The sequence below is a fragment of the Streptomyces sp. NPDC059524 genome, from assembly GCF_042749255.1.
In the GTDB taxonomy this organism is placed as follows: domain Bacteria; phylum Actinomycetota; class Actinomycetes; order Streptomycetales; family Streptomycetaceae; genus Streptomyces; species Streptomyces xanthii.
This window is the reverse complement of record NZ_JBHYTK010000008.1, coordinates 13,701-59,016: the sequence shown is the minus strand read 5'-3', so window position 1 is coordinate 59,016 and position 45,316 is coordinate 13,701. Positions and strand designations below refer to the sequence as shown.

Sequence of the window (45,316 nt, the reverse complement as noted above, 5' to 3'; positions counted from 1 at the left end):
GGGGGGGGGGTCCCCCCCCCGCGCGGGGGCGGGGGGGGGGCCCTGCTGCCCCCCTTGGGCGGGGGTGGGGGGGCCCCCCCCCCCGGCGAGCTGGACTTCGAGCGCGGCGCCGACCACCTCATGTTCGAGAACCTGAAGCGGAAGCCGAAGGAGGGCGACAAGGTGGCCGTGGAGCTGCACTTCGCCGAGTCCGGCACCGTCAAGGTCGACTTCCCGGTGAAGGCCGCCACCTACAACCCGACGTCGCACGCGTCTCATTGAGGGGCTGACCGCACGTGAAGACCATCGCTCCCCGTTTCCGGCACCTGGTGCTGCTGTTCCTCGCCGTCACCGGCGCGCTCCTGGCCGGTGCCGCTCCCGTGTCCGCGCACGCCGCGCTGACCGGCAGCGATCCCCAGCAGGGAGCGGTGGTCGAGACGGCGCCGAAGCGGGTGACGCTCACCTTCTCCGAGACCGTCGCCCTGTCGGACGACTCGCTGCGCGTACTCGACCCCGCGGGCAAGCGCGTCGACGACGGCAAGGCCCGCGGCGCCGGCGGCACCAAGTACGCCGTGGGGCTGCACTCCGGCCTGCCGGACGGCACGTTCACCGTCGCCTACCAGGTCGTGTCGGCCGACAGCCATCCCGTCTCGGGCGCCTTCACGTTCTCGATCGGCGCCCCCTCCAAGACCTCCGCGGTGCTGACCGACCAGAACGCGGGCGGCGGCGTCGTGGGCGCCCTCTACGGCGTCACGCGCTACCTCTCCTACGCGGGCTACGTGCTCCTCGTGGGCGGCGCCGTGTTCGTGCTGGCCTGCTGGCCGCGCGGCGCCGGGATCAAGCCGGTGCAGCGCGTCGTCGTGGCGGGCTGGACCGCGCTGACCGCCTCCACCATCGCCATGCTGCTGATGCGCGGCGCCTACACCGGCTCCGGGAAGCTCGGCGACGTCTTCGACATGACGCTGCTCGGACAGGTCCTCCAGACGAAGACCGGCGCGGCGCTCACCTCCCGGCTGCTGCTGCTCGCCGCGGCCGCGCTCTTCATCGCCGTGCTCTTCGGCGCCTATGTGAAGCGCGCCGAGGACGGCGACAAGAAGGAGCTCAAGGACCTCACCTTCGGGCTCGCGGTCGGCGGCGCGGTCGTCGCCGCCGGACTCGGCGCCACCTGGGCCATGGCCGAGCACGCCTCCACCGGCATCCAGACCGGCATCGCGATGCCCGTCGACGTGCTGCACCTGCTGGCCGTCGCCACCTGGTTCGGCGGGCTGAGCGCGCTGCTCGTCGCGCTGTACCGGGCACCCTCGATCGAGGCCTCGGCGGTGCGCCGCTTCTCCCGGGTCGCGTTCGGCAGCGTCGTCGTGCTCGCGGCGACCGGGATCTACCAGTCGTGGCGGCAGGTCGGCTCCTGGTCGGCGCTGACCGGCACCCGCTACGGTCAGCTGCTCCTGATCAAGATCGGGCTCGTGGCGCTGCTCGTCGGCATCGCCTGGATCTCCCGCCGCTGGACCGGCCGGATCACCGAGGAAGCGGTCACGGCGAGCGTGGTCGAGCAGCGGACGGCCGGGAAGAAGGAACCGGTCGAGGTCGGGGGCGGCGCCAAGGGCACGGCGGGCACCGGTTCCGGCAAGGGCGGCGGCCGGGACGGCGAGAGCCCCGAGCGGGCCGCGCAGCTCGCCCGGCAGCGCGCCGCGATGGCCAGTGCCCGCGAGAAGCGGGTGCGCGACGCCGACCCGCAGCGCTTCGGGCTGCGCCGCTCGGTGCTCGCCGAGGCCGGTGTCGCCGTGGTCCTGCTCGTCGTCACCACGATCCTGACCAGCACCGAGCCGGGCCGTACGGAGGAGGAGGCCAAGGCCGCGGGCGCCGCCGCGCAGACGCAGGCGGGGCCGGTCTCCCTGAAGATGCCGTTCGACACGGGCGCCGCGGACGGCAAGGGCTCGGTCCTGCTCGACGTGGACCCGGGCCGCACCGGCGACAACGACATGCACGTCTACGTGCTGCGCCCCAACGGGAAGGCCTTCGACGTCCCCGAGGTGAAGGTGTCCTTCACCCAGGAGGCGAAGAAGATCGGCCCGCTGTCCGTCGTGCCCGACCGCATCGCCACGGGACACTGGACGGCGAGCGGCGTGCAGATCCCCGTGGCCGGCGACTGGAAGATCGCGGTCACCGTGCGCACCTCCGACATCGACCAAGTGACCGTCACCAAGAACGCGAAGATCGGCTGAACCACCATGGCTGACACCCAGAGCCGTACGGCCGCGGACACCTCCGGGCCCGGCGCCCCCGGCATCTCCCGCCGCCGTCTGATCGGCACGGCCGGGGCGACCGGCGTCGCCCTGGGCGCCGTCGGGGCGGGCGCCGGATACGCCGTGGCCTCGGCGACCGCGCCGGAGCAGCAGACGGCACTGACCACGCTCGGCGCGGACCGCGTGATGTTTCACGGGAAACATCAGCCGGGGATCACCACGCCGATGCAGGCCCGCGGCCATGTCGTGGCGTTCGACCTCGCGCCGGGCGCGGGGCGCAAGGAGGCGGCCGCGCTGCTGCGCCGCTGGTCGGCGACGGCCGAGCGGCTGATGGCGGGGGAGCCCGCCGGAGCGGACGACACGGACGTCGCGCGGGACGCGGGTCCGTCCTCGCTGACGGTCACCTTCGGTTTCGGGCACAGCTTCTTCGCCCGTACCGGTCTGGAGAAGCAGCGGCCGGGCGCGCTCGACCCGCTGCCGGACTTCTTCTCCGACCACCTCGACAAGGCGCGCAGCAACGGCGACCTGTGGGTGCAGATCGGTGCCAACGACTCGCTCGTCGCCTTCCACGCCCTGCGCGCGATCCAGAAGGACGCGGGCGGGGCGGCGAAGGTGCGCTGGCAGATGAACGGCTTCAACCGTTCGCCGGGCGCCACCGCGCACCCGATGACGGCCCGGAACCTGATGGGCCAGGTCGACGGCACGAACAACCCGAAGCCGTCCGACGCCGACTTCGACAAGCGGATCTTCGTGCCCGCCTCGGGCTCCCCCGACTGGATGGCGAACGGCTCGTACGCGGTCGTGCGCCGCATCCGGATGCTGCTCGACGACTGGGAGCAGCTCGGCGCGAAGGCGCAGGAGGCGGTCATCGGGCGCCGGAAGTCGACGGGGGCGCCGCTCAGCGGCGGCTCCGAGACGACCGAGCCGGACCTGGAGAGGACCGGCCCCGGCGGCGATCTCGTCGTGCCGATCAACGCGCACGCGCGCATCAGCCGGCCGGACCAGAACGGCGGGGCCGCGATGCTGCGCCGCCCGTTCTCCTTCCACGACGGCATCGCGGCGGACGGCACTGTGGACGCGGGTCTGCTGTTCATCTGCTGGCAGGCGGATCCGCTGCGCGGCTTCGTGCCGGTGCAGCGCAAGCTCGACCGGGGCGACGCCCTGTCGGAGTTCATCCGGCACGAGTCGAGCGGCCTGTTCGCGGTGCCGGGCGGCGCTCAGAAGGGCGGATACGTGGGGCAGGAGCTGCTGGAGGGCTGAGCTCCGGCCCGCCCCGGGGCCGGGCCGCATTAGGGTGACTGCATGCCAGCCAGCTACGCGTATCTCGGCCCCGAGGGCACCTTCACCGAAGTCGCCCTGCGCACGCTCCCGGAGACGGCCACCCGGGAGCTGGTCCCCATGGTCTCGGTGCCGGCGGCGCTCGACGCCGTCCGGTCCGGTGAGGCCGAGGCCGCGTTCGTGCCGATCGAGAACTCGGTCGAGGGCGGCATCACGACGACGCTCGACGAGCTGGTCGCGGGCGAGCCGCTGATGATCTACCGCGAGGTGCTGCTCGACATCACCTTCGCGCTGCTCGTGCGGCCCGGCACGCAGCTGTCGGACATCAAGACGGTGACGGCGCACCCGGCGGCCCAGCCCCAGGTGCGCAACTGGATGAAGACCCATCTGGCGGGCGACGTGACCTGGGAGTCCGCCGCGTCGAACGCGGACGGGGCCCGGCTCGTGCAGGAGGGCCGCTTCGACGCCGCGTTCGCCGGTGTCTTCGCGGCCGAGCGCTACGGGCTGACCCCGCTGGTCACCGACATCCACGACGCGGAGAACGCGCAGACCCGGTTCGTGCTGGTGGGCAAGCCGGCCCGGCCCGCGGCGCCGACCGGGGCCGACAAGACGTCCGTGGTCATCTGGCAGAGCGACGACCACCCCGGCGGGCTGATGGAGCTGCTGCAGGAGTTCGCGATCCGCGGGGTCAACCTGGTGCTGCTGCAGTCCCGGCCGACCGGCACGGGGATCGGTGACTACTGCTTCGCGATCGACGCCGAGGGACACATCTCGGACCGCCGGGTGGCGGAGGCGCTGATGGGGCTGAAGCGGAGGTGCCCGCAGGTGCGCTACCTCGGCTCCTATCCGCGGGCGGGTGTCGCCGTCGCGGACGTGCGGACGCCGCGGGCCGGGACCTCGGACGGGGAGTTCATGGCGGCGTCGGACTGGCTGGCGCGCTGCCAGGACGGCCGCTTCTAGCTCCGTTTCCCACAGCCGGGCCCGGTTTTCCACCGTCGGGCCCGGCTCTTCGCGGTCTGGACCACCGGTCCTACCAGCGGATTTTCTTCATCCACAGGAGTTATCCACAGGTGCCCTTCTCGACCTGGGGACAAGTCGACAGGAAGGGTCGATTCCGTCGACAAATCGCCCTACCGACCCCAACTCCCTCCACAGGCCCGCACCTCACCCCTCGTCCACCCATTTCCGTCGATCAACTCTTCAGAGTGAAGCATTTCCACCCGAAAGTGAGTCCGAAGCGGGTTTGGATCGAGAATGCTTCGCTCCACATGCGGCTTTCGGAACGATCTCTTCCGCAGTCCACAGATCTCTCACACAGCCTGTGGATAACTTTTCGGAACGGTGAATCCCTGTGGACAGCGGGCGCCAAATTCCGCACCCCGCAAGGGAGTCGGGTCAAGGCCCCGCCCGCCACCTGCCCCCATTCAGGGACCGGCCCGCTTTTCCTTGACGGAGTTCCCGATCTTGCATTCCAGGCTAAATGCACATTCCGGCAAATGGGACATAAACCGCCGTGTCGCCGGGCGCCGGATATCCGGGCGTGAGCCGCGAGCACGCGACGGTAGCCTTGAGGGGTGATTGACCTTCGCCTGCTCCGTGAGGACCCCGACCGTGTTCGCGCCTCCCAGCGCGCCCGTGGAGAGGACGTCGCCCTCGTCGACTCCGTCCTGTCCGCCGACGAGCGGCGCAGGTCGTCCGGGCTCCGCTTCGACGAACTGCGCTCCGAGCAGAAGGCGCTCGGCAAGCTCATGGGCAAGGCCACGCCCGAGGAGCGTGCGGAGCTGCTGAAGAAGGGCGAGTCCCTCAAGGCGGACGTGAAGGCCGCCGAGGCCGAGCAGCGCGAGGCCGAGGAGGAGACCAAGACCCTCGCCCTCCAGCTGGGCAACATCGTGCACCCCGACGTCCCGCGCGGCGGCGAGGAGGACTTCGTCGTCCTCGAGACGCACGGCACGATCCGCGACTTCGGCGCCGAGGGCTTCGAGCCCAAGGACCACCTGGAGCTCGGCGAGGCGCTCGGCGCCATCGACGTCGAGCGCGGCGCGAAGGTCTCCGGCTCGCGCTTCTACTACCTGACGGGCGTCGGCGCGCTCCTGGAGCTCGCGCTGGTCAACGCGGCGATCGCCCAGGCCACCGAGGCCGGCTTCACGCCGATGCTGACCCCCGCCCTGGTGCGCCCGCGCGCCATGGAGGGCACCGGCTTCCTCGGCCAGGCCGCGGAGAACGTGTACCACCTGGAGAAGGACGACTACTACCTGGTCGGCACCTCCGAGGTCCCGCTCGCCGCGTACCACATGGACGAGATCGTCGACGCGAACCAGCTGCCGCTGCGCTACGCGGGCTTCTCCCCGTGCTTCCGCCGCGAGGCCGGCACGTACGGCAAGGACACCCGCGGCATCTTCCGCGTGCACCAGTTCGACAAGGTCGAGATGTTCTCGTACGTCGACCCGGCCGACGCGGAGAACGAGCACAAGCGTCTCCTGGAGTGGGAGAAGCAGTGGCTGACCGGCCTCGAGGTGCCCTTCCAGGTGATCGACGTCGCCACCGGTGACCTCGGCGCCTCGGCCTCGCGCAAGTTCGACTGCGAGGCGTGGATCCCCACCCAGGGCAAGTACCGCGAGCTGACCTCGGCGTCGAACTGCGACGGGTTCCAGGCCCGCCGTCTGTCGATCCGGATGCGCGACGGCAAGAAGGTCCAGCCGCTCGCCACGCTGAACGGCACGCTGTGCGCCGTTCCGCGCACGATCGTCGCGATCCTGGAGAATCACCAGCAGGCCGACGGCTCCGTACGGGTGCCCGAGGTCCTGCGCCCGTACCTGGGGGGACGAACGGTTCTCGAACCCAAGTGAGGCGTTCGTGAACCCGCGTCAGAACCGTCTGGAGCCGATCACCAAGTGAGCCAGCCCGCTCCGATTGCACCCGCCGCCTTTCCGTACCGGCTCGTCGCGACCGACCTCGACGGGACGCTGCTGCGTCCCGACGACACGGTCTCGGAGCGCACGCGCGAGGCGCTCGCCGCGGCCACCGCGGCGGGCGCGGCCCACATCGTCGTCACCGGCCGGGCCGTGCCCTGGACCCGCCACATCCTCGACGACCTCGGTTACGAGGGACTCGCGGTGTGCGGCCAGGGCGCGCAGGTCTACCACGCGGGGGAGCACCGTCTCCTGACGTCCGTGACGCTCGACCGGCAGCTGGCGGGGCTCGCCCTGTCGAAGATCGAGGCCGAGACCGGCCCGCTGGCGATCGCCGCGAGCCGCGACGGCCTCGCGGGCGAGGTGATCGTCGGCCCCGGCTACCAGGTGCAGGAGGGGCCGCTCCCGGTCATCCCGTTCACCGAGGTCGCCGACCTGTGGGCGGCGCCGCTCAACAAGGTCTACATCCAGCACCCGAAGCTGTCGGACGACGAGCTGGCCTCGGTCGCGCGCGCCGTGGCGGGCGATCTCGTGGGCATCGTGATGGCCGGCCCGGGCGTCGTGGAGCTGCTGCCGCTGGGGCTGTCGAAGGCCACGGGGCTGTCGCTCGCGGCGCGCCGGCTGGGCGCGAAGGCGGCGACCACCATCGCGTTCGGCGACATGCCCAACGACATCCCGATGTTCGGCTGGGCCGCGCACGGTGTGGCGATGGCCAACGCGCACGACGAGCTGAAGGCCGTCGCCGACGAGGTGACGACGTCGAACGCGGACGACGGCATCGCGGTGGTCCTGGAGCGTCTGCTCGGCTGAGTGCCGGTCGCTCGAACCGGTCTCGGTTGCTTGCGGTTGCGCTTGCGGAGGATGCGCGGATCGAACGCGCGCGGGGTTCAACCCCGACCACGACTCGCTCTGAATGAGCACAGTGCAAGCCGGTGCCTTACCACTCGGCCAATCCTCCGGGTGGGCGGCCCACGCGCCTCAGAGGGCACGTGCTCGAAGCGGCCGCCCCGGGCAGCACCCCTGGGGCGGGGCTCGACGGAGTGCAGTGACTACTCCGGAGCCTGCCTCGGGCTGCCCTGCCGGGAGCTCGACGGACTACTGAACTTCATCGTCGCGCTCCTCTCCCGGTAGACGGCCCGCCGGAGCCTTACGCCCCGGCGCGGTGACACAACTACTGTGCCGTGCCCGGCCGTTGACCGCCACCGATTAAAAGCCCGGAGGCCCGGAGGCCCGGAGTCAGCGGCGCCGCCGTCTGCGGCGCCTGGCCTTGCTGAAGAACCATCCCGCGGGCGGCTCGTCGGAGCGCCACGGCTGCGGGTCGGGGCCGCCGTCGCGCCAGCGGGCCGCGAGCATGCGGGCCCGCGCGGACGGCTCCGCCGTCTCCGCGCCGCGGATGAAGTCGGCGTCCAGCACCACGTCGTCCCAGGCGTCGGCGTCGTCCATCGCAGCTCCTCCTCGGGCGGCGTACGGACCGCTCACCCTCCCCCAGTGTCCGGAGAGGAGGGTGAAATCGGCGTCAAGATCCGCACAGCGGGCGAAACGGTCCTACTCCTCGCCGGCCAGCGTCAGGGCGCGGAGCTTCTGGCCCGCGTACCAGGTGGCCAGGACCGTGACCGCCACCAGGAGGACCGTCGCGAGGGGAAGACCGACGTCCGAGGTGACGAGGTCGCCGCCCGCCACCTTGTGGGCGACCGCGAGGGACCACTGCTGCACGCTGAGGGTGCGGGCCCCCGCGACCAGGGAGCCGAAGAGGGCCTCCCACACCAGGGCGTAGACGAGGCCGAAGACGACCGCGTGCCGGGTCACCGTGCCGAGCAGCAGGAAGATCGCGGCGTACGCGATGGAGGCGACCAGGGCCGCGACCGTGTAGGCGACGGCGATCTGCTGCCCGTTCCCGTTCAGGATCAGGCCCGCGATCAGGGTCGGGACGGCGGAGAAGACCATGGTGACGGCGACCGCCACGATGAGCTTGGTGAAGATGATCGTGGGCCGCTTCACGGGCTTCGACAGGAGATAGACCACGGAGCCGTCGTCGATCTCGGGGCCGATGGCGCCCGTGCCCGCGATGACGCCGATGAGCGGCACCATCGTGGCGAGCGCGAAGCCGCCGAGGACGTCGGTCGCGGTCTGGTCGTCGGCGCCGGTGAGGCCGCGGACCAGTGCCGAGATGCCGATGAGCAGCACGGGCAGGGCGAACAGGATGAGGGCCCGGCGGCGGCCGAGCAGGGCCCGGTAGGTGAGCCGGGCGACAGTGGGGTCGTACATCAGGGCCTCCTACGCCGCGACCAGGTACGAGAAGACGGACTCGAGGGACTCGTCGGACGGCGAGACCGTGAGCAGGCGGATGCCGTGCTCGCGCGCCACCTTGGGGAGCAGCGTCGTGAAGCGGCCGAAGTCGACGGCCTGGATGCGCAGCGCGCCCTCCTTGAGGTCGACCTCGATGCCGGCGGTGGACGGGTCCGCGATCAGTGCGGCGGCCAGGGCGCGGTCGTCGCTGGAGCGGACCAGATAGCGGTGCGGGCGGTCCGTCATCAGGCGGCGGATCTTGCGGAAGTCGCCGCTCGCCGCGTGCCGTCCGGCGACGATCACCTCGATGTGGGAGGCGAGTTGCTCGACCTCCTCGAGGATGTGCGAGGAGAAAAGCACCGTGCGGCCCTCGTCGCCCATGCGCCGCAGCAGGTCCATCAGCTGCATGCGCTGGCGCGGGTCCATGCCGTTGAACGGCTCGTCCAAGAGGAGCACGGACGGTTCGTGGACGAGCGCGGAGGCCATCTTCACGCGCTGGCGCATGCCCTTGGAGTACGTCGAGATCTTGCGGTCCTGCGCGTACTCCATCTCGACGGTGGCGAGGGCCCGCCCCGCCTCCTTCTTGCCGAGACCGTGCAACTCCGCGTTGGCGACGACGAATTCGCGGCCCGTGAGGAAGTCGTACATGGCCTCGCGCTCGGGGACGATCCCGATGTGGCGGTAGATCTGTTCGTTGCGCCAGATCGGCTGCCCGTCCAGGGTGACCGTGCCGTTGGAGGGGGCGAGGAAGCCGCCCATCATGTTGATGAGCGTGGACTTGCCCGCTCCGTTGGGGCCGAGCAGGCCCGTGACGCCGGGGCCGACCGTCATGGTGATGTCGTTGACGGCGACCACGTTGCCGAACCAGCGCGAGACGTGGTCGATGTTGATGGAGGTCACAGCCCGACCTTCCGGTAGCGGCGCATCAGCAGCCCGTAGGAGCCGGCGATGAGGCCGAGGACGACGAGGAGGTAGATCACGCCCTGGCCGGACGAGGGGCCGTGCGCGCCGGGGAAGGCGGACGTGGCGCCCAGGAAGGCGGTCTGCACTCCGTCGATGAGCGTGATCGGCGAGAACAGGCCGAGCCAGGAGACCGCGCCGCCGTTGTCCTGCGCGTCGGCGATCGCCTGGACGGTGGAGACGGCGCCGAAGGAGATCGTCAGGACGGCGATCACGGCGGCGATGCCGAAGCCGCGGCGCGGGGTGACGGCGGAGATGACGAGCCCGATGCCGGCGAGGAGCAGTGACAGCAGTGCCACGGAGACCAGTCCCTGGGCGAATCCCTTGGTCTGCTCGGCGAAGTCGAGCTTGGCGAGCAGTGCGCCTACGTAGAGGACGATCAGCGGCGCGGCGGTGAGGATGAACAGGGCGGAGGTCATGGCGGCGAACTTCGCCGCCACGTAGTCGCCGCGTTCGATGGGGCGCGAGAAGTAGAGCGGTACGGACTTGAAGCGCAGGTCGCGCGAGACGGCCTGGGGCGCCTGCGAGGCCACGTAGAGGGCGATCACCGCCTGGAGGACGATCGCGTAGCGCGTGTAGTCGAGCGGCAGGTCCTTCGCCTTGGTGGCGACGGCGACCGCGACCATGATCAGCGCGGGCACGCACATCACCACGAAGAGCAGCATGGGCAGCACCTTCGACTTGGCCGAGCGGCCCAGTCCGTACGCGCCGCGCAGGCTCTGCGAGAAGAGCGAGCGGCGGGCGTAGGCGCGGCCGAGGCGCGGGCCGTCGTAGTGGCGGTAGCCGATGTTGTGGATCTGGGTGGACGCGCGGTCCGTGGGCATGGGCTCAGTGGTCATCGTGGCCGCCTCCCGTCTGCTGTGCCGCCACGGAGGCGAGGGGTTCCTGCTGTTCGTCGGCCGGGCGGAAGACCTCCGCGATGTGGTGCCGGCGCTGTTCCATGCGCACCAGGCCCAGGCCGAGGTCGGCCACGACGTCGCGCACGAGGTCGTAGGTCTGCTCGCCCTGGGCGGTGAGCAGGACGATGTGTCCGGCGCCGGGCAGTTCGCCGCCGGTGTGGGTCTCGATGCCGCGCCCGGCGAGCGCCTCGCGCAACGCGCGCGTGCCGTCGGGGTGCGCGTCGCTGTCGGTGACCTCGACGGCGAGTGTCGCGGTGCTCTGCGTGAAGTCCTTGGTGGAGCTGGAGCGCAGCAGCTTGCCGCCGTCGATCACGACGACGTGGTCGCAGGTGCGCTCCAGTTCGCCGAGGAGGTGCGAGGTGACGAGGACCGAGATGCCGAACTCGGAGTGGACGCGGCGGATCAGGTCGAGCATGTCGTCGCGGCCGACCGGGTCCAGGCCGTTGGTCGGCTCGTCCAGGAAGACCAGCTGCGGGTCGTGGACGAGCGCCTGGGCCAGCTTCACGCGCTGCTTCATGCCGGTCGAGTAGCCGCCGATGGGGCGGTAGCGCTCCTCGTACAGGCCGACGTGGCGCAGCGTGTCCGCCGTGCGCTCGCGGGCGGCGGTGGGCGGCAGGCCCGACATGCGCGCCATGTGGACGACGAACTCGGTGGCCGAGACGTCGGGCGGCAGGCAGTCGTGCTCGGGCATGTAGCCGACCCGCTCGCGGATCTCGGCGCCCTTGGTCGCGACGTCGAGCCCGAGCACTTCGGCTCGGCCCTCCGAGGCGGGGGACAGACCCAGCAGGATCTTGATCATGGTGGACTTGCCGGCTCCATTGGCTCCGACGAGTCCGGTCACCCCGGGCTCGATGTCCATGGTCAGCCGGTCAAGCGCGGTCACCCGGGGGAACCGCTTGCTCAGGCTTTCGGTCGCGATCACAGTCACGCTTCGACGCTAGTGGCGCAGGCCACATCTGACGTCAGACCGTGGGGTCGACCTCGTATGCGACCTGAGGCGTACGGGTCCCTAGGGGGTCAGCCCCGAGTACTCCCTCGACCCCTGGTCCGTCACCCGTCGTGGTGGCCCGGTTGTGCACATCGCGGACGTTTTCCACAGTCTGCCGCAGGGCTCTTGACGTCGACGCCGGTCATTGTCACATTCATCAGTGTCAAGTTACGAGCGCGTACGGCGACGTCCCGGTCACGGGCGGCCGTGACCGGGACGGACGGTGGCATGACCACAGCAGTGGCACGGGAGCTCTCCGCGGAGCTGCGCGGGTTCAGGGAAGTGCAGACCCTCGCGTACGAGTGCGCGGAGGCGGTCGCGGCGCAGCTCAAGCCGGGTGTGACCGAGCGCGAGGCGGCGCGCATGCAGCGCGAGTGGCTGCGTGAGCGCGGGGTGCGGGACTGGTTCCACCTGCCCTTCGCCTGGTTCGGCGACCGCACCGCGTTCGTGAACTTCCGCGTCCCGCTGCAGTTCTTCCCGACGAACCGCAGGCTCGAGGCGGGCATGCCGTTCATCCTCGACATGGCCCCGGTCCACAAGGGCTACACGGCGGACATCGGCTACTCGGGCTGTCTCGGCCTCAGCCCGCTGCACGACAAGCTGCTCGCCGACCTCCGGGCGCACCGCGAGCTGATCCTGCGCGAGGTGCGCGAGCGCCGCTCGCTGCGGGAGATCTACGAGGACGTGGACCGGCTCATGGTCCGCCAGGGCTATGCGAACCGGCACCGGGCGTACCCCTTCGGCGTCATCGCCCACAAGGTGGACCGGGTCAGGGGGCGCCGGCTGAACCCGACGCTGTTCGGCTTCGGCACGCAGTCCCTCAAGGGCCTGGCGAGCGACGCGCTGCACGGGCACCGGGACGGCTGGTCGCCGCTGTGGTCCCCGTACCGGTTCTCCGACCACCCGCCGCAACCCGGCCTGTGGGCCGTGGAGCCGCACCTCGGATTCCGCGGCACCGGCGCCAAGTTCGAGGAGCTCCTCGTGGTGACGGACTCCAAGGACCCCGAGGAGAGCGCGTTTTGGCTGGACGACGATCTGCCGCACGTGCGGCGCTGGGCGGAGGGCATCTGATGACGGACCTGACGAAGATCCACGGCGCGCGCGAGCGCACGGTGGCCACGGGCGGGATCGAGCTGTGCGTCGTGGAGCTCGGCGACGCGGCGCGGCCCACCGTCGTCCTGGTGCACGGCTACCCGGACTCCAAGGAGGTGTGGTCCGAGGTCGCCACGCGCCTCGCGGACCGCTTCCACGTGGTCCTCTACGACGTGCGCGGCATGGGCCGGTCCACGGCTCCGTCCCCGCTGCGCGGCGGCTTCACCCTGGAGAAGCTGACCGACGACTTCGTGGCCGTCATCGACGCCGTGAGCCCGGACCGGCCGGTCCACGTCGTGGGGCACGACTGGGGCTCCGTGCAGTCCTGGGAGTTCGTCACGGTCAAGCGCACCGAGGGCCGCATCGCCTCCTTCACCTCGATGTCGGGCCCGTCCCTCGACCACTTCGGGCACTGGATCAAGCAGCGCATGAAGCGGCCCACGCCCCGCAAGGTCGGCCAGCTGCTCGGCCAGGGCGCCAAGTCCTGGTACGTGTACATGCTGCACACGCCGGTGGTTCCGGAGCTGGCCTGGCGCGGCCCGCTCGGCAAGCGCTGGCCGAAGATCCTGGAGCGCGTCGAGCGCGTCCCCGCCGGCGACTACCCGACGGCGTCGCTGCCCACGGACGCCGCCCACGGCGCCTGGCTCTACCGGGACAACGTGCGGGCGCGCCTGACCCGCCCCCGCGAGGACGCGTACGCGCACGCGCCCGTGCAGCTCATCACGCCCCTCGGGGACGCCTTCCTCTCGCCGCGGCTCTACGACCAGCTGGAGCTGTGGGCGCCGGACCTGACCCGGCGCAGCCTGCCCGCCAAGCACTGGGTGCCGCGCACCCGTCCCGACCAGCTCACGGCCTGGATCGGCGAGTTCGTCACCGCGCACGAGGCGCGGGAGGGCGGCGTGCCCGCGCGGCGCGCCACCCCCTCCGGCAAGTACGCGGACCGGTTCGGCGGGCAGCTCGTCCTGGTCACGGGCGCCGGCAGCGGCATCGGCCGGGCCACCGCGTTCGCGTTCGCCGAGGCCGGGGCGCGGGTGATCGCCGTGGACCGGGACGCGGAGAGCGCGGCCCGGACCGCCGAGATGGCGCAGCTGATCGGCGCCCCCGAGGCCTGGGCGGAGACCGTCGACGTCTCGGACGAGCAGGCCATGGAGAAGCTCGCCGAGAAGGTCGCGGCCGAGTACGGCGTGGTGGACGTGCTGGTGAACAACGCGGGCATCGGCCTGTCGGGTTCGTTCTTCGACACCACCCCCGAGGACTGGAAGAAGGTCCTCGACGTGAATCTGTGGGGCGTCATCCACGGCTGCCGTCTGTTCGGGAAGCAGATGGCCGACCGCGGCCAGGGCGGCCACATCGTCAACACGGCGTCGGCGGCCGCGTTCCTGCCGTCCAAGGCGCTGCCCGCCTACAGCACGTCGAAGGCCGCCGTCCTCATGCTCAGCGAGTGCCTGCGCGCCGAGCTGGCCGGCCAGGGCATCGGCGTCTCCGCGATCTGCCCGGGCCTGGTGAACACGAACATCACGGCGACGGCCCGCTTCGCCGGCGCGGACGCCGAGGAGGAGAAGCGCCGCCAGGAGAAGTCCTCGCGCCTGTACGGCCGGCGGAACTATCCGCCGGAGAAGGTCGCCGACGCGATCCTGGACGCCGTCGTGCAGAACAAGGCGGTGGTCCCGGTCACCCCGGAGGCGCGCGGCGCCCACCTGATGTCCCGCTTCACGCCCCGGGCCCTGCGCGCGATCGCACGGATGGAGCCGCCGTTGTGAGTGTCGTGGGCCGGCCGCGCCGGTCGTACCATCCCTCGCAGGAAGGTTCGCCGCGCAGGGCCGGCACGACCGAGGGGCGTGGGGTGTGACGGAGCAGTCGGTCGCCGAATACCGGATCGAGGACCTGGCGCACCACAGCGGCGCCACGGTCCGCACCATCCGTGCCTATCAGGACCGGGGCCTGCTGCCCCGGCCCGAGCGGCGCGGCCGGTCGAACGTGTACACGCACGCCCATCTGTCGCGGCTGCGGCAGATCGCCGACCTGCTCGACCGCGGGTACACCCTGGCCTCGATCAAGGAGCTCCTGGAGGCCTGGGACGCCGGCCGGGGGCTCGGCGGCGTGCTCGGTCTGGTCGCCGAGGTGGACAAGCCGTGGACCGACGAGCGGGCCGGGCGCATCACGCGCGCGGAGCTCGACGCGAGGTTCGGCGGCGACCCGGACGAGGCGGCCGTGCAGGACGCGATCGAGCTCGGTGTGCTGGAGCGCGTGCCGGGCCGGGACGACGAGTTCCTCGTGCCGAGCCCCCAAGAGCTGGCCGTGGCGGTCGAGTTGTACGCCGCGGGCGTGCCGTTGTCCGCGATCTCGGGCCATCTCAGGGAGTTGAGGGGGCAGATCGAGCACATCGCCGCCCGTTTCCTGGAGTTCACGACCGAGCACGTCTTCGCCCGCTATCTCGGCCCGCTCCCGCCGACGGACGCCGAAGCGGCCGAAGCGGCCTCCCTCGTGCGACGGCTGAGACCGCTCGCCCAGCAGTCGGTGGACGCCGAACTGGCCCGTGCGATGCGCCTGTTCGCGACCCAGCACCTCAACCGGCACCTGGCGGCGGGACCGGTGACCACGCTCCCCGACGAGCCGCAGACGATCACGATGCCGGCCGGCACGATGCGGGCCGTCCGCACGCTGGTTGGGCCTGAGCACGTCTCGGCGTTCATCGCGGCGGCCGCCGAACGCGAGGTGCAGGCCAGGACATTGGACTCACTCGCCTCAAATCACAACAACGAACACTGAGTTCGCCAAAGTGGGCATATCGCCTGCGAGTTGTCCACAGAATCGCCAATTCCCCTGTGGATAACGCGACTTGCTTGTGGATCAAACATGCGAGCAAAAAATTTCCGAAGACTTCGCCGGGGCTTCCGGGGCACCCTGACGCCATGGACGACCCCCGCACCGTGAAGGTGTCGAAGTACCTGTCCCGCCACCTGCGCCACCGGCCGGACCGCATCGGGCTGACCCCCGACGAGGCCGGCTGGGTCGAGATCGAGACGCTGCTCGCCGCGGCCGCCGCCCACGGCTTCCCCTTCACCCGCGCCGAGCTGGACCGCGTCGTCGCCGAGAACGACAAGCGGCGCTTCACGATCGACGGCACCCGCATCCGGGCCAACCAGGGCCACACGATCGCCGTCGACCTGGGCCTGGAGCCCGCCGAGCCGCCCGCGTACCTGTACCACGGCACCGTCCCCCGCTTCCTGGACGCGATCCGGGCCGAGGGGCTGCGCCCGATGGACCGGCACGACGTGCACCTGTCCGCCGACCGGGAGACCGCCACCCGCGTCGGCGCCCGGCGCGGCCGTCCCGTCGTGCTGTCCGTCGACGCGGGCGCCATGCACCGCGACGGCCACGTCTTCCGTGTGAGCGCGAACGGGGTCTGGCTGACGTCCGCCGTCCCCCCGCGCTACCTGCGCTTCCCCGGCTGATCCGGGCCCCGGCTCAGGCATCATCGACAGGTATGGACCAGGAACCCGGCAGCCGGACCCCGCTGCCCAGCACCGAAGCGGCCGTCTCCGCACTGCGCGCGCTCGCCGACGAGTACGCCGTGGAGTGCGTCGTCGAGCACGACATCGGCAGCGACCGGACCTCCCGGCGCACCGCCGCGGGCGTCGGCACCACGACCGATCCCGACGGCTCGCTGCCGCACGAGGCGTACGTCGAGCTCGGCGGATCGCCGCGGATCGACGTGCGGCTGTACCCCGAGGGCGACGCGCTGATCACCGTCGAGGGCGTCGAGTTCCACGACGTGCCCCGCGACGACGTGCCCGCATTCCTGCGCGCCTGCCTCAGCGGCCTCGCCCAGGTCCGCGGCCGGTTCTTCCCGCCCGGCTACCGGCTCGTGGTCCCGCTGCCCGGCGACCGCACCTACAAGGAGCTCGTACCGGCGACCCTCCTCACGCCCTGGCTCAGCCGCCAGGTCCGCTGAAGGCGGCCCGGGCCGCTTACGCTCGCAGGCATGACCGAATCGCCCCGCACACCGCAGTCCCCGCTCCGTCTGAGCACCGTGATCCTGCCCCACCGACGCTGGCACGAAGGGGCCCGCGAGGCCTGGGTGCGCGCCGAGGAGCTGGGCTTCCACACCGCGTACACCTACGACCACCTGTCCTGGCGCGTGCCGTTCCGCGACGGGCCCTGGTTCGGCGCCGTCCCCACGCTCACCGCCGCCGCGACCGCGACCGAGCGGCTGCGCCTGGGCACCCTGGTGACCTCCCCCAACTTCCGGCACCCCGTCACCCTCGCCAAGGAGCTCATCTCCCTGGACGACATCTCCGGCGGCCGGATCACGCTCGGCATCGGCGCGGGCGGCACCGGCTTCGACGCCACCGCTCTCGCGAGCGCCGGCCAGGAGCCGTGGACCCCGCGCGAACGGGCCGACCGCTTCGCCGAGTTCGTGCCGCTGCTCGACCGGCTGCTCACCGAGGACACCGTGACGTACGACGGCACGTTCTACTCGGCGGGCGGTGCGCAGAACATCCCGGGCTGTGTGCAGCGTCCCCGGCTGCCCTTCGCGGTGGCGGCGACCGGTCCGCGCGGGCTGAAGCTCGCCGCGCGGCACGGTCAGGCGTGGGTGACCACCGGCGACCCGAAGCTGTTCGAGTCGGGCACTCCGGAGCAGTCGGTTCAAGCCATTCGCGGACAGATCGAGAAGCTGACCGCGGCGTGCGACGCCATCGGCCGCGACGTGGCCGGACTGGACAAGATCCTGCTCTCCGGCTTCACCCCGGACCGGGCCCGTCCGCTGGACTCCGTCGACGCCTTCGTGGACTTCGCGGGCGTCCACCGGGACCTGGGCTTCACCGAGATCGTGCTGCACTGGCCGATCCCCGACACGCCCTTCGCCGCCGACCAGAAGGTCTTCGAGGCCATCGCCACGGACGCCCTCGCCCAGCTCGGCTGAAACCGGCTCCCGACGGTCCGGGGCAGGCGGGGCAGACGCGCCAGGTGCGTACTCATCTGCGCGCCCCGCCGCACGCCCGTGCACCCAGATGCGCGACCATGGGGCGGTGACCTCATCGACTCCTGGGCCCCGGACCCCGGCCCTCTCCGCGCCCCGGCTGATCGCCACGGACCTCGACGGCACTCTGCTGCACGACGACAAAACCGTTTCCCCTCGTACGGTCGCCGCGCTCGCCGCCGCCGAGGAGGCCGGCATCGAGGTCTTCTTCGTGACCGGCCGCCCGGCCCGCTGGATGGACGTGGTCGCCGACCACGTCCACGGTCACGGCCTGGCGATCTGCGGCAACGGCGCCGCCGTGGTGGACCTCCACGACGGCCCCGGCCGGCACCGGTTCGTCAAGGTGCGCGAGCTGGCGGTGCCGGACGCGCTGGACGTCGTACGGATCCTGCGGGAGGCGGCGCCCGGCACCGCGTACGCCGTCGAGCGGACCGGCGGGCTGCACCACGAGCCGGCGTACCCGCCGCTGCACCTCGACCCCGGCGAGACCGTCGCCCCGGCGGAGAAGCTGCTCTCCGCCGACTTCGAGGACGTCGCGGACCAGCCCGTGCTCAAGCTGCTCGCCTACCACCCGGAGCTGGACCCCGACGCGTTCCTGGCGCTGGCCCGCGCGGCCGTCGGCGACCTGGCGGCCATCACGCGCTCCAGCCCGAGCGCGCTGCTCGAGATCAGCGGGCGGGAGGTCTCCAAGGCGAGCACCCTCGCGCTGTGCTGCGCCGAGCGCGGCATCGACCCGTCGGAGGTCGTCGCCTTCGGGGACATGCCCAACGACATGGAGATGCTCGCCTGGGCGGGCCGCTCCTACGCGATGGGCAACGCGCACCCGGACGTCCTGACCGCCGCGACGGGCCGCACGGCCACCAACAACGAGGACGGCGTGGCCCGCGTCATCGAGGAGATCCTCGCGAACCGCTGATCCGTAGCGGCGCCCGGCCCGTCACAACCCGACGCCCCGCTCCGCGAACCAGGCCATCGGGTCCACCCCGGAGCCCAGATACGGCGTGAGCCGCACCTCGAAGTGCAGGTGCGGCCCCGTCGAGTTGCCGGTCGTGCCGGACTGTCCGATCCACTGGCCGGCCTTCACCTGTTCGCCCTGGTCCACCGCGACGGACGACAGGTGCGCGTACTGCGTGTAGTAGCCGCCCGCGTGCCGCAGCACGATCTGGATGCCGAAGGCGCCGCCGCAGGACACGCTCACCACGCGCCCGTCCCCGACCGAACGGACCGGCGTGCCGATGTCGACCGCGAAGTCCTGCCCGGTGTGCCGGTGCGCCCAGCGCGCCCCCGCGCTGTCGAAGCCCGCCGACAGCTTGTACCGCTCCACCGGTGGCACCCACGCGCGCGTGGAGGTGAACGCGGGCTGGTCGAGACGGACCGCGCCCCGGCACTGACCGGCGGCCACCGAACTCTCCGCCTGGCCCTGCAGCGTCCACTGCGCCGCCTGGAGCCTGCTCGCGATGCTCTTCTTCAGGCCGGCGAGTTCGTCGTTGCGCTTCTTCAGGGAGAGCCACGCGGCCGTCGCCCTGCGCTGTCCCTCCTCCAGCTTCTTCTCGGCCCGCTGACTCTTCGCGACCGCGTTGTCCAGCGCCAGATCCGCCTGCCAGGCGGCACGCTGACCGTGCATCAACTCCTCGGGGTCGTCGGAGAGCAGCATCTGGGCGGCGACCGGGATGTCGCCGCCGTTGCGGTACTGGGCGCGGGCGATGCGCCCGAGGTCGTCGTGGAGCACGGCGCTCTCCCGCCGCTCCTCGGCGAGCAGCCGCTCTATGCGCTGGGCCTCCGCCTTCTGGAGTTCGGCGGCCTTGCGCCCCTCCTCGTAGTGCTGCGAGGCCTTGGACGCCTCTTCGTAGAGGCGCGCCACCTCGGCGCTCGCCTCGGGGCCGTCGGCCCCCACGGACAGCGCGGGAGTGCCTCCGAGGGCGACGAGCGCGCACAGCGCCGCCGGGACGACGAGCGAACTGCGGGAACGGCGGGGTCGTTGGGACATGTAACGGATCGTCACCCGCCCCGCCCGACCGCACCTGTGGAGCGCGTGCGCCCGGGGGAACCGCTGCCCCGGACGGCGCAGAAACGTAACTCCTCAAGCAGGGGAGGGAACGGGCGGGCCGGAAATCAGTGCGGTGCCTGCCACACCAGCGCCGTGCCGCCCCCGTCCTCACCGGTCCCGGGCCCGTACCAGCTGTCTCCGCCGAGCGACTCCGCGCGCCGCTTGAGGTTCTTCAGGCCGCTGCGCCGGCCACCGTCGGGGATGCCCACGCCGTCGTCGGCGACGGTCAGCCGGACACCCGGCCGTCCGTCCGGCAGGACCACGGTGGCGTCCACGACGACCGCGATGGACGAGGCCCGCGCGTGCCGGAACGCGTTGGAGAGCGCCTCGCGCAGGGCCGCGATGAGGTTCTTGCCGGTGACCTCGCCGACGAGCGTGTCGACCGGGCCCACGAAGTGGTGCGCGGGCTTGAAGCCGAGCGGCACCGCCGCCATGTTGATCTCGCGCAGCACGCGCGTGCGCAGCCCCGCCGGCGCCTCCGTCGGCCCCTGCTGGAGCGCGAAGATGGCGGTGCGGATCTCCTGGATGGTGGTGTCCAGCTCGTCGACCGCCTTGCCGACCCCCCGCTGCACCTCGGGCACCACCGAGCGGCGCTGGGCCGTCTCCAGCATCATCCCGGTGGCGAACAGCCGCTGGATCACGAGGTCGTGCAGGTCGCGCGCGATGCGGTCGCGGTCCTCGTAGACGGCCAGCCGCTCCCGGTCGCGCTGCGCCTCGGCCATCATCAGGGCCAGGGCCGCCTGGGAGGCGAACTGGGCGCCGAGCGTGCGCTCCGCCTCGCTGAAGGGACGCGCCCCACGCGCGCGTGGCGTCACGAGCGTGCCGAGCACCCGGCCCTCGCTGCGCAGCGGGAGCAGCATCGCGGGGCCGTAGGCGCTCGCGAGCTCGGTCGTGACCCGCGGGTCCGTGGCCGCGTCCTCGATGAACACGGGCTCCCCGCAGAGCAGTTCCGTGACGATGGCGCTCTCCGGGGGCACCACGACGCCGAGCGCCGCGGAGGGGTGGTCGGAGGCCACCGCGACGATCTCCATGCCGCCCTCGGCGTCGGGCAGCAGCACGAGACCGGCCGCCGAGTCGGACAGGTGCCGGGCCTGTTCGGCGACCACCTGGAGGGCGTCCTCCGCATCGCCTCCGGACAGGAGCGCCGTGGTCACGGCCACGGAGCCGTCGATCCACCGCTCCCGCTGCCGGGCCGCCTCGTACAGGCGCGCGTTGCCGATCGCGATGCCGGCCTCGGTGGCGAGCACCCGGACCATGTTGAGGTCGTAGTCGGTGAACTCCTCGCCCCCGTGCTTCTCCGTGAGGTAGAGGTTGCCGAAGATCTCGCCCTGGACGCGGATGGGCACCCCCAGGAAGGTGCGCATCGGCGGGTGCCGGGGCGGGAAGCCGCAGGAGCGCGGGTCGTCGGCGAGGTCGGCCATCCGCATCGGCACGGGGTCGTGGATGAGGGCGCCGAGCAGCCCGCGGTGGCCGTCGGGAAGCCGGCCGATGCGGCGCGCCGTCTCCTCGTCCAGGCCGTGGTAGACGAAGTCCGACAGGCCCTTGCCGTCCTCGGCGACGACGCCGATCGCCGCGTAGCGGGCACCCGCGAGCTCGGCCGCGGTCTCGCAGATCCGGTCGAGCGTGGAGTGCAGCTCCAGTCCCGTGCCGACCGAGCGCATCGCCTCCAGGAGCTGTGGCACGCGCGCGGTCAGCTCGGCCGAGAGCCCCTGGAGGCCACGCGTGGCCCGGGTGGCCGCCTCGTCCGGGTCGGCGGCCGACTCGTCCGGGTCGGCGGCCGACTCAGCGGGGTCGGCGGAGGCGGGGGCGCCGGGGTCCGTGGGTGCAACCATGACCCCGAGGGTAATTAGTCCTATTTGGCGACGAAAGTCGGGTTCACTGGCCGGACAGGGCCGGAAGCGCGCCCTCCCGCTCCCGCAGCGACCGCAGCGGCCCCTCGACGGCGGCCAGCTCCGCGTACGGGCCGCGCTGCACGACCGTCCCGCCGTCCAGCACCAGCACCTCGTCCACGGCCTCCAGACCCGCGAGCCGATGCGTGATCAGCACCGTCGTACGGCCCCGGGTCGCGTCCAGCAGGTCCGCGGTGAGCGCGTCGGCCGTCTCCAGGTCCAGATGCTCGGCCGGCTCGTCGAGCACGAGGACCGGGAAGTCGGCGAGCAGCGCGCGGGCCAGGGCGAGCCGCTGCCGCTGCCCGCCCGACAGTCGCGCCGCGTGCTCGCCCACCAGGGTGTCGAGCCCGTCGGGCAGCGCGTCCGCCCACTCCAGGAGACGTACGCGGCCCAGGGCGGCCCGCAGCTCATCCTCCGTGGCGTCCTTCTTGGCGAGGAGCAGGTTCTCGCGAACGGTGCTGTCGAAGAGGTGCGCGTCCTGGGCGCAGAGCCCGACCGCGCGGCGCACGGCGTCGCCGTCGATCCGCGTGGCGTCGACCCCGCCGAGCGTGTACGTGCCCGCACCCGGGTCGAGGAAGCGCAGCAGCACCTGGGCGAGCGTGGTCTTGCCGGACCCCGACGGGCCCACGACCGCGACCCGGCGCCCGCGCGCCAGCGTGAGGTCGACCCCGGCGAGCGCGTCCCGCGCCTGCCCCTCGTACCGGGCGGTGAGCCCCCGCACGACGAGCGGGAACGGGTCCTGCGGCGCGGGCACGGGCCGCTCCGGCTCCCGTACGGGATCGGGCGCGTCCAGGACCTCGTGGACGCGCTCGGCGCTCTTGCGGACGCGCTGGCGGTACTGCACGGCGAGCGGCAGCCCGAGCACCGCCTCGAACGCGGCGAGCGGGGTGAGCACGACGACCGCGAGCGCCACCCCGTCGAGCTGCCCGACGCGCACGCCCTGGACACCGGCGAGCGCCGCCCCGGCCACGGTGAGGCCCGTGATCAGCGCGGTCAGCCCGTCGCCGAGCGCGGTCGCGGTGGCGGCGCGCGAGGCGATCCGGGTCAGCGCGGAGTCCGCCTCCCCGGCCTCCTTCATGCGGCGCGGCAGCGCGCCGGACACGGTCAGCTCGGCGGTGCCGGTGAGCAGCTCGGCCGCGCGGGTGGCGAGCAGCCCGCGCGCGGGGGCCAGACGGCGCTCGGCGCGGCGGGCGACGGCCCCGGACAGCAGCGGCACACCGACCCCGGCGAGGAGCAGTCCGGCGGCGAGCACGGCGCCCGCCGCGGGCAGCAGCCACGCGGTGAAGGCCACCGAGCCCGCGCCCACGAGGGCTGCGGCCGACGCGGGCAGCAGCCAGCGCAGCCAGTAGTCCTGCAGAGCGTCGACATCGCTCACCAGACGGGACAGCAGGTCGCCGCGCCGGGTCGCGCGCAGTCCCGCGGGCGCGAGCCGCTCCAGGCGGCGGTAGACGGCGACCCGGGTGTCGGCCAGCATGCGCAGCACGGCGTCGTGCGACACGAGCCGCTCCGCGTACCGGAAGCAGGCCCGGCCGATGCCGAACGCGCGCGTGGCGGTGACCGCGACCATCAGGTAGAGCACGGGCGGCTGCTGCGAGGCCCGCGAGATCAGCCAGCCGCTGGTCGCCATCAGGCCGACGGAGCTGCCGAGCGCGAGCGCACCGAGCAGCAGTGCGAGGGCGAGCCGGGAGCGGCGCGGACGGGCCGCGGCGCGGAGCCGGGCGAGGACGCCGCGTCCTTCGGCCCGCCGCTCGGGGCGCTCCGGAGCGGCCGCGGGCGCCTCCTGGCGGGTCTGCGCCGGGACGGACGCGGGGACCGGCTCGGTCACCGGCGCCGGGTCCTCCGTGGCGGCGGCGGGCGGCGCGAGCCGCACCACCCGGTCCGCGACCGCGAGCAGCGCCGGGCGGTGGACGACCAGGATCACGGTGCGGCCCACGGCGAGCCGGCGCACCGCCTCGACGATGCCCGCCTCGGTGTCGCCGTCCAGCGCGGCCGTCGGCTCGTCCAGCAGGACCACGGGACGGTCGGCGAGGAAGGCGCGGGCGAGCGCGAGGCGCTGCCGCTGTCCCGCCGAGAGCCCGGAACCGTCGTCGCCGAGCACGGTGTCGAGGCCCTCGGGGAGCGCCTCGACGAAGTCCAGGGCGCCCGCCTCACCGAGCGCCGCGCGCACCGCGGCGTCGTCGGCGTCCGGCCGGGCGAGCCGTACGTTCTCCGCGATCGAGCCCGCGTAGAGCTGCGGCCGCTGCGGCACCCACGCCACGCGCGCGTGCCAGTTCTCCCGCGCCACCTCGGAGAGATCGGCGCCGCCCACCAGGACGCGCCCGTCGCGCGGCCGGACGAAGCCCAGCAGGGCGCTCAGGAGCGTCGACTTGCCGGCGCCGCTCGGGCCCACCAGGGCGACGGTCTCGCCCCGGGCCACCTCGAAGGAGACCGACGAGACGGCGTCCGTCCCGCGCCCTTCGTAGCGGACCGAGACACGGTCGAAGGCGATGCCGCCCTCCTCGGGCAGCGCCTTCGTGCCGCTCTCGGGCAGGGGCGTCTCCAGGACGTCGAAGATCTCCTCGGCTGCGGCGAGACCCTCGGCGGCCGCGTGGAACTGCGCCCCGACCTGGCGCAGCGGCAGATACGCCTCGGGCGCCAGGACGAGGATGACGATGCCGACGTAGAGGTCCATGTCGCCGTGCACGAGCCGCATGCCGATGGTGACGGCGACCAGCGCGACCGACAGGGTCGCGAGCAGTTCGAGGGCGAAGGACGACAGGAAGGCGATCCGCAGCGTGCGCATCGTGGCCCTGCGGTACTCGCCGGTGATCGTGCGGATGGACTCGGCCTGCGCCTTCGCGCGGCCGAACACCTTCAGGGTGGGCAGACCCGCGACGACGTCCAGGAAATGGCCCGAGAGCCGGGACAGGAGCCGCCACTGACGGTCCATCCGGGACTGGGTGGCCCACCCGATGAGGATCATGAAGACGGGGATGAGGGGCAGCGTGCCGACGATGATCGCCGCCGACACCCAGTCCTCGGTGACGACGCGGGCGAGCACCGCCACCGGGACCACCACCGCGAGCCCCAACTGCGGCAGATAGCGCGAGAAGTAGTCGTCCAGGGCGTCGACGCCCCGGGTCGCGAGCGCCACGAGGGAGCCGGTGCGCTGCCCGGTCAGCCAACCGGAGCCGAGCCCGGCCGCCCTTTCGAGCAGCCGGCGCCGCAGCTCCGACTTCACGGCCGCGCTCGCCCGGTGCGCCGCGAGCTCGGTCAGCCAGGACACGAGGCCCCGGCCGGCCGCCACGGCGACGAGCAGCAGCAGCGGCGTGCTCAGCCGCGCCGCGTCGAACCCGTGCTGGAACGCGCCCACCACGACCTCGGCGATGAGCATCGCCTGGGCGATGACCAGGCCCGCCCCGGCGGCACCGAGGACGACCACCGCGATCAGGAAGAGACGGGTCGCCCGGGCGTACCGGAGCAGGCGCTGGTCGATCGGTTTCACGTGAAACACACCCTCGCGTAGCGGTTTCTCACCGGGTCAGTGCGCGGCGTCGGCGATGTGGTGCGTGCCGATGCGCTTGCGAAACACCCAGTAGGTCCACGACTGGTAGAGCAGCACGATCGGGGTCGCGATGCCGGCGCACCAGGTCATGATCTTCAGCGTGTACGGGCTGGACGAGGCGTTGCTGACCGTCAGACTCCAGTCCGCGTTCAGCGACGACGGCATGACGTTCGGGAACAGCGTCAGGAAGAGCATCGCGACGGCCGCCACGATCGTGAGCCCGGACAGGGCGAACGACCAGCCCTCGCGGCCCAGCTTGACGGCCCCGAGCGCGCCGACCAGCGCCACCACGGCCACGATCATCGCGGCGAGCGAGCCGCCGTCCCCGTGGTCGGCCTGGGTCCAGATCAGGAAGCCGAGCGCGGCCACCGCGGCGACCAGTCCCACGGCGAGCGCCGTCCTGCGCGCCCGCGTCCGGATGTCACCGACGGTCTTGAGCGCTGTGAACACGGCGCCGTGGAAGGTGAACAGGGTGAGCGTGACCAGACCGCCGAGCAGCGCGTACGGGTTGAGCAGGTCCCAGAAGTTCCCGACGTACTCGAAGTCCTTGTCGATCTTCACGCCGCGCACGATGTTGCCGAAGGCCACGCCCCACAGGAACGCGGGGATCAGCGAGGTCCAGAAGATCGCGTGCTCCCAGTTGGCCTGCCAGCGCTCCTCGGGCCGCTTGGCGCGGTACTCGAAGGCCACACCGCGGATGATCAGGCACACCAGGATGATCAGCAGCGGCAGGTAGAAGCCGGAGAACAGCGTCGCGTACCACTCGGGGAAGGCTGCGAAGGTCGCGCCGCCCGCGGTGAGCAGCCACACCTCGTTGCCGTCCCAGACCGGGCCGATCGTGTTGATCAGCACCCGGCGTTCGGTGCGGTCGCGGGCCAGCAGCTTGGTGAGCACACCGACCCCGAAGTCGAATCCCTCCAGGAAGAAGTAGCCGATCCACAGGACGGCGATGAGTACGAACCAGACGTCGTGGAGTTCCATGACTCGTGAGCCCCCAGGGCCTAGTAGGAGAAGGCCATCGGCTTGTCGGCGTCCCGGTCCCCGCCGATCTTGGTGGGCGGGTTGAGGTCGTCCTCGGTGAGCTCGGGCGGGCCGGCCTTCACGTACTTCACGAGGAGCTTGACCTCGATCACGGCGAGCACCGCGTAGAGCAGTGTGAAGACGGTCATCGAGGTGATGACCTCGCCCTGCGAGACACCGGGGGAGACCGCGTCGCGGGTCTGCAGCACGCCGTAGACGACCCACGGCTGGCGGCCCATCTCGGTGAAGATCCAGCCCCAGGAGTTGGCGATCAGCGGGAAGCCGAGCGTCCACAGCGCGACGAGCCAGTAGAGCTTGGTGAACTTCGGGTTGAGCGCCTTGTTCTTGAAGAGGACCAGGTTCGGCACCTCGTCCTCACCCACCCTCAGGTGCTGGGGCAGCATGAACTTCTTGCGGGTGAGCCAGAGTCCGAGGATGCCGAGCGCGAAGGACGCCATCCCGAAGCCGATCATCCAGCGGAAGGCCCAGAAGGTGACGGGGATGATCGGGCGGTAGTCGCCCGGACCGTACTTCTCCTGCTCGGCCTTGTTGGTGTCGTTGATGCCGGGAACGTACGAGGTGAAGTCGTCGTCGGCGAGGAAGGACAGTATCCCGGGGATCGACAGCTCGACCGTGTTGTGGCCCTTGCTGACGTCACCCACGGCGAACACCGAGAAGGGCGCCGAGTTCTGACCCTCCCACAGGGCCTCCGCTGCGGCCATCTTCATCGGCTGCTGCTTGAACATGACCTTGCCGAGCAGGTCGCCGCTGACCGCGGTGAGCAGGCCGGCGATCACCACGGTGACCAGGCCGAGCCGCAGCGAGGTCTTCATGACGCCCACGTGCTTCTTGCGCGCCAGGTGGAAGGCGGCGATGCCGACCATGAACGCGCCGCCGGTCAGGAACGAGGCGGTCAGCGTGTGGAAGGCCTGGGTGAGAGCCGTGTTCTGCGTCAGCACGTGCCAGAAGTCGGTGAGCTCGGCGCGGCCGTTCGCCTTGTTGATCCGGTAGCCCACCGGGTGCTGCATCCAGGAGTTGGCCGCGAGGATGAAGTACGCGGACAGGACCGTGCCGATCGACACCATCCAGATGCAGGCCAGATGGATCTTCTTCGGCAGCTTGTCCCAGCCGAAGATCCACAGCCCGATGAAGGTGGACTCGAAGAAGAAGGCGATCAGAGCCTCGAAGGCCAGCGGCGCCCCGAAGATGTCACCGACGAAGCGGGAGTAGTCCGACCAGTTCATGCCGAACTGGAACTCCTGCACGATGCCGGTGACCACACCCATCGCGATGTTGATCAGGAAGAGCTTGCCCCAGAACTTGGTGGCCCTGAGGTACTTCTCCTTCTCCGTGCGCACCCAGGCGGTCTGCAGCCCGGCGACCAGAGCCGCGAGCGAGATCGTCAGGGGGACGAACAGGAAGTGGTAGACGGTGGTGATGCCGAACTGCCATCGCGCCAGAGTTTCCGGCGCCAGAGCCAGGTCCACTGCGTCTCTCCTTACATCGCCGTGGTCACAGCGGCAGTTTGCCCCTTTTATCCCACAAATCATGGGAGGAACCGGGACACGCTTGTGAACGCGTTCACATTCACAAGCATTATGTCGTACTGGCTGTCGGGATCCGCACGGGGGTCCCCTTACTGGGAGGAACGCCACAGGGGGCGGGCGCGGCGGGCCACCGGACCGGAACTCACCGGGTAGAGCCCACCGGGTAGAGCTCACCGGCTGGAGCTCACCGGTCGGAGCTCACTGGGTGGACAGGGGCTTCCGGGGAACTTCAACATCTTGTTGAATCCGCCGCATGACGCGCATTCGCATCTCCTGGCCGGCCGGACACACCACGGCGACGGTCGAGGACACCCCGACCGCCAAGGCCCTGCTCGCGAAACTGCCGCTGAGCTCGACGGCGAACACCTGGGGCGAGGAGGTCTACTTCGACACGGGCGTCAGCGTCCCGGCCGAGGAGGACGCCCGCCAGGTCGTGGAGCCCGGCACCGTCGCCTTCTGGACGGACGGCGACGCCCTCGCCCTCCCCTACGGCCCCACGCCGATCTCGCGAGGCGATGAATGCCGCCTCGCGAGCCCGTGCAATCTGCTCGGCCGGCTCGACGGGGACCCGCGGGTGCTCGCGACGGTGCGCGGCGGCGACCCGATCCGCGTCGAACTGGCCTGATCCGCCGAGCGGTCAGAGCTCCTTGCGGAACTGCTGCGCCGCGTGCAGGAAGATGTCGTTGGCCTCGGTCTCGCCGATCGTGGCCCGCATCCCCTCACCGGCGAAGGGACGCACGACGACACCGGCCGCCTCGCAGGCCGCCGCGAAGTCCATCGTCCGGTCCCCCAGGCGCAGCCACACGAAGTTCGCCTGCGTCTCGGGAACCGTCCAGCCCTGCTCGCGCAGCGCGTTCACGACGCGGGTGCGCTCGGACACCAGCGTGCCGACCCGGCCGAGCAGCTCGTCCTCCGCGCGCAGCGAGGCCACGGCCGCGTCCTGCGCGAGCTGGCTGACGCCGAAGGGCACCGCCGTCTTGCGCAGCGCGGCGGCCACCGGCTCATGGGCGATGGCGAAGCCGACCCGCAGCCCGGCCAGACCATAGGCCTTGGAGAAGGTGCGCAGCACCGCCACGTTGGGCCGGTCCCGGTAGATCTCCACGCCGTCCGGCACCTCGGCGTCCCGGATGAACTCGCGGTACGCCTCGTCGAGCACGACGAGCACGTCGGAGGGCACCCGGTCCAGGAAGCGCTCCAGCTCGGCCCGGCGCACCACGGTGCCCGTGGGGTTGTTGGGGTTGCAGACGAAGATGAGACGCGTGCGGTCCGTGATGGCGTCGGCCATCGCGTCCAGGTCGTGCACCTCGCCGTCGGTGAGCGGCACCTTGACCGAGGTCGCGCCGCTGATCTGCGTGATGATCGGGTACGCCTCGAAGGAGCGCCAGGCGTAGATCACCTCGTCACCGGGGCCGCTGGTCGCCTGGAGCAGCTGCTGCGCGACGCCGACCGAGCCGGTGCCGGTGGCCAGGTGGGTCACCGGGACGCCGAAGCGGTCCGACAGCTCGTTCATCAGGCCCGTGCAGGCCATGTCCGGGTACCGGTTGAAGGTCCCGGCCGCGGCCACCGCCTGCTCCATGACGCCGGGGAGCGGCGGATACGGGTTCTCGTTGGAGGAGAGCTTGTACGCCACCGGGCCCCCGGCAGCCGCGGGCTTGCCCGGCTTGTAGGTGGGAATACCCGCCAGCTCGGCACGCAGCTTGGGGTTCGTCTCGCTCACCGCAGTCCTCCTAAGGCCACCGTTCCAATACTGCACACCTTAAGAGGATTCGGCGCGTGCCCCAATGGGGCGGAGCCAGGAGGTGCCCGCGCGGGGTCCGGGCGGCACACGAGGAGCGCCGACGGGCGCACCCTCGGCACTCCCGAGGCGTGCGTCTCAGGGGGGAGCGCTCAGCGCCCTGGCGCGCGCCGGTGGCTTGCGCCGTGGCGCGCATCACCCGTGAAGGTGAGTTGAGACCTGTTCGCAACATCGCCGACTTGGCAGGCCCACGCGCACCGACAAGTGAGGTATTACAGTCAGGACCAGTAACTGCCTTTCATTCCATGGTCATTGACGATGTATCACCTTGCAGAAACGTGCCTGTCAACCCCGGCATATGCGCCCCCGCCATGCAGCCGCATGAGCCCTACTATCGGCTCGCCATGACAGCAGCAGGGAAGCACCAGGTGAGCCGGGCGGAGACCACCCGCAGGGGCACCCGGCAGGGACGGGCGGGCATCAGAGACGTTGCCGCCGCCGCCGGGGTCTCCATCACGACTGTCTCCGATGCGCTCAACGGCAAGGGCCGGCTCCCCGACGCCACCCGACGCCATGTCCGCGAGGTCGCCGACCGGCTGGGCTATCGCCCTTCCGCGGCCGCCCGCACGCTCCGTACCGGCAAGTCGGGCCTCATCGGTCTGACCGTGACGACGTACGGGGATGAACCTTTCACCTTCACGGAGTTCGCGTACTTCGCGGAGATGGCGAGAGCCGCGACCTCGGCCGCGCTCGCCCGCGGCTACGCCCTCGTCATCCTGCCCGCCACCTCACGTCACGACGTGTGGTCGAACGTCGCGCTCGACGGCACCGTCGTCATCGACCCCTCCGACCACGACCCGGTCGTCACCGAGCTGGTCCGCCAGGGCCTGCCGGTCGTCTCCGACGGACGTCCCGCGGGCACCCTGCCCGTGACCGCCTGGGTCGACAACGACCACGAGGCCGCCGTCCTCGGCATCCTCGACCACCTCGCCGAGGCCGGCGCCCGCCGCATCGGCCTGCTCACCGGCACCACCACGGACACCTACACCCATCTGTCCACCTCCGCCTACCTGCGCTGGTGCGAGCGAGTCGGCCAGGAGCCGGTCTACGAGTCCTACCCCGCGCACGACCCGTGCGCGGGCGCCGTCGCCGCCGACCGGCTGCTCGCCCGGCCCGACCGCCCGGACGCCGTCTACGGCCTCTTCGACCCCAACGGCACGGACCTGCTCGCCGCGGCCCGCCGCTACGGCCTGCGCGTCCCGGACGACCTGCTGCTCGTCTGCTGCAGCGAGTCCACGATGTACGCCAACACCGAGCCGCCCATCACGACGCTCTCGCTGAAGCCCCGGCGCATCGGCACGGCCGTCGTCCAGCTCCTGATCGACGCCATCGAGGGCGTCGAGTCCGACCAGCCGGTCGAGCAGGTGATACCGACCGAACTGATCGTGCGCGCCTCCTCGCAGCGCCGCCCGCACCGCACCACCGTCAGTCCGCCCCGCTCCCCGGGCAAGGGCTGACCGCCGCCCGCCGCCTCCGCGCGCCCGTGACCGAGAGGAAAAGTCCACACCAATTCGGGAGAAAAGCACGGGGAACAGCCGTCCGTCACGGATTCACCACCCCTGGTGCATCACACAGCCCGAGCGGCGTTCCTATGATGGGCGGACGACACCGCGGGCCGCTGCGACCAGGCAGTCCGATCCGGTGCACAGGCGGCGCAAGGGTGGAGGGGTCGATGACTCAGGGGGCCGGTCAGGGATCCGCAGCGCGCACGGAGACGCTGCGTGACTTCCGTGTTCCCGCGTACGTCCACGACGTACCGACGAGCATGGTGCCCGCCGACCCCGTCCCCGGCCCTGTTCCCGGCCCGGGCGCGGCTCCCGACGAGGACACCGCGGCCTACCCGGACGGCTACACCCCGACCGAGCGGAACCTCCCGGTCATCAACCGCGGGGACACCGTCCAGGTCGAGCTCCCGCAGCCCGTGCCGACGGCCCCCGCGGCCGACGGCCTCGGCCCGCTGTACGTCGTCGGCGACGTGCACGGCTACCTCGACGAGCTGATCGCGGCGCTGCGGGACAAGGGTCTGCTCGACGAGGAAGGCAACTGGGCCGCGGGCAACGCGCGCCTGTGGTTCCTCGGCGACTTCACCGACCGCGGCCCCGACGGCATCGGCGTCATCGACCTGGTCATGCGCCTCTCCGCCGAGGCCGCCGCGGCGGGCGGCTACTGCAAGGCGCTGATGGGCAACCACGAGCTGCTGCTGCTCGGCGCCAAGCGGTTCGGCGACACCCCCGTCAACTCCGGCGCGGGCACCGCCACCTTCCAGGCGGCCTGGTTGCTGAACGGCGGGCAGAAGTCCGACATGGACCGCCTGCAGGACGTGCACCTGCAGTGGATGTCCCGGCTCGACGCGATCGAGATCGAGGACGACCACCTCCTCATGCACTCCGACACCACCGCCTACCTCGACTACGGCGACTCGATCGAGGCGGTCAACGACACGGTCCGCGAGACCCTCACGCGCAACGACGCGGACGAGTGCTGGGACCTGTTCCGCAAGTTCACCAAGCGCTTCGCGTTCCGCGACGAGGAGTCCGGGCCCGGCGCGGTCCGCGAGCTGCTCGGCGCGTACGGCGGCTCGCGCGTCGTCCACGGCCACAGCCCGATCCCGTACCTGCTGGGCGAGGTCGGCGGCGAGGACGCCGACGGCGAGGACAGCAGGCCGGCCGTCGAGGGACCGCACGTGTACGCCGGCGGTCTGGCGATCGCCATGGACGGCGGCGTGACCATGGCCGGAAAGCTGCTGGTCCAGCAACTCCCCATGGATGAATGAGGGTTGACCGGGCAGGCGCGTAAGCGGAGGATCCGGCTGGCCACCGGGCCAATTTCCGGAAACCCCCTGTCACCGCGTGCCGTGACCGCTCTACCATCGGCTTATCCGTAGCAGGCTCCCCTCCGTTTCTGCCCTACGGCTCGTAACCATGCGGGCCACCAAGCCCTACGGAGCATCGGGGGATGCACATGAACAGCGCTCCGCAATTGCTGAACGAGGACCGCCCCGAGTTCGAGCGGATCCTCGATGAGGCGCTGCGTACCGCGACCGACCGCCCTGATCTCGCCGCCGTGGGCAGGCGGCTCAACCCCGAACAGCTGCGCACCATGGCGCTGGGCGCCGCCGCACTCATCAACACCGCGGCCGCCACCGAGTACCAGCACTTCCTCAAGGTCCGCGAGGACGTCCGCACCGCCCCGCGGCCCGTCCGGCCCGAAGGGGAGGGAGACAGCCCCGCCGCGACGGCAGGCACCGGTCCGATCGGGCTCGTCGCGGAGACGGCGGGACCGGGCGTCGCCGCGGTCGCCGTCGTCCTCGCCCCGGTCCTCGCCGGTACGGCCGCCGCGATCTTCCTGCTGGTCGGCTACATCCTGAAGATGCTCGACCCGGCACCGGACTTCGCCGACACGATGCTGATGGCGGGCTGGATCTTCGCGGCCTGCACCGCGGCGGGGATCCTCGTCGCGGCCGTCTGCCTGCTCCTCGCGGCGCTGCGCAACGGTTCGACGTCGGTGCGGGCCGGTGCGCCGGACGAGGCCGACGAGGCCCTGGCACGGGCCAGGGAGGCCTGGGGAGAGGCTCTGCTCGAGCGCGGCATCGTGCCGTTCCTGCGGGAGGCCCAGACGGACCCGCAGGCGGGCGGCGCACCGCTCGGCGGGGGCCACGGCGGCCCCGCCGGCCGCATGCCGCAGCTCGGCTACAACCGGCCGGGGTTCACGAGTCCGGAGAGCGGCGGTGGCACGGCCACGGGCCAGCGCGCCGGCTTCTCCAGCCCGGACTTCACGAGCCCGGACTTCGGCGGCCCCGAGCACCGGCCGGACTGACGCCCGGCGGCGCGCGGGGCCGTGATCCCGGCCCGGGTCGGCCCGAAGGCCCCCGGGCCCTCCGTCATGCGGTCATGCCGTCGTGTTCCCGGGCGCGGGGTCGCCGTCCACGCGGTCCGATCCGGTCAGGCTCAGCAGGTGCTCGCCCGTCGCGTACAGCTCGACCAGCAGCGCGCGCAGGGCCCGCCCCGCCTCGGTCAGCTCGTACCGCGTCCGCACCGGGAAGCCGCGGTGCCGTTCGACCGTGACCAGCCCCCGTGCCCGGAGCGCGTGGAGCCGCTCGCTGAGCACCTTCGGGGACAGCTCGGGGAGCAGGGCGCGCAGTTCCGTGAAGCCGCGGGGGCCGCCCATCAGCTCGCGCAGCAGGAGCGTGGTCCAGCGGCCGGAGACCGCCGCGAGGGCCACCTCCACCGGGCAGTCCGCCTCGGGACGGCGGGTGCGGCCCGCCGGACCGGGGACCAACTCCGCGTCCCACACGTGGGTTTCCGTTTGGTGACGTATGCCGAGGGGCTGTTCGCTGGCCGCATGACGCATCCCACCAGTCTGCCCCTGGCCCGCAGCGCCGCCGAGCACCCGTTCGTCTTCGAGCGGGCCTTCAACACCTTCGATCCGGCGGCCGTGGACCGGCTCTACGAGCCCGGCGCCGGCTTCGTTCCGGAACACGGACGCCTGGTCACCGGGCCGGACCGGTTCCGCGCCAACGACGCGTTCCTGCGGCTGCGGGTTCCGATCCGGGTCGCTCCCCGGCACACGTACGTCGTCGGCGATCTGGCCCTGCTGATCGTCGACTTCGTCATCGAGGGGGTCGCCGCGCACGGGGACGGCGTGCGCGTCGAGGGGACCGCGACGGATGTGGCGCGGCGCGGCCCGGACGGCTTCTGGCGCTATGTGATCGACAACCCGTTCGGCGGCGCGGGCCCGCCCGCGACGCCCTGAGTGCCCCCGGGCGGGGGGCGCGGGGGCGGGGGCGGGGTGCGACCCGGGGTGGGGTCAAGGGGCAGCGGCAGGTACACGCGGTTGCCGCTCGCCGCGAACTCCTTCGACTTCTGCTCCATGCCCGCCTCGACCTCGGACTTGGTCGAACCGTGCTCGCGGCGGATGTCCTGCGAGATCTTCATCGAGCAGAACTTCGGACCGCACATCGAGCAGAAGTGCGCGGTCTTCGCGGGCTCGGCCGGGAGGGTCTCGTCGTGGAACTCCCGTGCCGTGTCCGGGTCGAGGGCCAGGTTGAACTGGTCCTCCCAGCGGAACTCGAAGCGGGCGTCCGACAGCGCGTCGTCCCACTCCTGCGCGCCCGGGTGCCCCTTGGCGAGGTCGGCCGCGTGCGCCGCGATCTTGTAGGTGATGACGCCGGTCTTCACGTCGTCCTTGTTCGGCAGGCCCAGGTGCTCCTTGGGCGTGACGTAACAGAGCATCGCGGTGCCCCACCAGGCGATCATCGCGGCGCCGATGCCGGACGTGATGTGGTCGTACGCCGGGGCGACGTCGGTGGTCAGCGGGCCGAGCGTGTAGAACGGCGCCTCCTCGCAGATCTCCTGCTGAAGGTCGATGTTCTCCTTGATCTTGTGCATCGGGACGTGGCCCGGGCCCTCGATCATGGTCTGCACGTTGTGCCGCTTGGCGATGGAGTTCAGCTCGCCGAGCGTGCGCAGCTCCGCGAACTGGGCCTCGTCGTTGGCGTCCGCGATGGAGCCGGGGCGCAGGCCGTCGCCGAGCGAGTACGTCACGTCGTACGCCGCGAGGATCTCGCAGAGCTCCTCGAAGTTCTCGTAGAGGAAGCTCTCCTTGTGGTGCGCGAGGCACCAGGCGGCCATGATCGAGCCGCCGCGCGAGACGATGCCGGTCTTGCGGTTGGCGGTCAGCGGCACGTACGGGAGGCGGACGCCGGCGTGGACCGTCATGTAGTCCACGCCCTGCTCGGCCTGCTCGATGACCGTGTCCTTGTAGATCTCCCAGGTCAGCTCCTCGGCCTTGCCGTCGACCTTCTCGAGGGCCTGGTAGAGCGGCACGGTGCCGATCGGGACGGGGGAGTTGCGCAGCACCCACTCGCGGGTGGTGTGGATGTTGCGGCCGGTGGAGAGGTCCATGACCGTGTCGGCGCCCCACTTGGTCGCCCAGGTCATCTTCTCCACCTCCTCCTCGATGGAGCTGGTCACGGCCGAGTTGCCGATGTTGGCGTTGACCTTCACCAGGAACCGCTTGCCGATGATCATCGGCTCGATCTCCGGGTGGTTCACGTTCGCCGGCAGGACCGCCCGGCCGGCCGCGATCTCGTCGCGGACGACCTCGGGCGCGACGTTCTCCCGGATCGCCACGTACTCCATCTCCGGGGTGATCTCGCCCCGGCGGGCGTACGCGAGCTGGGTCACGGCCTGGCCGGACCGGCCCCGGCGCGGCTGGCGCGGGCGGCCCGGGAAGACGGCGTCGAGGTTCTTCAGCCCACCGCGCGGGGAGGTGTGCTTGATGCCGTCGTCCTCGGGGCGGACGGGGCGTCCCGCGTACTCCTCGGTGTCGCCGCGGCCGATGATCCAGTTCTCCCGCAGCGGCGCGAGGCCCCTGCGGACATCGGTGTCGACGGTCGGATCGGTGTACGGGCCGGAGGTGTCGTAGAGCGTGACGTCCTGCCCGTTGGTGAGGTGCACCTGGCGGACCGGCACCTTGAGGTCGGGGCGAGAGCCCTCGATGTACCCCTTGTGCCAGCCGATGGACTTCCCGGCCTCCGGCTCAGAGCCGTTGGAGGCAGGCGTGCGTGCGTCCGTTGTGGTCATGAGACCTACTCCCTACGCCGGCATTACCCGGTAACAGGTTCGGCGGTCGACGCAGCGGCTCTCGTTCCACGGCGTTCCACGTTTCACGTGAAACACGCGCTGGGACGAAGGTCAGCGCCCTCTCAGCCCGGTGCTCCGAGCTCCCGCGTTTGCAAAGGTGCCCCCACGCTAGCGTCATGACGGACACGTTGAACAGAGGGCCCCTCCCGTTCTTGCGATGATCGGGCGGTGACCACGACGCATGAGCCCGCGCCTCCCTCGTCCCCGACGCCGCACGGCCACTCCCACAGCCACGGCCCGGCGGCCCCCGTCTCCCGGCATCTGCGGAAGGTCATCGCGGCTGTCCTGATCCCGTTCTCCGTGGCGGTCGTGGTGGGTCTGGCGGTGCTGTGGCCGGGCGGCGCACCGGCCCACGACCGCACCGGCGTGGGCTTCGACCGGCAGACGCAGCAGGCGACGGTGGCCCGCATCGAGAAGGTCGACTGCAAATCCGTGCACGCCTCGGGCGGGGCGACGACCGGAGACCCGGGCACAGGCACGGGCGCGGGCGCGGGTCCGACCGGTGGGAAGCCGGGGGCCGCCGCGGGCGAGTGCGAGAACGCGACGGTGCGCGTGGACACCGGCAAGGACAAGGGCCGTACCTTCGTCGAGGTCGTGCAGCCGGACTCGCCCCGCCAGCTGCACGAGGGCCAGCAGGTGATCGTCGCCTACGCGCCCGACGCCCCGAAGAACCTCCAGTACGCGGTCACCGACGTGAACCGGAAGATCCCCATGACACTGCTCGCCGGGATCTTCGCCCTGGCGGTGGTCGTGGTGGGCCGCATGCGCGGGGTCATGGCGCTCGTCGCGCTCGCGATCAGCTTCATGGTGCTGACCTTCTTCATCCTCCCCGCGATCCTCCAGGGCTCGAACCCGCTGGTGGTGGCGGTGGTCGGGGCCAGCGCGATCATGCTCATCGCGCTCTACATGTGCCACGGCCTGTCGGCCCGCACCTCCGTCGCGGTGCTCGGCACCCTCGCCTCGCTGCTGCTGATCGGTCTGCTCGGCTCGCTGTTCATCGGCTGGGCCGCGCTGACCGGCAACACCGACGACAGCACCGGTCTGATCCACGGCCTGTACCCGGACATCGACATGAGCGGTCTGCTGCTCGCCGGCGTCATCATCGGCTCGCTCGGTGTCCTGGACGACGTGACGGTCACCCAGACCTCGGCGGTCTGGGAGCTGCACGAGGCGAACCCGTCGATGGGCTGGCGCGGTCTGTACCGGGCGGCCATCCGGATCGGCCGCGACCACATCGCGTCGGTCGTGAACACCCTGGTGCTCGCGTACGCGGGCGCGGCGCTGCCGCTCCTGCTGCTCTTCTCGATCGCGCAGAGCAGCGTGTCCGACGTCGCCAACAGCGAACTGGTCGCCGAGGAGATCGTGCGCACGCTGGTCGGCTCGATCGGCCTGGTCGCCTCCGTGCCGGTGACGACCCTGCTGGCCGCTCTGGTGGTGTCCGCCGACCGCCCCGGGTCCCACGGACCCACGCAGGCCCCTGCGGGGAGGTCCGGCCGGGGCCGGCGACGCAAGCGCTGAACCGTCGCGCGGAACTGCTCGGGCGCACCGCGCTGCTGAAGCGTTACGTCTGCCGTGGCGTGGGCTGCCGGGAGGTCAGCCCGCGCTCTGCTCCTCGGCCAGGATCCGGTCGAGGGCCTGGTCGAGATCGGCCTCGAAATCGGCCATCGCCTGCTCCTGGCCGAGCGGGACCAGCTTGTCCGTGCGGTCCAGGAACGCGATGATCGGCGCGACCCCGGCCCGGAACAGGGCCTGGTCGCTGCCGACCTGCAGCCTGATGTGGACCTCGCCGGGCAGCTCGTCGGTGTCACGGCCGCCCGCCGGCTCCACGGGGGAGACCCGGACATCGCCGTCGCCAGTCGCCCCGTTGACCCCGTCGACGAGCAGCTCGCGGCCGAACGCCCAGGTCACCGGAGCGTCTCCGGGAAGGTGGAAGGTGAGCCGCACCGCGTACGGATCCGTGGGCTCGTACTTGAGCTCCACCGGGATACGGAACGAGAGCTCCTCGGAGACGAGGAAGCTCATCATGACCTCTGCCTGAACTGCTTGTACCGACTCGCGCATCGCCTACCCCGTCAACTTGCCGTCGATTGGCCAGGAATGAGCTTCCTGACACTGTCGCATCTTGCTCAACGTACACAGGGGATCACAAGGAGTGAGTTTTCAGATGCTGATAGAGAAGGCGAGTGTCGCTACGAGTCGCCCGATCTCGTGCTGCAGCCGGCGTGCCACCGGCAGGAGCCTTTCCGCCTGGTGAGCTGGGAGGGAGACCGCCAGAGTGGCCGCCGTCGAGCCGATCGTGATGGGAAACGCGGCACATGCGGTGCCGAGCGCGTACTCCTGTCTTTCGACGAGCGGTTCCATCCGTCCGGCCCCGTCCAGCTTGCGCAGCAGTGACTGATCGTCACGAACGGAGTAGGGCGTGATGGACCGCGCGGGATAGCGGTCGAGGTGGTCGCGGCGGGCGCGGTCGTCGAGCTGGGAGAGCAGGCACTGCCCGATCGCGTGCGCGTGGCCCGTCTCGCGGAAGTCGGCCCATTCCTCGACGGCCGGGTTGGCCGGAGTGTCGGCGACATCGACGAGCTCGATCTCGCCGTCGCGGTAGATCGCGAAGTAGACGGGGACGCCGATGGTGTCCCGCCAGTGCCGCAGCGCGTCGGTGATCATGCTGCGACGATTCTGCTGGGCCGCCGCGCTGCTGAGGCGCTCGGCCGCCTCACCGAAGACGAAGAGGCCCTGCTCCTTGCGGAGATATCCCTCGTGGGTGAGCGTGCGCAGCAGGTGGTAGGCGGTGGGGAGGGCGACACCGGCCTCCCGGGCGAGCTGCTTGGCCGGGGCCCCGTCCTCGTGTGCCGCGACCGCTTCGAGCAGCCGCATGGCCCGCTGCACGGAGCCGATGAGTGTCTGCGGGGCTGGGGGTGCGGAGTCAGCAGCCGTGGCCAAGGTTCGCTCCCGATGCGTGAGGCCCCCGATACCCAGGGCTCACGGGGGTGAAGCCGTCGGAATCCGGACTTTAAACCTTGGCCACCGCGGGGCGTAGACCCGGAACGGAAACTTCCCCCGGTCGTGCGAACCTTCGCGGGACGCGACGACCGGGGCCCTCGGGTGTGTCCTGCGCGCCCGTCACCAGTCGCTGCGCGACGAGGACCCCGCCATGAACTTCCGTACGACGTAGACGAGCCCACCGACCAGGGCGGCGAACACCAGCACCTTGAACAGCAGCCAGACAACGAAGTTGACGATGCTGAAGATCAGCCCGCCGAACACGACCAGGGCGATGAACGGCACCGCGACCCACTTCACCCACCACGGCATGCTCGCGAATATCTCTCGCACTGCCCTCGCTCCTTCGTTCGCGGCCCCCGACCGGGGACTCCTCCGACGTCCTGTACTCGATGCTGACATGCCGAAGCGCCGTCCGGGGCCCTCGGACCCCTTGTCCTCCCCTGACCCGACCCTGAGGGAACCCTGGGGTCCGGCATCGGCCGCACGGTGGGGGAGCTCAGCCCTCCGGCGGCGAGAAGACGACCATCACCCGCAGGTCCTCGCTGATGTGGTGGAACTTGTGGGCCACGCCGGCCGGGACGTACACGACGCTGCCGCGCCCGACCTGGGTGGTCTCCATGCCGACGGTGATCGAGGCGCGCCCGCTGACCACGAGGTAGACCTCGTCCTGCTGGTGCGGCTGCTGCGGGTCGTGCTCCCCCGCGTTCAGCGCGTAGAGCCCGACCGACATGTTCCGCTCGCGCAGAAACTGCAGATACGCACCGTCGTTGGCGGCCCGCTCCGCCTCCAGTTCGTCCAGCCGGAATGCCTTCATCGCTGCTCGTCCGCCCCTGTCCACCCTCGTCAACGCGCTTGTCTGCCACGATCAGACACATGAAGAATTTCGTAGTCAAGACGCTCGCCAACGCGGGGGCCCTCGCCGTCGCCGTCTGGCTGCTCGACAAGATCACGCTCACCGGGGACAGCACCGGCAAGAAGGTCGGCACCCTGCTCCTGGTGGCCCTGATCTTCGGTCTGGTCAACTTCCTCGTGAAGCCCGTCGTGAAGGTGCTCACCTTCCCGCTCTTCATCCTCACCCTGGGCCTGATCACGCTGATCGTGAACGCCCTGATGCTGATGCTGACCTCCTGGCTCGCCGACAAGCTGGACCTCAGCTTCCACGTCGACGGCTTCTGGACCGCGGTCCTCGGCGGCCTGATCATCTCGATCGTCTCGTGGGCGCTGAACGTCGTGCTGCCCGACGACAAGGACTGACGCCCGCCATGACCTTCCGCGTGTGCTTCGTCTGCACGGGCAACATCTGCCGGTCCCCCATGGCCGAGCACGTGTTCCGCTCCCGCGTCCGGGAGGCCGGGCTCACCGGTCTCGTCGAGGTGGACAGCGCGGGCACGGACGGCTGGCACGAGGGCGACGGCGCCGATCCGCGCACCGCCCACGTCCTCCGGGAGGCCGGCCACGACTCGGGGCACACCGCCCGTCAGTTCCGGCGCGACTGGTTCGACCGGCTCGATCTGATCGTCGCCCTCGACGCGGGGCACCTGCGCACGCTGCGCCGGCTGGCCCCGACACCTCAGGACGCGGAGAAGGTGCGGCTCCTGCGCTCCTTCGACCCGTCCGCCGATCCGGACGACCTCGACGTCCCCGACCCGTACTACGGCGACGCGGCCGGTTTCGAGCACTGCCTCAAGCTCGTCGAAGCGGCGAGCGACGGTCTCCTGGACGCCGTACGCGCCCGGCTCGACGCCTAGCACCGAGCACCCGCCGCACATGACGGACGGTCCGAGCCTCCCCCCTCGTGGCTCGGACCGTCCCGGTTCTGCGCGCGAAGAACCGCACCAACAAGGCTAGTTGACTCTGTGTCAGTGTCCAATCACGGTAGCGACAGAGACCTATCGACATATTTATAGTGGGGCGCGACCGGGGACCCCGGAGGGGAGGGACGTCGTCACCCATGGATCTCGCCCTGCTGCGCACCTTCGTGACCGTCCATCGAGCCGGGTCCTTCACCCGGGCCGCCGCGCTGCTCGGGCTCTCGCAGCCCGCCGTGACCTCCCAGATCCGCACCCTGGAGCGCCAGCTGGGGCGCCCGCTGTTCCTCCGGCAGGCGCGCGGCGTCACACCCACGACCATCGGCGACGAACTGGCCCACAAGGCGGCCCCGCATCTCGACGCCCTCGTGGAGATCACCGAGGCCGGACTCGACGAGGAGTCCTCCGTACGGACCCTGCACCTCGCCGGGCCGCCGGAGTTCACCGCCGAGCGCGCCCTGCCCGCCCTCACCGCACTGACCCGCGACGACGGCCACGGCATCGCCCTGCGGGCCACCTTCGGCACGGCCGAGGAGTCCCTCGAAGGCCTCGGCGCCGGACATCATGATCTGGCCATCACCACCGCCCGGCCGCGCGGCGCCCTGCTCACCGCGACCCCGCTCTGCGACGAGGAGCACGTCCTGGTCGCGGCACCGCGGTGGGCGGCCCGGATCGGCCCGGGAAAGCTGCACCGGGACGCCGCGCCCTCCCTGGAGAAGTTCCCGGTCGTCGAGGTGCACGAGTCGCTCCCGCTCGTCTCCCGCTACTGGACCGCGGTCTTCGACACACGCCCCGCCGTGTCCGGGACGGTCGTCGTTCCTGATCTACGCGCGGTGCTGGCCTGCGTCGCCTCGGGCGCCGGCCTCGCCGTCGTGCCCCGCTATCTGGCCGCGCCCGCCCTGGAGAGCGGGGAGCTCGTCGCGCTGCTCGACCCGCCCGTGCCGCCCCTGCGCACGTACTTCCTCGTCGTCCGCACCGGCACACTCGCCCTGCCGCACATCGCGCGGGCGCACGAGTGGCTGCTCCGCGCCGCCGTCGACTGGACGTGAGGAAGACCGAAGGGGACAAGGACGGTGCGGGATGTTTCACGTGGAACCGTCGGGGCCACATTTCTCCCATGACCGTACGACCCGTGGTCAAGCGCACCGCACGCGCCATCCTGCTCGACGGCGACCGCCTCATCCTGATCAAGCGGACCAAGCCCGGCGTCGACCCGTACTGGCTGACCCCCGGCGGCGGCGTCGAGGCCGAGGACACCACCGTCGTGGACGCCCTGCACCGCGAGGTGCACGAGGAACTGGGCGCCAAGATCACCGACGTGGTGCCCTGCTTCGTCGACACCGTCGAGCACATCGGTGACGACGGCGGCGCGACCGGAGTGAAGGTCCAGCACTTCTTCGTCTGCCGGCTGGAGTCGATGGACCTCACCCAGCGGCACGGCCCCGAGATCGACGAGCCGTGCGGCGAGTACGAGATCGTCCGGGTGCCGTTCACCCGCGTCGGGATCGCCTCGGTCCATCTCGTCCCGCTCTCCCTGCGCCACTACCTGGACGGCAACATCGAGGGCGTACGCGCGATGCACGCCCCCGATCTGGGCTGATCCCCACGAAGCGGGCCGGCGGACCGCCCGCGTACGCCGGAGCCAGTACACGGAAATACTCCCGCCGTCAGACGTGCTCGGCGCCCGTGCGCGGCACCGTGTTTCACGTGAAACTTCAGCGCCGCCCTCGACGGGCACTCCTCGTTGTCCACGTCGCCGCCTCCGCCTGCTGGCTGGGCGTCACGCTCGGGCTGCTCGCGCTGGCCGTCACCGCGACGACCACCGGGGCCGGCCCGGCCGTGGAGGCCTCCGCCCGCGCCATGAAGCTCTTCGCGGACTGGCTGGTGATCCCGCTCGCCCTGCTGACCCTGCTGAGCGGCCTCGTGCTCTCGCTCGGCACCCCCTGGGGCCTGGCCCGGCACCGGTGGGTCTACGTCAAGTTCTGGCTCACCCTCGCCACGACCGCCGCATCGGTCTTCGCCCTGCGGCCGGGTGTGAACGACGCCGTGACCACCCTCGCGGCGGGCGGGCAGCTGTCCCGCCCGACCGATCTCCTCGCCGGGCCCGTCGTCTCGCTGACCTCGTACGTCTTCATGACGGCCGTCTCGGTGCTCAAGCCCTGGGGTCTGACCCGACGTGGCCGAAAGCACCGTGTCGACGCCCGCAAAGCGGTGGACGACAGGGTGCCGCATCCGACAGCCTGACCTGCGTGTCGACACCTTCGCTCTCCGACCTGCCCATCCGCCGCCTCACCCCGCGTGATCTCCAGGCCTGCGCCGACCTCTCCGAGGACCGGGGCTGGCCACGCGAGGAGCACAAATGGGGTCTGCTGCTCGCCGCCGGAACCGGCTACGGCATCGACGACCCCGACGGCGGACTCGTCACCGCCTGCGTGGTGACGGACTACGGCTCCCGGGAGCGGCCCGAGCTCCGCGCCATCGGCATGGTCCTCGTCGCCGAGCGCCACGCCCGCAAGGGGATCGGCCGGCGTCTGATGCGGCACATCGTCGAGGCCGCGGGCACCACTCCGCTGACCCTGCACGCGACGCCGTACGGGCGGCCGCTCTACGAGGAGCTCGGCTTCAAGGTCACCGGGCGGGCCGAGATGGTGCGCGGCCGGTTCACCCCGGACGGCACGGACTCGCCGGTCCGAACCCGTCCAGCCACCGCCGAGGACCTTCCGGCGATCCTGCGCCTGGACGCAGAGGTCTTCGGCTCCGACCGCACCCACGTCATCACCAGGCTTCCGGCCTTCGCGGACCAGCTGCGCGTCGCCGAGGACGGCACGGGGATCACCGGCTACGCCGCCGCCTGGCCCAACATGGACACCCATGTCATCGGCCCGCTGATCGCCCGGGACACCGCGACCGCGAAGGCCCTCGTCGCCTCGCTCGCGGAGGGCACCGACCGGCCGTTGCGCACCGACGTCGACGTCCGTCACGAGGAACTGCTCGTCTGGCTGAAGGAGCGCGGCCTCGAAGGCATCGCCATGAACGCGGTGATGAACTTCGCCGCGCCGGACCTCCCCGGCGACTGGACCCGTCGCTTCGCCCCGCTGACGGTGGCCGCCGGCTGAGCCACCGCGACCGGACCAGAATCCGCCCCCGAGCACCGCGTGACCGTGGCCGCTCAGGGGCGGATCTGCGAGACGGGGGTCGGGAAAGCCGATGCGGGCCGCAGAACAGGGTGCGAGGGCTCACCGCGATCACCGCTCCCAGTTACTTGCACACGCTGGCAATTTCACGCCATCGACTACCCTGGTGCGCAGCCACTCCGGAACGGAGGATCCACCCGACATGACCGCCACAGACCCCGCACTCACCGCCCTCGCCCAGGGCTGGTGCGCCCTCTCCCTGCTCCACGGGAGGATCGAGGCCCACATCGAGCGCGCCCTGCAGTCCCGCCACGACCTGAGCGTGCGCGCGTACTCCCTGCTGGACGTCCTCAGCCGTCAGCACGACGGAGAGGGCGGCCACCTCCAGATGAAGCAGGTCGCCGACGCCGTCGTCCTGAGCCAGAGCGCCACCACCCGCCTCGTCACCCGCCTCGAGGACCGCGGCCTGCTCATGCGCTACCTGTGCCCCACCGACCGGCGCGGCATCTACACCAACGTCTCCGACCAGGGACTCCAGCTCCTCGCCGAAGCCCGCCCCACCAACGAGACCGCCCTGCGCGAAGCCCTCGACGCCGCGGCCGAGAACCCCGAGCTGGCCCCGCTCGTCCGGGCCGTCGAGGGACTCCGCACGCCCGTGTAAAAGGGGCTGAGGCCCCGCGCCCGTCCGCTTAGGCTGCGGCCATGGAAGAAGATCTTGAGATCAGGCAGGCCGCGGCCAAGGACGTCCCGGAGATCGTCGCGATGCTGGCGGACGATCCGCTCGGAGCCACGCGCGAGTCGCCGGACGACCTCACGCCGTACCTCACCGCGCTCGCGCGACTGACCGACGACCCGAACCAGCATGTCGTCGTCGCCGTGCGCGGCGAGCGCGTCGTCGGCACCCTGCAGCTCACGGTCGTCCCCGGCCTCTCCCGCAAGGGATCCACGCGCTCGATCATCGAGGGCGTGCGCGTGCACGGCGACGAGCGTGGCAGCGGTCTGGGGACACGGCTCATCACCTGGGCCGTCGAGGAATCCCGGCGCCAGGAATGCCAGTTGGTCCAGCTGACCTCCGACGCGACCCGCACCGACGCCCATCGCTTCTACGAACGCCTCGGCTTCAAGGCCTCGCACGTGGGCTTCAAGCTCCAGCTCTGAGGCGCGGGCGGGGGGGGGGGGGACAAAGCGCGCGGGCGGGGAGGGGGGTGGCGCGGGGGGGGGGCGCCCCCCCCCCGGGCCCACCCCCCCGCCCCCCCCGCGCCGCGGG

General features: G+C 71.5%; 44 protein-coding genes, 1 tRNA gene and 1 riboswitch. Of the genes, 27 read left to right on the top strand and 18 right to left on the bottom strand.

The annotated features are described in order from the left end of the window. Positions 1-54 precede the first annotated feature (54 nt). From ACFW9D_RS03830 to ACFW9D_RS03805, 6 genes are all read left to right on the top strand, one after another. Positions 55-261, top strand: a complete 207-nt coding sequence (locus ACFW9D_RS03830; RefSeq protein ID WP_384617371.1) for a copper chaperone PCu(A)C — start codon at positions 55-57, stop codon at positions 259-261. Positions 262-275: 14 nt separating this feature from the next. Next, positions 276-2,201, top strand: a complete 1,926-nt coding sequence (locus tag ACFW9D_RS03825; protein ID WP_384617369.1) for a copper resistance CopC/CopD family protein — start codon at positions 276-278, stop codon at positions 2,199-2,201. 6 nt (positions 2,202-2,207) lie between these two features. Next, positions 2,208-3,482, top strand: a complete 1,275-nt coding sequence (gene efeB, locus ACFW9D_RS03820) for an iron uptake transporter deferrochelatase/peroxidase subunit (protein ID WP_384617367.1) — start codon at positions 2,208-2,210, stop codon at positions 3,480-3,482. 42 nt (positions 3,483-3,524) lie between these two features. After that, positions 3,525-4,460: a prephenate dehydratase gene (gene pheA / locus ACFW9D_RS03815; RefSeq protein WP_188337901.1), complete on the top strand. Its 936-nt coding sequence runs from the start codon at positions 3,525-3,527 to the stop codon at positions 4,458-4,460. 614 nt (positions 4,461-5,074) lie between these two features. Continuing rightward, positions 5,075-6,346, top strand: coding sequence for a serine--tRNA ligase (gene serS / locus ACFW9D_RS03810; RefSeq protein ID WP_384617365.1), 1,272 nt, complete (start codon positions 5,075-5,077; stop codon positions 6,344-6,346). Between the two features lie 45 nt (positions 6,347-6,391). After that, a complete protein-coding gene (locus ACFW9D_RS03805; RefSeq protein WP_384617362.1) occupies positions 6,392-7,219 on the top strand; it encodes an HAD family hydrolase in 828 nt (275 codons plus the stop codon). A gap of 45 nt (positions 7,220-7,264) precedes the next feature. On the opposite strand, the gene ACFW9D_RS03800 is transcribed toward ACFW9D_RS03805, so the two are convergent. The 6 genes from ACFW9D_RS03800 to ACFW9D_RS03775 all read right to left on the bottom strand — a co-directional run bounded on the left by ACFW9D_RS03800 (position 7,265) and on the right by ACFW9D_RS03775 (position 11,482). Next, positions 7,265-7,367: transfer RNA gene (locus ACFW9D_RS03800), tRNA-OTHER, on the bottom strand. Between the two features lie 278 nt (positions 7,368-7,645). After that, positions 7,646-7,852 (bottom strand): hypothetical protein, encoded by a 207-nt coding sequence (locus ACFW9D_RS03795; RefSeq protein WP_384617360.1) that lies wholly within the window; start codon positions 7,850-7,852, stop codon positions 7,646-7,648. Between the two features lie 102 nt (positions 7,853-7,954). Beyond that, on the bottom strand, positions 7,955-8,674 hold the full coding sequence (locus tag ACFW9D_RS03790) for an ABC transporter permease (protein ID WP_188337904.1): 720 nt from the start codon (positions 8,672-8,674) through the stop codon (positions 7,955-7,957). 9 nt (positions 8,675-8,683) lie between these two features. Beyond that, positions 8,684-9,595 (bottom strand): ABC transporter ATP-binding protein, encoded by a 912-nt coding sequence (locus ACFW9D_RS03785; protein ID WP_188337905.1) that lies wholly within the window; start codon positions 9,593-9,595, stop codon positions 8,684-8,686. Next, the gene (locus tag ACFW9D_RS03780; protein WP_384617357.1) at positions 9,592-10,494 is read right to left on the bottom strand and encodes an ABC transporter permease; all 903 of its coding nucleotides are present in this window, start codon (positions 10,492-10,494) and stop codon (positions 9,592-9,594) included. The genes ACFW9D_RS03785 and ACFW9D_RS03780 overlap by 4 nt, the downstream gene beginning before the upstream one ends. Continuing rightward, positions 10,484-11,482 carry an ABC transporter ATP-binding protein gene (locus ACFW9D_RS03775; protein ID WP_188337906.1) on the bottom strand — a complete coding sequence of 333 codons (999 nt, stop codon included), beginning with the start codon at positions 11,480-11,482 and terminating at the stop codon, positions 10,484-10,486. Before ACFW9D_RS03775 ends, ACFW9D_RS03780 begins: the two co-directional genes overlap by 11 nt. 288 nt (positions 11,483-11,770) lie before the next feature. Between ACFW9D_RS03775 and ACFW9D_RS03770 the strand changes: the two genes are divergently transcribed. The 7 genes from ACFW9D_RS03770 (at position 11,771) to ACFW9D_RS03740 (ending at position 18,534) form a co-directional block, all read left to right on the top strand. Next, entirely contained in the window at positions 11,771-12,613 is an 843-nt protein-coding gene (locus ACFW9D_RS03770) for a M24 family metallopeptidase (RefSeq protein ID WP_384617354.1), read from the top strand. Then, positions 12,613-14,394, top strand: coding sequence for an SDR family oxidoreductase (locus tag ACFW9D_RS03765; RefSeq protein ID WP_384617352.1), 1,782 nt, complete (start codon positions 12,613-12,615; stop codon positions 14,392-14,394). The genes ACFW9D_RS03770 and ACFW9D_RS03765 overlap by 1 nt, the downstream gene beginning before the upstream one ends. 85 nt (positions 14,395-14,479) lie before the next feature. Continuing rightward, positions 14,480-15,403, top strand: a complete 924-nt coding sequence (locus tag ACFW9D_RS03760) for a MerR family transcriptional regulator (RefSeq protein WP_384617349.1) — start codon at positions 14,480-14,482, stop codon at positions 15,401-15,403. Between the two features lie 143 nt (positions 15,404-15,546). Further along, entirely contained in the window at positions 15,547-16,089 is a 543-nt protein-coding gene (locus ACFW9D_RS03755) for an RNA 2'-phosphotransferase (RefSeq protein WP_384617347.1), read from the top strand. A 32-nt stretch (positions 16,090-16,121) separates the two neighbouring features. Continuing rightward, the gene (locus ACFW9D_RS03750; RefSeq protein WP_384617345.1) at positions 16,122-16,589 is read left to right on the top strand and encodes a hypothetical protein; all 468 of its coding nucleotides are present in this window, start codon (positions 16,122-16,124) and stop codon (positions 16,587-16,589) included. Positions 16,590-16,619: 30 nt separating this feature from the next. Continuing rightward, on the top strand, positions 16,620-17,561 hold the full coding sequence (locus tag ACFW9D_RS03745) for an LLM class flavin-dependent oxidoreductase (protein WP_384617342.1): 942 nt from the start codon (positions 16,620-16,622) through the stop codon (positions 17,559-17,561). An 88-nt stretch (positions 17,562-17,649) separates the two neighbouring features. After that, positions 17,650-18,534, top strand: coding sequence for an HAD-IIB family hydrolase (locus ACFW9D_RS03740; protein ID WP_188337912.1), 885 nt, complete (start codon positions 17,650-17,652; stop codon positions 18,532-18,534). Between the two features lie 21 nt (positions 18,535-18,555). Here ACFW9D_RS03740 and ACFW9D_RS03735 read toward each other — a convergent pair whose 3' ends face one another. The 5 genes from ACFW9D_RS03735 to ACFW9D_RS03715 all read right to left on the bottom strand — a co-directional run bounded on the left by ACFW9D_RS03735 (position 18,556) and on the right by ACFW9D_RS03715 (position 27,605). Then, a complete protein-coding gene (locus tag ACFW9D_RS03735; RefSeq protein WP_384617339.1) occupies positions 18,556-19,605 on the bottom strand; it encodes a peptidoglycan DD-metalloendopeptidase family protein in 1,050 nt (349 codons plus the stop codon). 125 nt (positions 19,606-19,730) lie between these two features. Further along, positions 19,731-21,497, bottom strand: coding sequence for a GAF domain-containing sensor histidine kinase (locus tag ACFW9D_RS03730; protein ID WP_384617336.1), 1,767 nt, complete (start codon positions 21,495-21,497; stop codon positions 19,731-19,733). A gap of 43 nt (positions 21,498-21,540) precedes the next feature. After that, positions 21,541-25,038, bottom strand: coding sequence for a thiol reductant ABC exporter subunit CydD (gene cydD / locus ACFW9D_RS03725; protein ID WP_384617334.1), 3,498 nt, complete (start codon positions 25,036-25,038; stop codon positions 21,541-21,543). Between the two features lie 36 nt (positions 25,039-25,074). Next, complete coding sequence (gene cydB / locus ACFW9D_RS03720; RefSeq protein ID WP_188337916.1) at positions 25,075-26,079, bottom strand: cytochrome d ubiquinol oxidase subunit II; 1,005 nt, start codon at positions 26,077-26,079, stop codon at positions 25,075-25,077. Positions 26,080-26,099: 20 nt separating this feature from the next. Next, positions 26,100-27,605 carry a cytochrome ubiquinol oxidase subunit I gene (locus ACFW9D_RS03715; protein WP_188337917.1) on the bottom strand — a complete coding sequence of 502 codons (1,506 nt, stop codon included), beginning with the start codon at positions 27,603-27,605 and terminating at the stop codon, positions 26,100-26,102. 313 nt (positions 27,606-27,918) lie between these two features. Between ACFW9D_RS03715 and ACFW9D_RS03710 the strand changes: the two genes are divergently transcribed. Continuing rightward, the gene (locus ACFW9D_RS03710; RefSeq protein WP_188337918.1) at positions 27,919-28,290 is read left to right on the top strand and encodes a cyclophilin-like fold protein; all 372 of its coding nucleotides are present in this window, start codon (positions 27,919-27,921) and stop codon (positions 28,288-28,290) included. Positions 28,291-28,302: 12 nt separating this feature from the next. Here the strand turns inward: ACFW9D_RS03710 and hisC are convergent, their stop codons facing one another. Beyond that, on the bottom strand, positions 28,303-29,382 hold the full coding sequence (gene hisC / locus ACFW9D_RS03705; RefSeq protein WP_384617329.1) for a histidinol-phosphate transaminase: 1,080 nt from the start codon (positions 29,380-29,382) through the stop codon (positions 28,303-28,305). A 422-nt stretch (positions 29,383-29,804) separates the two neighbouring features. Here hisC and ACFW9D_RS03700 point away from each other — a divergent pair, with 422 nt between their 5' ends. From ACFW9D_RS03700 to ACFW9D_RS03690, 3 genes are all read left to right on the top strand, one after another. Further along, entirely contained in the window at positions 29,805-30,917 is a 1,113-nt protein-coding gene (locus ACFW9D_RS03700) for a LacI family DNA-binding transcriptional regulator (RefSeq protein WP_188337920.1), read from the top strand. Positions 30,918-31,132: 215 nt separating this feature from the next. Further along, positions 31,133-32,233 (top strand): metallophosphoesterase, encoded by a 1,101-nt coding sequence (locus tag ACFW9D_RS03695; protein WP_188337921.1) that lies wholly within the window; start codon positions 31,133-31,135, stop codon positions 32,231-32,233. 182 nt (positions 32,234-32,415) lie between these two features. Beyond that, complete coding sequence (locus ACFW9D_RS03690) at positions 32,416-33,276, top strand: hypothetical protein (RefSeq protein WP_384617325.1); 861 nt, start codon at positions 32,416-32,418, stop codon at positions 33,274-33,276. Positions 33,277-33,348: 72 nt separating this feature from the next. On the opposite strand, the gene ACFW9D_RS03685 is transcribed toward ACFW9D_RS03690, so the two are convergent. After that, the gene (locus tag ACFW9D_RS03685; RefSeq protein WP_384617322.1) at positions 33,349-33,753 is read right to left on the bottom strand and encodes a winged helix-turn-helix transcriptional regulator; all 405 of its coding nucleotides are present in this window, start codon (positions 33,751-33,753) and stop codon (positions 33,349-33,351) included. 48 nt (positions 33,754-33,801) lie between these two features. Here ACFW9D_RS03685 and ACFW9D_RS03680 point away from each other — a divergent pair, with 48 nt between their 5' ends. Then, on the top strand, positions 33,802-34,212 hold the full coding sequence (locus ACFW9D_RS03680) for a YybH family protein (protein ID WP_384617319.1): 411 nt from the start codon (positions 33,802-33,804) through the stop codon (positions 34,210-34,212). On the opposite strand, the gene thiC is transcribed toward ACFW9D_RS03680, so the two are convergent. Further along, complete coding sequence (thiC, locus tag ACFW9D_RS03675) at positions 34,161-36,044, bottom strand: phosphomethylpyrimidine synthase ThiC (RefSeq protein WP_384617316.1); 1,884 nt, start codon at positions 36,042-36,044, stop codon at positions 34,161-34,163. The two genes, ACFW9D_RS03680 and thiC, sit on opposite strands and share 52 nt — an antisense overlap. Continuing rightward, positions 36,037-36,201, bottom strand: a riboswitch (TPP riboswitch). (Overlaps the previous gene by 8 nt.) 71 nt (positions 36,202-36,272) lie before the next feature. Between thiC and ACFW9D_RS03670 the strand changes: the two genes are divergently transcribed. Beyond that, a complete protein-coding gene (locus ACFW9D_RS03670) occupies positions 36,273-37,622 on the top strand; it encodes a YibE/F family protein (protein WP_384617314.1) in 1,350 nt (449 codons plus the stop codon). A 75-nt stretch (positions 37,623-37,697) separates the two neighbouring features. On the opposite strand, the gene ACFW9D_RS03665 is transcribed toward ACFW9D_RS03670, so the two are convergent. From ACFW9D_RS03665 to ACFW9D_RS03650, 4 genes are all read right to left on the bottom strand, one after another. Continuing rightward, positions 37,698-38,165 (bottom strand): SsgA family sporulation/cell division regulator, encoded by a 468-nt coding sequence (locus tag ACFW9D_RS03665; RefSeq protein ID WP_188337927.1) that lies wholly within the window; start codon positions 38,163-38,165, stop codon positions 37,698-37,700. 99 nt (positions 38,166-38,264) lie between these two features. Further along, positions 38,265-39,044, bottom strand: a complete 780-nt coding sequence (locus ACFW9D_RS03660) for an IclR family transcriptional regulator (RefSeq protein ID WP_384617311.1) — start codon at positions 39,042-39,044, stop codon at positions 38,265-38,267. 180 nt (positions 39,045-39,224) lie between these two features. Further along, entirely contained in the window at positions 39,225-39,437 is a 213-nt protein-coding gene (locus ACFW9D_RS03655) for a DUF5326 family protein (RefSeq protein WP_188337928.1), read from the bottom strand. Between the two features lie 166 nt (positions 39,438-39,603). Next, positions 39,604-39,921, bottom strand: a complete 318-nt coding sequence (locus ACFW9D_RS03650; protein WP_188337929.1) for a cupin domain-containing protein — start codon at positions 39,919-39,921, stop codon at positions 39,604-39,606. A gap of 59 nt (positions 39,922-39,980) precedes the next feature. Between ACFW9D_RS03650 and ACFW9D_RS03645 the strand changes: the two genes are divergently transcribed. From ACFW9D_RS03645 to ACFW9D_RS03610, 8 genes are all read left to right on the top strand, one after another. Continuing rightward, complete coding sequence (locus ACFW9D_RS03645) at positions 39,981-40,361, top strand: phage holin family protein (protein WP_188337930.1); 381 nt, start codon at positions 39,981-39,983, stop codon at positions 40,359-40,361. A gap of 8 nt (positions 40,362-40,369) precedes the next feature. Further along, the gene (locus ACFW9D_RS03640; RefSeq protein WP_384617307.1) at positions 40,370-40,855 is read left to right on the top strand and encodes a low molecular weight protein-tyrosine-phosphatase; all 486 of its coding nucleotides are present in this window, start codon (positions 40,370-40,372) and stop codon (positions 40,853-40,855) included. A gap of 203 nt (positions 40,856-41,058) precedes the next feature. After that, positions 41,059-41,964: a LysR family transcriptional regulator gene (locus ACFW9D_RS03635; protein ID WP_188337932.1), complete on the top strand. Its 906-nt coding sequence runs from the start codon at positions 41,059-41,061 to the stop codon at positions 41,962-41,964. A gap of 68 nt (positions 41,965-42,032) precedes the next feature. After that, complete coding sequence (locus ACFW9D_RS03630; RefSeq protein ID WP_384617305.1) at positions 42,033-42,515, top strand: NUDIX domain-containing protein; 483 nt, start codon at positions 42,033-42,035, stop codon at positions 42,513-42,515. Between the two features lie 107 nt (positions 42,516-42,622). Next, positions 42,623-43,159 (top strand): DUF2269 domain-containing protein, encoded by a 537-nt coding sequence (locus ACFW9D_RS03625; RefSeq protein WP_384617303.1) that lies wholly within the window; start codon positions 42,623-42,625, stop codon positions 43,157-43,159. Between the two features lie 5 nt (positions 43,160-43,164). Continuing rightward, entirely contained in the window at positions 43,165-44,031 is an 867-nt protein-coding gene (locus ACFW9D_RS03620) for a GNAT family N-acetyltransferase (protein ID WP_384617301.1), read from the top strand. Between the two features lie 220 nt (positions 44,032-44,251). After that, positions 44,252-44,710 (top strand): MarR family winged helix-turn-helix transcriptional regulator, encoded by a 459-nt coding sequence (locus ACFW9D_RS03615; protein WP_384617299.1) that lies wholly within the window; start codon positions 44,252-44,254, stop codon positions 44,708-44,710. 41 nt (positions 44,711-44,751) lie between these two features. Beyond that, positions 44,752-45,207, top strand: a complete 456-nt coding sequence (locus tag ACFW9D_RS03610; protein ID WP_384617296.1) for a GNAT family N-acetyltransferase — start codon at positions 44,752-44,754, stop codon at positions 45,205-45,207. Positions 45,208-45,316: the final 109 nt, after the last annotated feature.

What these genes read in the sequence shown, in the direction of transcription:
- efeB (WP_384617367.1), top strand. Translation starts at nt 2,208, where the DNA reads ATGGCTGACACCCAGAGCCGTACGGCCGCGGACACCTCCGGGCCCGGC.
- pheA (WP_188337901.1), top strand. Translation starts at nt 3,525, where the DNA reads ATGCCAGCCAGCTACGCGTATCTCGGCCCCGAGGGCACCTTCACCGAA.
- ACFW9D_RS03795 (WP_384617360.1), bottom strand. Translation starts at nt 7,852, where the DNA reads ATGGACGACGCCGACGCCTGGGACGACGTGGTGCTGGACGCCGACTTC.
- ACFW9D_RS03790 (WP_188337904.1), bottom strand. Translation starts at nt 8,674, where the DNA reads ATGTACGACCCCACTGTCGCCCGGCTCACCTACCGGGCCCTGCTCGGC.
- ACFW9D_RS03780 (WP_384617357.1), bottom strand. Translation starts at nt 10,494, where the DNA reads ATGACCACTGAGCCCATGCCCACGGACCGCGCGTCCACCCAGATCCAC.
- ACFW9D_RS03770 (WP_384617354.1), top strand. Translation starts at nt 11,771, where the DNA reads ATGACCACAGCAGTGGCACGGGAGCTCTCCGCGGAGCTGCGCGGGTTC.
- ACFW9D_RS03765 (WP_384617352.1), top strand. Translation starts at nt 12,613, where the DNA reads ATGACGGACCTGACGAAGATCCACGGCGCGCGCGAGCGCACGGTGGCC.
- ACFW9D_RS03755 (WP_384617347.1), top strand. Translation starts at nt 15,547, where the DNA reads ATGGACGACCCCCGCACCGTGAAGGTGTCGAAGTACCTGTCCCGCCAC.
- ACFW9D_RS03750 (WP_384617345.1), top strand. Translation starts at nt 16,122, where the DNA reads ATGGACCAGGAACCCGGCAGCCGGACCCCGCTGCCCAGCACCGAAGCG.
- ACFW9D_RS03745 (WP_384617342.1), top strand. Translation starts at nt 16,620, where the DNA reads ATGACCGAATCGCCCCGCACACCGCAGTCCCCGCTCCGTCTGAGCACC.
- ACFW9D_RS03740 (WP_188337912.1), top strand. Translation starts at nt 17,650, where the DNA reads ATGCGCGACCATGGGGCGGTGACCTCATCGACTCCTGGGCCCCGGACC.
- ACFW9D_RS03735 (WP_384617339.1), bottom strand. Translation starts at nt 19,605, where the DNA reads ATGTCCCAACGACCCCGCCGTTCCCGCAGTTCGCTCGTCGTCCCGGCG.
- ACFW9D_RS03730 (WP_384617336.1), bottom strand. Translation starts at nt 21,497, where the DNA reads ATGGTTGCACCCACGGACCCCGGCGCCCCCGCCTCCGCCGACCCCGCT.
- cydB (WP_188337916.1), bottom strand. Translation starts at nt 26,079, where the DNA reads ATGGAACTCCACGACGTCTGGTTCGTACTCATCGCCGTCCTGTGGATC.
- ACFW9D_RS03710 (WP_188337918.1), top strand. Translation starts at nt 27,919, where the DNA reads ATGACGCGCATTCGCATCTCCTGGCCGGCCGGACACACCACGGCGACG.
- ACFW9D_RS03700 (WP_188337920.1), top strand. Translation starts at nt 29,805, where the DNA reads ATGACAGCAGCAGGGAAGCACCAGGTGAGCCGGGCGGAGACCACCCGC.
- ACFW9D_RS03695 (WP_188337921.1), top strand. Translation starts at nt 31,133, where the DNA reads ATGACTCAGGGGGCCGGTCAGGGATCCGCAGCGCGCACGGAGACGCTG.
- ACFW9D_RS03690 (WP_384617325.1), top strand. Translation starts at nt 32,416, where the DNA reads ATGCACATGAACAGCGCTCCGCAATTGCTGAACGAGGACCGCCCCGAG.
- ACFW9D_RS03680 (WP_384617319.1), top strand. Translation starts at nt 33,802, where the DNA reads ATGACGCATCCCACCAGTCTGCCCCTGGCCCGCAGCGCCGCCGAGCAC.
- thiC (WP_384617316.1), bottom strand. Translation starts at nt 36,044, where the DNA reads ATGACCACAACGGACGCACGCACGCCTGCCTCCAACGGCTCTGAGCCG.
- ACFW9D_RS03665 (WP_188337927.1), bottom strand. Translation starts at nt 38,165, where the DNA reads ATGCGCGAGTCGGTACAAGCAGTTCAGGCAGAGGTCATGATGAGCTTC.
- ACFW9D_RS03650 (WP_188337929.1), bottom strand. Translation starts at nt 39,921, where the DNA reads ATGAAGGCATTCCGGCTGGACGAACTGGAGGCGGAGCGGGCCGCCAAC.
- ACFW9D_RS03645 (WP_188337930.1), top strand. Translation starts at nt 39,981, where the DNA reads ATGAAGAATTTCGTAGTCAAGACGCTCGCCAACGCGGGGGCCCTCGCC.
- ACFW9D_RS03640 (WP_384617307.1), top strand. Translation starts at nt 40,370, where the DNA reads ATGACCTTCCGCGTGTGCTTCGTCTGCACGGGCAACATCTGCCGGTCC.
- ACFW9D_RS03635 (WP_188337932.1), top strand. Translation starts at nt 41,059, where the DNA reads ATGGATCTCGCCCTGCTGCGCACCTTCGTGACCGTCCATCGAGCCGGG.
- ACFW9D_RS03630 (WP_384617305.1), top strand. Translation starts at nt 42,033, where the DNA reads ATGACCGTACGACCCGTGGTCAAGCGCACCGCACGCGCCATCCTGCTC.
- ACFW9D_RS03615 (WP_384617299.1), top strand. Translation starts at nt 44,252, where the DNA reads ATGACCGCCACAGACCCCGCACTCACCGCCCTCGCCCAGGGCTGGTGC.
- ACFW9D_RS03610 (WP_384617296.1), top strand. Translation starts at nt 44,752, where the DNA reads ATGGAAGAAGATCTTGAGATCAGGCAGGCCGCGGCCAAGGACGTCCCG.